The 57,671-nt window shown below is 73.5% G+C and carries 42 protein-coding genes (1 of these 42 running past the window's edge); 24 read left to right on the forward strand and 18 right to left on the reverse strand.

Annotated elements, in window-relative coordinates; translation table 11 throughout:
- Window positions 1–142: 142 nt before the first annotated feature.
- From ACFV6D_RS24430 to ACFV6D_RS24440, 3 genes are all read right to left on the reverse strand, one after another.
- Window positions 143–1,060 (reverse strand): phosphatase PAP2 family protein, encoded by a 918-nt coding sequence (locus ACFV6D_RS24430; protein ID WP_380561107.1) that lies wholly within the window; start codon window positions 1,058–1,060, stop codon window positions 143–145.
- A 142-nt stretch (window positions 1,061–1,202) separates the two neighbouring features.
- Window positions 1,203–1,865, reverse strand: a complete 663-nt coding sequence (locus tag ACFV6D_RS24435) for a response regulator (protein ID WP_380561108.1) — start codon at window positions 1,863–1,865, stop codon at window positions 1,203–1,205.
- Window positions 1,862–2,983 (reverse strand): sensor histidine kinase, encoded by a 1,122-nt coding sequence (locus tag ACFV6D_RS24440; RefSeq protein ID WP_380561109.1) that lies wholly within the window; start codon window positions 2,981–2,983, stop codon window positions 1,862–1,864. Before ACFV6D_RS24440 ends, ACFV6D_RS24435 begins: the two co-directional genes overlap by 4 nt.
- Window positions 2,984–3,428: 445 nt before the next feature.
- On the opposite strand from ACFV6D_RS24440, the gene ACFV6D_RS24445 reads away from it, so the two are divergent.
- Window positions 3,429–4,928, forward strand: coding sequence for an alpha/beta hydrolase family protein (locus ACFV6D_RS24445; protein ID WP_380561129.1), 1,500 nt, complete (start codon window positions 3,429–3,431; stop codon window positions 4,926–4,928).
- Between the two features lie 111 nt (window positions 4,929–5,039).
- Here ACFV6D_RS24445 and ACFV6D_RS24450 read toward each other — a convergent pair whose 3' ends face one another.
- Window positions 5,040–5,528, reverse strand: coding sequence for an SRPBCC family protein (locus ACFV6D_RS24450; RefSeq protein WP_380561110.1), 489 nt, complete (start codon window positions 5,526–5,528; stop codon window positions 5,040–5,042).
- Window positions 5,529–5,591: 63 nt separating this feature from the next.
- On the opposite strand from ACFV6D_RS24450, the gene ACFV6D_RS24455 reads away from it, so the two are divergent.
- Window positions 5,592–6,263 carry a TetR/AcrR family transcriptional regulator gene (locus ACFV6D_RS24455; protein ID WP_380561111.1) on the forward strand — a complete coding sequence of 224 codons (672 nt, stop codon included), beginning with the start codon at window positions 5,592–5,594 and terminating at the stop codon, window positions 6,261–6,263.
- Here ACFV6D_RS24455 and ACFV6D_RS24460 read toward each other — a convergent pair.
- The 4 genes from ACFV6D_RS24460 to ACFV6D_RS24475 form a co-directional block, all read right to left on the reverse strand.
- Window positions 6,230–7,162, reverse strand: a complete 933-nt coding sequence (locus ACFV6D_RS24460) for a chitinase (protein WP_380561112.1) — start codon at window positions 7,160–7,162, stop codon at window positions 6,230–6,232. The two genes, ACFV6D_RS24455 and ACFV6D_RS24460, sit on opposite strands and share 34 nt — an antisense overlap.
- A 229-nt stretch (window positions 7,163–7,391) precedes the next feature.
- On the reverse strand, window positions 7,392–7,817 hold the full coding sequence (locus ACFV6D_RS24465; RefSeq protein WP_380561113.1) for a VOC family protein: 426 nt from the start codon (window positions 7,815–7,817) through the stop codon (window positions 7,392–7,394).
- Between the two features lie 76 nt (window positions 7,818–7,893).
- Entirely contained in the window at window positions 7,894–8,763 is an 870-nt protein-coding gene (locus ACFV6D_RS24470; protein WP_380561114.1) for a HEAT repeat domain-containing protein, read from the reverse strand.
- A 249-nt stretch (window positions 8,764–9,012) separates the two neighbouring features.
- Complete coding sequence (locus tag ACFV6D_RS24475) at window positions 9,013–9,879, reverse strand: LLM class flavin-dependent oxidoreductase (RefSeq protein ID WP_380561115.1); 867 nt, start codon at window positions 9,877–9,879, stop codon at window positions 9,013–9,015.
- Window positions 9,880–10,660: 781 nt separating this feature from the next.
- On the opposite strand from ACFV6D_RS24475, the gene ACFV6D_RS24480 reads away from it, so the two are divergent.
- From ACFV6D_RS24480 to ACFV6D_RS24535, 12 genes are all read left to right on the forward strand, one after another.
- Window positions 10,661–17,122: an amino acid adenylation domain-containing protein gene (locus ACFV6D_RS24480; protein ID WP_380561116.1), complete on the forward strand. Its 6,462-nt coding sequence runs from the start codon at window positions 10,661–10,663 to the stop codon at window positions 17,120–17,122.
- Window positions 17,119–20,124, forward strand: coding sequence for a type I polyketide synthase (locus ACFV6D_RS24485; RefSeq protein ID WP_380423458.1), 3,006 nt, complete (start codon window positions 17,119–17,121; stop codon window positions 20,122–20,124). Before ACFV6D_RS24480 ends, ACFV6D_RS24485 begins: the two co-directional genes overlap by 4 nt.
- The gene (locus ACFV6D_RS24490; protein WP_380423457.1) at window positions 20,121–24,731 is read left to right on the forward strand and encodes an amino acid adenylation domain-containing protein; all 4,611 of its coding nucleotides are present in this window, start codon (window positions 20,121–20,123) and stop codon (window positions 24,729–24,731) included. The genes ACFV6D_RS24485 and ACFV6D_RS24490 overlap by 4 nt, the downstream gene beginning before the upstream one ends.
- Window positions 24,732–24,825: 94 nt before the next feature.
- Entirely contained in the window at window positions 24,826–25,725 is a 900-nt protein-coding gene (locus ACFV6D_RS24495) for a phytanoyl-CoA dioxygenase family protein (protein WP_380423456.1), read from the forward strand.
- Between the two features lie 2 nt (window positions 25,726–25,727).
- Complete coding sequence (locus tag ACFV6D_RS24500) at window positions 25,728–27,134, forward strand: cytochrome P450 (RefSeq protein ID WP_380423455.1); 1,407 nt, start codon at window positions 25,728–25,730, stop codon at window positions 27,132–27,134.
- A complete protein-coding gene (locus tag ACFV6D_RS24505; RefSeq protein WP_380423454.1) occupies window positions 27,131–28,924 on the forward strand; it encodes a non-ribosomal peptide synthetase in 1,794 nt (597 codons plus the stop codon). Before ACFV6D_RS24500 ends, ACFV6D_RS24505 begins: the two co-directional genes overlap by 4 nt.
- Window positions 28,921–29,655 carry a DUF6875 domain-containing protein gene (locus ACFV6D_RS24510; RefSeq protein WP_380423453.1) on the forward strand — a complete coding sequence of 245 codons (735 nt, stop codon included), beginning with the start codon at window positions 28,921–28,923 and terminating at the stop codon, window positions 29,653–29,655. The genes ACFV6D_RS24505 and ACFV6D_RS24510 overlap by 4 nt, the downstream gene beginning before the upstream one ends.
- Window positions 29,652–29,888, forward strand: a complete 237-nt coding sequence (locus ACFV6D_RS24515) for an MbtH family protein (RefSeq protein WP_380423452.1) — start codon at window positions 29,652–29,654, stop codon at window positions 29,886–29,888. The genes ACFV6D_RS24510 and ACFV6D_RS24515 overlap by 4 nt, the downstream gene beginning before the upstream one ends.
- Window positions 29,885–31,162 (forward strand): ATP-grasp domain-containing protein, encoded by a 1,278-nt coding sequence (locus ACFV6D_RS24520; RefSeq protein WP_380423451.1) that lies wholly within the window; start codon window positions 29,885–29,887, stop codon window positions 31,160–31,162. Before ACFV6D_RS24515 ends, ACFV6D_RS24520 begins: the two co-directional genes overlap by 4 nt.
- A gap of 133 nt (window positions 31,163–31,295) precedes the next feature.
- On the forward strand, window positions 31,296–32,606 hold the full coding sequence (locus tag ACFV6D_RS24525; RefSeq protein WP_208869239.1) for an MFS transporter: 1,311 nt from the start codon (window positions 31,296–31,298) through the stop codon (window positions 32,604–32,606).
- Between the two features lie 457 nt (window positions 32,607–33,063).
- A complete protein-coding gene (locus ACFV6D_RS24530) occupies window positions 33,064–33,213 on the forward strand; it encodes a hypothetical protein (protein WP_380372373.1) in 150 nt (49 codons plus the stop codon).
- Entirely contained in the window at window positions 33,210–36,047 is a 2,838-nt protein-coding gene (locus ACFV6D_RS24535) for a hypothetical protein (RefSeq protein WP_380423450.1), read from the forward strand. The genes ACFV6D_RS24530 and ACFV6D_RS24535 overlap by 4 nt, the downstream gene beginning before the upstream one ends.
- Window positions 36,048–36,134: 87 nt before the next feature.
- Here ACFV6D_RS24535 and ACFV6D_RS24540 read toward each other — a convergent pair whose 3' ends face one another.
- Complete coding sequence (locus ACFV6D_RS24540; RefSeq protein WP_063352197.1) at window positions 36,135–36,674, reverse strand: hypothetical protein; 540 nt, start codon at window positions 36,672–36,674, stop codon at window positions 36,135–36,137.
- Between the two features lie 366 nt (window positions 36,675–37,040).
- Here ACFV6D_RS24540 and ACFV6D_RS24545 point away from each other — a divergent pair, with 366 nt between their 5' ends.
- The 3 genes from ACFV6D_RS24545 (at window position 37,041) to glsA (ending at window position 39,119) form a co-directional block, all read left to right on the forward strand.
- A complete protein-coding gene (locus tag ACFV6D_RS24545) occupies window positions 37,041–37,463 on the forward strand; it encodes a DUF6325 family protein (protein WP_063352198.1) in 423 nt (140 codons plus the stop codon).
- Between the two features lie 47 nt (window positions 37,464–37,510).
- Window positions 37,511–37,816 carry an SHOCT domain-containing protein gene (locus ACFV6D_RS24550; RefSeq protein ID WP_380340312.1) on the forward strand — a complete coding sequence of 102 codons (306 nt, stop codon included), beginning with the start codon at window positions 37,511–37,513 and terminating at the stop codon, window positions 37,814–37,816.
- A 76-nt stretch (window positions 37,817–37,892) separates the two neighbouring features.
- A complete protein-coding gene (gene glsA / locus ACFV6D_RS24555) occupies window positions 37,893–39,119 on the forward strand; it encodes a glutaminase A (protein WP_380561117.1) in 1,227 nt (408 codons plus the stop codon).
- 35 nt (window positions 39,120–39,154) lie between these two features.
- Here the strand turns inward: glsA and ACFV6D_RS24560 are convergent, their stop codons facing one another.
- Genes ACFV6D_RS24560 through ACFV6D_RS24570 form a run of 3 tightly spaced genes read right to left on the reverse strand, consistent with a single transcriptional unit; the run spans window position 39,155 to window position 44,292 of the window.
- Window positions 39,155–40,963, reverse strand: coding sequence for an SLC13 family permease (locus ACFV6D_RS24560; RefSeq protein WP_380561118.1), 1,809 nt, complete (start codon window positions 40,961–40,963; stop codon window positions 39,155–39,157).
- 36 nt (window positions 40,964–40,999) lie between these two features.
- Window positions 41,000–42,700 carry an AbgT family transporter gene (locus ACFV6D_RS24565; RefSeq protein ID WP_380561119.1) on the reverse strand — a complete coding sequence of 567 codons (1,701 nt, stop codon included), beginning with the start codon at window positions 42,698–42,700 and terminating at the stop codon, window positions 41,000–41,002.
- The gene (locus tag ACFV6D_RS24570; RefSeq protein ID WP_380340303.1) at window positions 42,697–44,292 is read right to left on the reverse strand and encodes a leucyl aminopeptidase family protein; all 1,596 of its coding nucleotides are present in this window, start codon (window positions 44,290–44,292) and stop codon (window positions 42,697–42,699) included. The genes ACFV6D_RS24565 and ACFV6D_RS24570 overlap by 4 nt, the downstream gene beginning before the upstream one ends.
- A gap of 203 nt (window positions 44,293–44,495) precedes the next feature.
- On the opposite strand from ACFV6D_RS24570, the gene ACFV6D_RS24575 reads away from it, so the two are divergent.
- Window positions 44,496–44,720, forward strand: coding sequence for a hypothetical protein (locus ACFV6D_RS24575; protein ID WP_380340301.1), 225 nt, complete (start codon window positions 44,496–44,498; stop codon window positions 44,718–44,720).
- Between the two features lie 226 nt (window positions 44,721–44,946).
- On the opposite strand, the gene ACFV6D_RS24580 is transcribed toward ACFV6D_RS24575, so the two are convergent.
- Window positions 44,947–46,314 (reverse strand): hypothetical protein, encoded by a 1,368-nt coding sequence (locus ACFV6D_RS24580; protein WP_380561120.1) that lies wholly within the window; start codon window positions 46,312–46,314, stop codon window positions 44,947–44,949.
- A 386-nt stretch (window positions 46,315–46,700) separates the two neighbouring features.
- Here ACFV6D_RS24580 and ACFV6D_RS24585 point away from each other — a divergent pair, with 386 nt between their 5' ends.
- The gene (locus ACFV6D_RS24585; protein WP_380561121.1) at window positions 46,701–47,420 is read left to right on the forward strand and encodes a hypothetical protein; all 720 of its coding nucleotides are present in this window, start codon (window positions 46,701–46,703) and stop codon (window positions 47,418–47,420) included.
- Between the two features lie 76 nt (window positions 47,421–47,496).
- On the opposite strand, the gene ACFV6D_RS24590 is transcribed toward ACFV6D_RS24585, so the two are convergent.
- The gene (locus ACFV6D_RS24590) at window positions 47,497–47,745 is read right to left on the reverse strand and encodes a DUF6093 family protein (RefSeq protein WP_380561130.1); all 249 of its coding nucleotides are present in this window, start codon (window positions 47,743–47,745) and stop codon (window positions 47,497–47,499) included.
- A 153-nt stretch (window positions 47,746–47,898) separates the two neighbouring features.
- Here ACFV6D_RS24590 and ACFV6D_RS24595 point away from each other — a divergent pair, with 153 nt between their 5' ends.
- Window positions 47,899–48,723: an SAM-dependent methyltransferase gene (locus ACFV6D_RS24595; protein WP_380561122.1), complete on the forward strand. Its 825-nt coding sequence runs from the start codon at window positions 47,899–47,901 to the stop codon at window positions 48,721–48,723.
- A gap of 46 nt (window positions 48,724–48,769) precedes the next feature.
- The gene (locus tag ACFV6D_RS24600; protein ID WP_380561123.1) at window positions 48,770–49,441 is read left to right on the forward strand and encodes a hypothetical protein; all 672 of its coding nucleotides are present in this window, start codon (window positions 48,770–48,772) and stop codon (window positions 49,439–49,441) included.
- A gap of 52 nt (window positions 49,442–49,493) precedes the next feature.
- On the opposite strand, the gene ACFV6D_RS24605 is transcribed toward ACFV6D_RS24600, so the two are convergent.
- Complete coding sequence (locus ACFV6D_RS24605) at window positions 49,494–50,786, reverse strand: cytochrome P450 (RefSeq protein WP_380561124.1); 1,293 nt, start codon at window positions 50,784–50,786, stop codon at window positions 49,494–49,496.
- A 168-nt stretch (window positions 50,787–50,954) separates the two neighbouring features.
- Here ACFV6D_RS24605 and ACFV6D_RS24610 point away from each other — a divergent pair, with 168 nt between their 5' ends.
- Complete coding sequence (locus ACFV6D_RS24610) at window positions 50,955–51,512, forward strand: adenylate kinase (protein ID WP_380561125.1); 558 nt, start codon at window positions 50,955–50,957, stop codon at window positions 51,510–51,512.
- 60 nt (window positions 51,513–51,572) lie between these two features.
- Here ACFV6D_RS24610 and ACFV6D_RS24615 read toward each other — a convergent pair whose 3' ends face one another.
- Window positions 51,573–52,574, reverse strand: coding sequence for a LacI family DNA-binding transcriptional regulator (locus ACFV6D_RS24615; RefSeq protein WP_380341455.1), 1,002 nt, complete (start codon window positions 52,572–52,574; stop codon window positions 51,573–51,575).
- A gap of 179 nt (window positions 52,575–52,753) precedes the next feature.
- Here ACFV6D_RS24615 and ACFV6D_RS24620 point away from each other — a divergent pair, with 179 nt between their 5' ends.
- On the forward strand, window positions 52,754–53,695 hold the full coding sequence (locus ACFV6D_RS24620) for a nitrilase-related carbon-nitrogen hydrolase (RefSeq protein ID WP_380561126.1): 942 nt from the start codon (window positions 52,754–52,756) through the stop codon (window positions 53,693–53,695).
- A gap of 122 nt (window positions 53,696–53,817) precedes the next feature.
- On the opposite strand, the gene asnB is transcribed toward ACFV6D_RS24620, so the two are convergent.
- Window positions 53,818–55,677, reverse strand: a complete 1,860-nt coding sequence (gene asnB / locus ACFV6D_RS24625; protein WP_380380544.1) for an asparagine synthase (glutamine-hydrolyzing) — start codon at window positions 55,675–55,677, stop codon at window positions 53,818–53,820.
- A 207-nt stretch (window positions 55,678–55,884) separates the two neighbouring features.
- Window positions 55,885–57,288, reverse strand: coding sequence for a short-chain fatty acyl-CoA regulator family protein (locus ACFV6D_RS24630; protein ID WP_380561127.1), 1,404 nt, complete (start codon window positions 57,286–57,288; stop codon window positions 55,885–55,887).
- Between the two features lie 347 nt (window positions 57,289–57,635).
- On the opposite strand from ACFV6D_RS24630, the gene aceA reads away from it, so the two are divergent.
- Window positions 57,636–57,671: the beginning of an isocitrate lyase gene (gene aceA, locus ACFV6D_RS24635; RefSeq protein WP_380561128.1), read on the forward strand. It continues 1,260 nt past the right edge of the window; the window shows 36 of its 1,296 coding nt (coding positions 1–36); it begins with the start codon at window positions 57,636–57,638; the stop codon falls past the right edge of the window.

Below are 57,671 nucleotides of genomic sequence, written 5' to 3' on the forward strand. Positions count from 1 at the left end.
TAAATACAGTTTTTTTGTGGGGGGCTGCTTCTTTTTTTTAAATCCAACCCCCCCACCCGTTTGGACCCGCGCCCCCGGGCGGCAAACCCCCCACGCCCCCCCCCACGGCCCCGGCCCATCGCCCGGACAACGTGCCGGACGGTCAGCCCACGGCCAGCCGCGTTCGACGCGCGACGCGGGCAGGTCCCGCCACCACGGTGCACCAGACCAGGGCCGCGCACAGGAAGGCCGCCGCCGCGAAGATCAGCGGTCCCGTGACGGAGTCGTCCCGCGCGCCGGCGGCGAGCGCGGCGGCCGCCGACAGGACGAGGGCGACGGCCGGCAGAGCCCGGGGGCTGCGCGCGACGCCCGGTGCGGCGGAGGCCGGCAGCAGCCAGAGCGCGAGACCGTAACAGGCGCAGCCCAGCAGCGCGGCCCCCAGCACGTCGCTGGGCCGGTGGTGGTAGAGCGCCTGCACGGCGCCGGCGGTGACGGTGAGCCACAGCATGCCGACCGCGGTGACGTAGGGGCGCAGGCGCGGGGAGGCGACGAGGGCGGCGCCGAGGACCAGCCCGATGGGGACGGCCGCGTGCCCGCTGGGGAAGCTCACCTCGGTGAGCATGGCGGGCGCGTTCACCAGGTCGGGGCGGGGCAGGACCATCTTGCTGCACACCTCGGTGCCCCCGAACGTGCCCAGGACGACCCCGATCGCCGCGCAGCCCTGCCACCAGCACCGCCGCACCAGGGCGACGACCACGATCACGGCCATCCCCACGACCAGGGTGGGCAGGGCGGTGAACTCCAGCGGGGGCATGGCCGCCGAGTCGAAGGTCGACCCCGACCAGTCGTAGATCCACGCCGGTTCGCCGCCGTTCCCGTTCATCAGGGAGTTCTCCCCCCGTTGCCCGAACGGGGTCCAGACGGCGAGCAGGTAGACCGCCAGGAACCCCAGGGCGCACAGCAAGGCCGGCAGCCACGGCCGTATCGACCGCGAAGGTCCCCCTCCGGCCGTGGTTCCCGGGGCCCGACCGGAGGCGTCCGGCCCGGGTGCGGGCAGGGCCTGGTGATCTTGCTGAGTCATCACTGTCTTTCTGCTCGGAACTCAGGGAGCCGCGAGCCCTGGTCGTAGACGACTTGGTTTGAACGGGGACGCCGACGGCGACGTCACGGTTCCCGTCCCGACACCGGACCCGGGGCGGGCGGCGGCGAGGCGCTCGGCGGCGTCATGCGGGGTGGATGAGGCGGCTCTCGTAGGCGAAGACCACCGCCTGTATCCGGTCGCGGAGTTCGAGCTTGTGCAGGATTCGCCCCAGATGGGACTTCACGGTCGCCTCCGCGAGGTACAGGACGGCCGCGATCTCCGTGTTGGACAGGCCGCAGCCCACCTGGACGAGCACCTCGCGTTCACGGGCGCTGAGTCGGCCCAGCCGGTCGTCGGGGTCGGCGCTGCTGCCGTCCGGGATGTGCGGGCGCAGGTGCTCCAGCAGGCGGCGGGTGACCCGCGGGGACACCACCGCGTCGCCCCCGGCGACGCTGCGTATCGCGGTGAGCAGTTCCTCGGGCCTGGTGTTCTTCAGCAGGAAGCCCGAGGCTCCGGCGCTGAGTCCGGCGAAGGCGTATTCGTCCAGGTCGAAGGTGGTGAGGATCAGCACTCTGCTCTGCGGGGAGATCCGGATGACCTGCCGGGTCGCCTCGATCCCGTCGATCCCGGGCATCCGGACGTCCATGAGGACGACATCGGGGCGCAGCTCCCGGGCGAGGCGGATGGCCTGGGCGCCGTCCGCGGCTTCGCCGACCGGTGCCATGTCGGGCTGGGCCTCCAGGACCGTGCTGAAGGCCATCCGGAGCAGTGCTTCGTCGTCGGCGATCAGGATGCGGATCGTCATGCGGACGCCGCTCCGCCGCTGTCGAGGAGGAGGCGGGTGTGGACTCCCCAGCCGCCACCCGGAAGCGGTCCGGCCCGCAACGTCCCCCCGTAGGCGGCCGAGCGCTCGCGCATGCCGGGGATGCCGTGGCCGGACGGTGTGGCGCCGGGAAGCGGCGGGCGGGGGCCGCTGTCGGTGACGTCCACGGTGACGGTCCCGGTCGAGCACCGTATCCGGACCTTCGCGCGTGTGCCGGCGGGTGTGTGTTTGAGGGTGTTGGTCAAGGCTTCCTGTACCAGGCGGTAGACGGTCAGTTGTGCGGTGGCGGGTATGTGGGTGTGGCCGCCCTGGACCTCGATGCGGGTCGGCAGCCCGGCGGCGCACATCTGGTCGGCGAGGGCCTCCAGTTGGGCGATGCCGGGTAGCGGGTGGCGTTCCGCGTCCGGTTCGTCGGTCCGCAGGATGCCCAGCGAGCGCCGCATGTCGGTCAGGGCCTGCCGGCCCGTCTCGGAGATCTGGAGCATCGCGGTGGTGGCCTTGTCGGGCGACCGGTGCTGCGCGTAGACGGCGGCGTCGGTGAGCGCGACCATGACGGACAGGTTGTGGGTGACGATGTCGTGCATCTCCCGGGTGATACGTGTCCTCTCCTCGGCGACGGCCAGTCGCGCCTGCTGTTCCTGTTGCTGCTCCAGGCGTGCGGCCCGTTCCTCCACGGCCGCGAGGTAGGCGCGCGTGGTCCGCACGTTCACACCCAGGACGGCGGCGGCGACGACCATCGCGGTGACCGCGACGAAGGGGGTCAGGAATGCGCCTTCCGTCGCCCAGCGCAGGCAGGCCAGCAGAGCCCCTGCCTCCACGACGGCACCGGCGACGAGTGTGCCGCGCCGGCCCGAGTTCGCGGCTGCCGTGTAGAGGGCCACCAACAGGCAGACGTCCGCCGGGAGTTGGACGTCCGTCAGCCACTGGACGAAGGCCGCGGCTGCCACGGTGCCGAACACCGTGAGCGGGGCCCGGCGCCGCCACAGCAGGGGCAGCGCGAGAGCGGCGGTGAGGGCGACGGCCACCGGCAGCTCATGCGGCGCGTGGGTGGTCACGATGTTGAGCAGGAGAAGCGTCGGCAGCAGCGCGTCCCACACCATGGGCGGCAGCCGAGAGCACCGGCGCCCGGCGGCTGTCACCAGTCGCGCCGCTCGTGCGGAGGCCAGGTCGGTGTATCTCGTCAGCCGTGAGGCCGTCCTCGCCCACCGCACCCGCGTCAACGCCCGCACCCGATCCCGGTAGGCATCGCCGGGTTCCGCGGCCGCCTCGGTCATCACACGTCCCTGTCGATTCGGCGTCATGGTGGCCCCGGCCGGGGCCTCCACCGCGTGCAGGCGGCCCTGTCACGGTAGGGCGCGGGCCCCAGGGAGCACATGCGTCCACCGTCTGATGGCACCGTGCCGAGGTACGACCGCAGGAGGAGTCCCGCTACCTCCCGTGGTCGTAGGGCGGCCGCCGATCCGGCGTGCTCGATTGCCACTCCGGTCGCACCGGGAGCTGCCACGGATTGCGACCCCGGTGGCACACGACGGCGACCCGGGATCGATGTGGCAGCGCGTACCCGGCGCCGAATATGGCCTGGTGACCGAGATCATCACGGGGCTGTACATGTCCCCCCTGGAAATCCTTGCCCTGCTGGGCGCCATCGCACTGGTGACGGCGCGCTGGCTTCCCCCCTCCGCCCGTCCACGCGTCACGATCGCGGCGGGAGCCGTTCTCGTACTGTCCGCGATCCTGCTGAGCGTGACGGGGATCCGCTGGCAGATGCTGCCGGTCCTGGCAGGCGCCGCCTTCGCGTTGCCGTTCGCCCTCTCCCCCCTGCTGCGGCCGCTCCGGCGCCGTCCCGGCCGACCCGCGTGGCGGGCCCGCTGGTGGCTGGCGCTGCCGGGATCGATGGCCTGCGTCGGCCTGATCGCCGCGGGCCCGGCGGCCGCGTGGGCCCTTCCTGTACCCGAATTCCCCACCCCGACAGGCGAGTTCGCGGTCGGCACCCGCCTGGTCCAGTGGACCGACCCGCACCGCCCCGAGACCTTCACCACCGATCCGGACGACCGGCGCACGGTCGTGGTCCAGCTCTGGTACCCCGCACAGAAGAGCCCCGCCGGCACGCAGCGGGCCCAGTACCTCGGACGCACGGAGCACGAGGCGCGCACCGTCTCCGACGCCCTCGCCCACCAGGTCGGCCTGCCGGGTTTCCTGGTCGACGGTGTTCCGCGTGCCCACACCCATTCTGTATTCGACGCCCCGGTGGACGGCGGGCGGGGGCGGTTCCCCGTCGTCCTGTTCTCTCCCGGGTCGGGCGGAGTACGCACCCAGAACACCGCCTGGGCGGAGGAACTGGCCAGCCACGGCTACGTGGTCGCCGCCCTCGACCACCCGTACGACTCCGCCGCCGTCGTCCTCTCCGACGGCCGGACGATCACCACCGAGACCACCTCCACCGGCGACCCGGACCAGGACGAGAAACTGGCGGCCGACTGGACAGCGATTCGGGCCGCCGACCTCGGCTTCGTCCTCACCCAGCTGGACGGTCTGGACCGGGGTGAGACCGCCGACCCGCTGAGCGGACACCTGGACACCGGCCGGGTCGCGGTGGCCGGACACTCCATGGGTGGTGCCGCCGCCCTCCAGGCAGCCCGGCAGGACCGCCGCTTCCACGCCGTCATCGATCTGGACGGCTTCCCCCACGGCCCCACCTCCCCCGCCCTCGACCAGCCGACGCTCGCGCTCACCCAGGCCGTCACCCCGGCAACCGACCCGCGCTACCTGCCCCGCCTCACCGAGGCGCTCAAGTCCAGCACCGCGACGAGCTATCGGCTCACCATCCCCGGCGCCGCACATCTCACGTTCATGGACGGCCCCCTGTATCTGCCGCCCGTGCCCTCGATCGTCGGCTCCCTGGGCCGCTCCGAGAGCCCGCGCGTCGTCGCCGCGGCCACCCTCGCCTTCCTGGACGGCACGTTGCGGGACAAGCCCGGCGACCTGGCCGGCGTTCTGCCGGCCTACGGCAACCTCACCGTCCACCGCCCGGACAGCAGCCGCTGACCAGCTGTTCCGGGGCACGTACGCCTGCCGGACGAGGACGGCGAGATCAGACGAGATCATCGGCCGGAGGGCCGCGCTCGAAACCGCCGGCAGGCGGCCCCGTGTCGTTGTTCACCTGTGTGCGAACGCGCGGAGCAGGCGTACGTACGGGGTCCAGCGGGCCGGGCGGGCCACCGTGCCCGTGCAGGCGAGCTCGGCGCGGTCCAGGCCGTCCTCCAGGCAGGCGTCGTGCATCGGGCGCCAGGCCGCCGGCCAGGTCAGGCGCTCCAGGCCGCCGGCCTTCATCGCGAGGGTGTGCCGCAGCAGGGTGCGTTCTTCGTCGACGGGCAGCACCGTGAACTCGTGGAAGCCGTGGAATCCGCGCGGCCCGCTGAAGGTGAAGCGGACCCAGACCCCGGGCACGTACGCGGTGACCGTGTAGCGGACCGGGCCGTGGCCGCCGGTCGCGCCGACCGCCAGTGGGCGGTCGAACTCCATCGCGGGCCAGTTCGCGTGCGCCCAGAGCCGGTCCGCCGAGCCGCCCGACAGGCTGTCGACGAGCGCGCCCACCTCGCTCGCCTTGGCGGCCAGCAGGCGCTCGTGCACGTTGTAGACGCCCATGCGTCCTCCCCTTCAGATTATTAGAGACCATCCTCTAATAATCTGGAGGGTACCCTCTGATTCATGGCGAGACCACCCCGATTCGACACCGACCAGATCCTCGACGCCGCCGTCCGGCTGGCCGCCTCCGCCGGGCCGGCCGGCGTGACCATGTCCGCCGTCGCCCAGGCGATCGGCGCGCCGAGCGGGTCCATGTACCACCGCTTCCCCGGCCGTACGGCCCTGCTCGCCGAGGTGTGGCTGCGGACCGTGGAGCGCTTCCAGGAGGGGCACTTCGCCGCACTCGGCAGCGCCCCCGACCCCCACCCGGCCGCCCGCGCGGTCGCCCGGCACGTCATCTCCTGGAGCCGCGCCCACCCGCAGGAAGCCTCGCTCCTCCTCTACGGCGCCGAGGAGTTCGGCCGCGCCGGCTGGTCCGAGGAACACAAGGAGCGCGCGGACCTCGGCAACCAACGCGTGCTCGACTCCATCGGCTCCCTCGCCGAAACCCTCGGCGCGGCGGGCCCCCAGGACCACGAGCGCATCACCCTGGCCCTGATCGACCTGCCGCTGTCCGTGGTCCGCCGCCATCTGCGCGCCGGGCAACCGCTGCCACCGCACGCGGAAGACCTCACCGAGGAATGCACGACGGCCCTGCTGGCCGGCGTGGAGGCTCCGCGGTCGGATGCCACCAAGCCGGAGACCTCCGCGGAGCTACACCGTCAGGCCTTGGCCGCCGGGGCGACGAGCGCCTGACGGACGGCGCAGTACCAGCTGGCAGGGCCGGTGGGGCAGTTGGGGCCGTCGACGTTGCGGGAGAGCGCGTATTCCCAGCCCGCGGCACCGGCGAAGTCCGGGTACTTGTCGGCAAGAGCGCGCAGGGTCCGCTGGAGGACCGGCATGTCGACGTAGCCCTCGCAGTCCAGGTTGTCGTTGGTGATGCCGGCGGCGACGACCTTGGACGCGGGGAACTGGTTCCGGATGACCGCGTCGTAGTCGGCGGTGTCGGCGAGGCTGCCGTTGCCGCAGTAGAACTGGGTGTTGTACCAGCGGATCAGGGGGCCGACCTGCTTCTCGAGCGTGCGGTAGTCGAGGAAGGGGAGGTTGCCGCCCTCGGGCACGGTGAGCTCGCCGGGCCCCGGGGCAAAAGTGATCAGGAAGTCCGGCCCGAAGTCGGAGCGCAGCTGACGGATGAGCCTCTCGGCGGTCGCCTCGTGGAACGCTTCCTCGACGTCGAGGTCGATGCCGTCCAGCCGGTACGTCCTGAGGGCGTCGCGGACGGGCGGGTAGTACATGCCGAAGTCCTTGTCGAGCAGCCCGTACGTCCCCTGCGCGGCGCCGCCGAGGAGCGCGGTGACCTTGACGCCCTTCGCCTGCACCGAGGCGATGTCACGCCACATCGGGACGTACTTGGCCGCGGAGGGCGGGTCGTCGTTCAGGGTGAGGATCGGGTACTGGGCGGGATCGTTGAGGTGGAACGCGGCCACCTCCACCACGTCCGCGTGACCGATCAGGGGCACCGGGGAGACGTACTGGCTGCCGGGGTCACCCGTGGTCGTGCCGGTCTGGTAGAACGCGACGACGTGACGGCTCGCCGACGCCTTCGCCGCGGGAGAGGTGCCTCGCACCCCGTCCGGGTGTCCGTGACTGCTCATGGGCGGGTTCCTCCTGAGTGCTCGGCCACAGCCCTGCTGTGGGTCACCAGGAAGCGTGCCGCCCCGCCCGGGAGGGTCGTGCGTATTCCCACCACGCGTCCTGGAATTCCACTCCGCCAGCCCCGTACCACCGCCGCCGCCCATCGGCCCGGCCCGCCGGGTCGAGGCCGGCGAGGTCGGTGTCGCGCTCGGCCCGACGGGCTCCCCGCCTCGCCGGTTCGGGGCAGGCTCAGTCGACGCAGAACTCGTTGCCCTCGATGTCCTGCATCACGATGCACGAATCGGTGCCGTCGTAGAGCAGTTGGACGCGTACCGCGCCGAGCGCGAGCAGCCGGGTGCACTCGGCTTCGAGCGTGGCGAGGCGCTCCTCGCCCACGAGCCCGGTGCCGACCCGCACGTCGAGGTGCACCCGGTTCTTGACGACCTTGCCCTCGGGAACGCGCTGGAAGAACAGTCGCGGGCCCACACCTGAGGGGTCGATGCAGGCTGACCACGAACCCCGGTCCTCGACAGGCTGGGAGCGGTCGTACTCGTCCCAGGTGGCGAACCCCTTCGGCGACGGCGATTCGTACCCCAGCACCTCGCACCAGAAGCGGGCGACCCGCCGGGGTTCCGCGCAGTCGAAGGTGACTTGGAACTTCTTGATCAATGACATAAGCGCACCATAACAGGGGGTCTCTTGCTCATCTCCCGTCAGGAATAAGCATGCTGACGGGAGGCCGGAACCTCGGCTAGCCGATCCGGCGACGGGACTGGACAACGAGCAGGACGGCCCCCTCAGGAACTTCGTCGTCCACCGCGATCCGGACCTCCGTGACCGTGCCGGGCCAGTCCGCGATCAGCTCCTGGCAGATCGCGTCGTTCTCCAGGACGGCCATGAGTTCGCCGCCCCGGACCGTCTGACCGGGCTCCACCAGAACCTCGGCCACGCACCACGGCACGCCCATCACGGCCTGCGCGGTGAACACCGCCGGCCCCAGCTCGCGCCAGACCGGCGGTACCAGCGGCCCGCCGATGCGCTGCTCGACCTGGTCGAGGGCTGCTCCGGCACACCGGGCGAACGAGGAGTCGTCCGCCAGGTGCTCGCGCAGCAACGGCCCGACCGCACGGACGTCACCCAGCCGCGCCAGCGTGTCCACCGCTTCGGACCGCGTCTCGGGATCCGCCAGGCACGCGGCGACGGCCTCGGTGTGATCGGCCGAACCGTTCTCGGCCAGACCCCGCAGCGCTCGACGGCGGTACTCCGGGCTACGGGTGCGCAGTTGGCGTTCCAGGAACGGCAGGGCTCGCGGATCCTTGATGTACTCCAGCGTCTCCATGAGTGCCGATTCCTGCGCAGGGTCCTCCGCAACCTCGTCGAAGAAGGTGTCCGGGAAGGCACGGGCAAGGTGTATCTGCGCTTCCAAGGGGCGCCGGTAGTCGTCCCGGTCGCGGCGCACGATCTCCGCCATGTCCCAGCCCGGCTCGGCCCGGCCCGCCCGAATGGCGAGGAGCCGACGAAGACTCGCCGGCCCCGCTGCCAGCAGGCTGTCGAGGGCGCGGTCGTCCCCATACAGGTAGTCCGTGAGGAGGCCGTCGATCGCCTCGTGTGCCAGGTCCATGGGGAGTCGGCCAGCTTTCAGTGGAGCAGCGGGTCAGGGTGGGCACCTTCTCCGCCGGACGGCGCCGCCCGGTTGCTCAACTATCGTTCATTGCGGGGGCACTTCCCGACAAACCAAGAAGGACGTCGAACCGGCCGACGACTCCGACTGCGGACGTGATGGCGGACCCGTGACAGGGCCCGCCACCGGTGAAGCGCCGCTTCGGCGAGGGAGAACCGGGAGCCACGGAGCCGCGCAGCCACGGACGTGCTAGCCGAACGACGTGGTGACGGTGTGGTGGAGCCGGGCGATCTCGGCTTCCCAGTCGGGGACCGCGCGGGCGGGGACCAGGATGACGTGTTCGACGCCGACGTCCGCGAACTCGGCCAGGCGCTCGCGCAACGCCCGGTCGCCGCCGACGGCATAGACGTCGCGGCTGGTGCAGCCCTGCTTGTGGGCCGAGACCTCGGCGTCCAGCTCGCGCCGGAGCTCGGGGGTGTCGATGGCGGGCGGCACGTAGACGAGCTGCACCGCGCGGGTGATGTGCTCGGTGCGGCCGAGGTGCTGCCGCTCCTCGTCCAGGACCTTCAGGCGCCGGCGGTACTCGGCGGGGGTGATGAACGCGGGGACCCAGCCGTCCGCGAGGGCGGCGACGCGCCGTACGGTCCTCTCCCGGCCTCCGCCCAGCCAGACGGGCGGCACCCCGGTCGGGCCGCTGCCGCTGGCTTCCCCGGCGGACTCCCCGACGAGGCGGCGCAGGCGGCGCAGGATGTCCTCCAGGGCGGCGGCCGCCTCGGCGGGGTCCCGGATGAGGGCCTCGCGGGGGCCGCCGATGCCGAGCTGGGCGACGAACCGGCCGTTCGACCGCCGGTACAGGTCGGTCAGTTCGCGGACCACCGCGGAAGGTTCCAGGCCGGCGGCGACCAGGACGTGCGGACCGAAGACCAGCGCGGACGTCCGGTGGGCCACTTCCCGTGCCAGCTCAAGCGGCGGGGGCATGCCGTCCCCGTTGTTGTTGTAGAACCAGAACGAATCGAATCCGTACTGCTCCACCACGTCGAGCAATTTCCACAAGTGGTCCCGCGTCACGTCATGACGCAACGAGGTACCGAAACAGAAGCCGAATTGCAGACCCATGAGACCTCCCTGTCGAGATATTGCCTGCTGGGCACGGCCGCCCGCCGGGCAGGTGGTCGATGAATTGGCGAGAGCCAGCTGAATACCGACTTCAGGTCCGTGATCCACAGGATTTCCCGCTCCTGTCGGACCCTTTCGAACCGTGTCGAAATAAGGGGTGTCCGCTCGTCGCACGCACTCGATGACGCGGATCCGGTGCACCTTCGCCTGGAACGTATCACAGGGGTCAAGCCTTCGAGAAGTACGCCAATCCTGACCCGGGGCTGGTTTACCGAGCCATATAACATCCTTTAACCAACCTTCGCAAGGTCCACAGGTTTCACCCAAATCAACGGTGCGATTCGCCCCAAAGTGCACCCTGGCACCGGCCCCGAGGCGGCAGGAGCGCCGGCGGAAGCGCCGGATCCGGTGTCGGGAGAGGCGGACGCAGCCCTATGTCCAGAAAGTCGCCCTCCCCGCACCTGCGAGAATAAGACATTCCGTTTGGTCGTTCTTGAAAAATTCCCAGGGCACATACAGACTCGTTTCGTGAACGGACCCCGGCAGGCCGGAGGTCCGACCCGGGGCACCGATCCCCGATGGCGCCGACCGCACCTTCACGTACGCGCCCCCGGTTCCCCGCTCAATTCGCCGTCACCGGCATCGGCCCGCTCACGGGCGAACTCTTCGAGTTTTCAGAGCCCCATGCCCGGATGGCCGCACAGCGACATTCTTCCTCTCGACACCCCGCACTCGGACCACCGGCCGAGTGTCGCCAGCACGTACGGAAGGGGCAACCGAAGTGAACAGGAGCGACCTGGTTTCGGATTCGGGTCCGGCATCGGATGCCGAATTCGCATTCCCGCTCTCGGCCCCGGAGTTCGGCATCTGGCTCACCTGTCGGGACCAGCCGGAGTCCTTCAACATCCACCGCGTCTGGGAACTGCGCGGGCAGCTCGACGAGCAGGCCCTGAAGGGCGCCGTCGAGGAGACCGTCGCCCGGCACCCCGTGTTCGCCCGCCGGCTCGTCGACGAGGACGGCGTGCCCTCCTGGGTTCCCGGCGCGCCGCAGCCGCGGTGGACCGCGGTGGACACGGCCGCCGTGGACACGGCCTCGGTGGACACGGCCGCGACGGCCGACGCCGCGCCCTGGGCGCCCGTCGGGCGCCACCGGTTCGACCTGAGACGCGACTGCCCCGTCCGCGTCGACCTGTTCCGGCACCGACCGGACCACCACGTGCTCTCCCTCCTGGTGCACCACATCGCGTGCGACGGGGCGTCGCTGGAGAACCTGCTGGCGGACATCGGTGCCGCGTACAACGCCCGCACCGCCGGCGAGCCCTCCTTCACACCGGAACCGGAACCAGCACCGGAACCGCCCGCGGCAGCGGCCCCACCCACGGCACCTGACCCGCCCGCGCCGGCGGAACCCTCCCGCTTCTGGCCCCTCGAACTGGCGGACGCCCAGTGGCCCGAGGCCCTGCCTCGCACCCCGGGCCCCCGGACGGCCGACGCCGACGTCCTGGTGCTCCCGCTGCCCCCGGACGAGGCCGACGCGGTGCGCGCGGCGGCCCGCCGCCTGCGCGTCACCCCGTACCTCATGGGACTCGCCGCCCTCTACGCGGCGTTCGCCACGCAGGGCAACGCCCCCGACGTCATGGTCGCCACGCCCTTCGCCTTCCGGACACCGGCCACCGTGTCGCTGGTCGGCTGCTTCGCGCGGATGGTCCCGCTGCGCCAGCGGTGGCCCTCGGGAGCCTCCGGCGCCGAGCTCTGCGACGGTGTGCGGCGGACCGTCGCCGAGGCGCTGTCCCACGCCCACGAGCCGATCCACGAGAGCGCGGACCTCTTCGACGCCGCGGCGCCCGGACTCACCGTCAGTTTCCAGCTGCGGGACCCCCTCCCGGGGCCGGCACTCGGCGGGCTCACCGTCCGCGCGATGGAAACGGTGCGTGAGCCGGCGGCGGCACCCGTCGCAGGCGCACCGGAGGCACCCGGAGCGACTGAAGCGACTGAACCCCCAGGGAGCCCTGAAGTCCCCGATGCCCTCGAAGCTCCCGGAGCCGCTCCCCCCGCCGAGCACCCCGGCGCGACGATCGGCCTCACGCGCTTCGACCTCGAATTCGACCTCTGCTTACGGGCGGACGACGCCTCGGTGACGGTGACGCGCCGGATGCGCGGCGGCACGACCAACGCGGCCGCCACCGAACTGCTCGCCGTCTACCGCCGGGTCCTGCTCGCCCTCGCCCGCGACCCCGGGGCACCGCTGCCCCGCTCGACGAGCGCGGCGACGCCGTCCCTGATCGTCGCGCCGGCCGATCCGTCGGAGCACGCGCAGCCCCTCATGGAGCGGTTCGACGCCTGGGTGCGCACACAGCCCCGGCGGCCCGCGGTGCGGTGCGGCGACGACCTCCTCACCTTCGCCGGCCTGGACCGCGAGGTCGCCCGGCTCGCCGCCGCCCTGCACCGCCACGGCGCGGGCCCGGGCACCGCGGTGGGCGTCCTGCGCGAGCGGGGCGTCGCCCTGGTCGCGTCCGTGCTGGCGGCGTGGCGGGTTCGGGCCCATGTCGTCGCCCTCGACCCCTCGCAGCCCGACTCCCGTCTCGCGTACGTCGTGGCGGACACCGGCACCCGTCTCGTGCTGTGCGACCCCGCGTCGCGCCACCGGCTCGACGCCTCGCTCACGATCGTCGACGAGGCCCCGAACGCCGAGAACGCGCACACCGAAGACGCCCGCGACGCCCGCGACGCCCGCCCCCACGATCTGGCATACGTCCTGCACACCTCGGGCACCACCGGCCGCCCCAAGGGCGTCATGGTCGAGCACCGGGGCCTCGCCGTCCTCGTCGACGCGCAGCCGGCCGGAGCCGGGGCCGCCCGGGTCGGCGTCACCGCCGCCGTCTCCTTCGACGTCTTCTTCCAGCAGCTCCTCTACCTCTTCCGGGGCAGCTGCCTGGTGGTGGCCGACCAGGCCACGTACCGCGATCCGCAGGCGCTGGTGGAGTGGGTCGAACGCAACGACGTGCGCCTGCTCAGCACCTCGCCGTCGATGTTCGCCGCCATGCGCCCCTTCGGAGTCGAGGAGATGTTCCAACGCACGGGCCTGGAGCTGGACTTCGGGGGCGAGGCGGTCGACGCCACGACCTGGCGCAGGCTGCGCGAGCTGGGTGTCAGGGGATCCAACGGCTACGGTCCGACCGAGGTCACGATCCAGACCACGTGGTGCGGTTTCGACGAGTACGGGATCCCCAGCATCGGCCGGCCCCTCGACGGCACCTCTGCCTACGTCCTGGGCGCCGACCTCCGCCCCGTGCCGGTCGGTTCCCGCGGCGAGCTGTATCTCGCGGGGCCGCTGGTCACCCGCGGCTACCTCGACGCGCCCGCGCTCACGGCCGAGCGCTACCTCCCGGACCCCTTCGCCCCGGCACCCGGCGCCCGGATGTACCGCACGGGGGACCGCGTCACCCTCGGTGCCGACGGGCACCTGATCTACCACGGCCGGACCGACCACCAGCTGAAGGTGCGCGGCCAGCGGGTCGACCCGTACGAGGTGGAGGAGGTGCTGCGCGCCGCGCCGGGCGTCCAGGACGCCTACGTGGCCCGCCGGGGCCCGACCGGGACGGCGGGGCTCCTCGCCTGGGTCACCCCCCGCCGCCCGGGGCCGGTTCCGGTGCCGGGGGAGCTGCGCGGCCTCGCGGCCCGGCGGCTGGCGCCCGCCGCGGTGCCCGCGCACATCGAGGTCGTCGACGCGTTCCCGCTCACGCTCAGCGGCAAGGTCGACGAACGCGCCCTGCCCGTGCCCGCGCCCGTGCGGCCGCCGGACGGCGGCGCGGACCCCGTCGTCCGGCTCTGGGCGCTGACGCTCGGCCGCCCGCCCGCCTCGAACGGGGACAACTTCTTCTCCTGCGGCGGGAGTTCACTGGACGCGGCCCGGCTCGTCGCCGAGGTCAACCAGGAGTGCGGGGTGCGCGTCGACCTCGCCTCGTTCTTCGGCGACCCCACACCGGAAGGGCTGCGGCACCTGATCGCGCGGGCCGCGCCCGCCGGCGGCGAGGGCCCGTCCACGGCTGCGCCCGCCGGTCTGTCGGCCGCCCAGCGGCGGCTGTGGCTGCTGCACCGGGCGGAGCCGGACAGCCACGAGTTCACCGTGTACTGGGCGCTGCGGCTGAGCGGTCCGCTGGATCCCGCGCGCCTGCAGTCGGCCTGGCGCGACGTGCTGACCGCCCACCCCGAGACGCGGCTGCGGGTCATCGACGACGACGTGGCCCCCGGGCGCGGGCAGTGGCCCCTCACGGCGTTCACCGTGGGCGTACGGGACGTGCCCGGGCACGCCCTGGCGGAGCACCTGCGGCGCGTGGCCCACCGGCCCTTCGACCTGTTCGAGGAGCCCTTGGTCGAGCTGCGGGTGCTCAGGACCGGCCCCGAGGACCACGTACTGGTCTTCGTCGGCCACCACCTCGTGCTCGACCGCCGCTCCACGGAGCTGATCACCGAGCAGTTGCTGAGCCGGCTGGCCGGCGGCCCGGCGCTCCCGCCTGCCTCGGCGGGCGCCGTTCCCGGGCCGTCGCCCGCCGAGGCCGAACGGCTGCGCCGGTTCTGGGCCGAGGAGCTCGCCGGCGTCTGCGCCCACTCGCCGGTCGCCCTCGGCGGGCCCCGGCCGGGCCCGCACCGGCGCACCGCGGCGACGGTCGGCGTCCCGCTGGACGCGGCGCAGTGGCGGCGCGTGACGGAGGCGGCGCGGACGCATCGCACCACGGCACTCGTCCTCGTCCTGTCGGCGTTCGCGGTCACGGCCGACCGGTACGGCGCGGCGGGCGACGTCCTGGTCGGTACCACCATGGACGTCCGACCGCCCGGCTTCAGCGAGGCCGTCGGCCTCTTCGTCAACCCCGTCCCGGTACGGCTGCGCCCCCGCCCCGGCGGCACCGCCGGCGAGGCGGTCGCCCAGGCGCACGCGGCCCTCCTGCGGGCGCACGCGCACCGCGCGCACCCCTTCGACGAACTCGTCCGGGAGCTCGGTCTGCGGGCCGGTCCGGGGCAGGCCCCCCTGTTCCAGGTGCTGGTCGACCATGAGCAGCCGGCCACGGCGACGGCCGCGCCGCCCGGCGTCCGCGCCCGCCCGGTGGAGATCCCGCCGGCCATCGCGAAGTACGACGTCGAGATCCTGCTCCGGGAGACCCCTGACGGCGCCCGGCTGGACGTGCTCCACCGCACCGACCGGTGGACGACGGACCAGGCCTGGCAGCTGGCCGAGCGGATCCGCGGGGCGCTGCTCGCGCTGGCCGCCGAGCCCTCCGCGCCGGCCGCGCTCCCCGTGGCGCTGGACCCGGGGCGCCTCCCCCTGGAGTGGGGGCGGGGCCCGGAGCCGTTCGCGCCGGTGGTCCCGGTGAGCGAGCTCGTCGCCCGGATCGCCCGGGAGGCGCCGGAGCGGACCGCGGTGGTCGCCGGGGGCGAGCAGCTCACGTACGGGCGGCTGCGGGCCGACGCCCTGGACCTCGCCGCCCGGCTGACGGCCCGGGGCGCGGGCCGGGGCGCCCGGGTGGCGGTGCTGACCGAGCGGTCCGCGGGCCTGATGACCGCGCTGCTCGGCGTGCACTTCGCCGGTGCCGCGTACGTCCCGCTCGATCCCCGGCACCCCGACTCCCGCATGGCGGCGTGCCTGGCCGACTGCGGGGCCTCCGCCGTCGTCACCGACGCGGCCATGGCCGGGCGGGCGGCGTCGTTCGGGCTGCCGCTGGTCCCGCTGCTCCCACTGGCCCCACTGCCCTCGACGGCCGATCCGGGCGCCGACCGGAGCGCCGAGCCCGCCGTCCCCCTCCCGCCCGGACCGCACGATCCCGCGTATGTCATCTACACCTCCGGGACGACCGGGCGGCCGAAGGGCGTGGTGATCGAGCACGGCACGCTGGCGGCCTCCACGGCCGCCCGCCGCACCGTCTATCCGGGGCGGCCGGTCTTCCTGCTGCTATCGCCCGCGGCGTTCGACTCGGCCGCGGCCGGCATCTGGGGGACGCTGTCGGCCGGTGGCCGCCTGGTCGTCGCGAGTGACGACGAGGTCCGCGACCCCGAGGCCCTGGTCGCGCTGATCGCCCGGCACCAGGTCACCCGGCTGCTGTGCGTGCCCTCGCTCCACGCCCTGCTGCTCACCGCCGCCGACCGGGCCGGCCCCGACGCGGTGCGCAGCCTGCGCGAGGTCGTCACGGCCGGGGAGCCGCTCCCGGACGAGCTGCTGCGGCGCCACTTCGCCGTCCTGCCCCGGGTGGCGCTGGTCAACGAGTACGGGCCCACCGAGGCCACCGTCTGGGCGAGCTACCGCCGCTACCACGGGCCGGAGGCCGTCGACATCGGCGGCCCGGTGCCGGGGTACCGCCTCTACGTCCTGGACCACGCCCTGCGCCCCGTCCCCCCGGGGGTCGACGGCGAACTGTACGTCGGCGGCGCGGGCGTGGGCCGGGGGTACGTCGGCCGGCCCGCCGAGACGGCCGGCGCCTTCCTGCCCGACCCGTTCAGCGGCGAGCCGGGGGCCCGGATGTACCGCACCGGCGACCGGGTGCGGTGGCGGGCGCCGGAGGCGCTCGCCTTCGTCGGCCGGCTGGACCACCAGATCAAGGTCCGGGGCCACCGGGTGCAGCCCGCCGAGGTGGAGGCGGCGCTGCGCGGCGCCGAGGGCGTCCGGGAGGCGGCCGTGGTCGCCGACGGCGGCGCCCGCCTCGTCGGCTTCGTCACCGGCGGCGGACGGCCGGAAGCCGTACGGCGCGAAGTCGCGGAGCTGCTGCCGGAGTTCATGGTCCCCGCCGCCGTCCACGGGCTGGAGCGGCTGCCCCTCACCCCCAACGGCAAGGTCGACCGACGGGCCCTGGAGCAGGAGGCGGACCGGCGCCGGGCCTCGGCGCTCGCCCAGCCCGCCGGGGACGTGTCGCCCGGGCACGCGGCGGTCACCGCGGCGTGGCGGGAGGTCCTGGGCGTCGTCGACGTTCCCGGCGACGTCAACTTCTTCGACCTCGGGGGGCATTCGCTGCTGGTGCCGGCGCTCCAGGAGGCCTTGCACCGGCACACCGGCGTCCGGCTACCGATCCTCGACCTCTTCCGCCACAGCACCGTCGCCGACCTCGCGGCCCGGCTGGCCCGACCGGCCGGCGCGACGACGGACACGCCGCCCGCCCCCGGGGCGGACCCACCGCCCTCAGCCGGGTCGTCCCGTCGCCGACGCGGCGACGCGGCCCGTACGCTCCGCGACCGCCGCGCCCAGGAGGCCGACCGATGAACCGCGACCGTTCCCTCGACATCGCCGTCACCGGCATGACGGGGCGCTTCCCCGGAGCGGCCGATCTGGCACAGCTGTGGCAGGCCCTGCGCGACGGGCGGGTGCTGACCCGGCGCCTGAGCCGGGAGGAGCTGGCGGCCCGTGGCGTCCCCGCGTCCCTCGCCGACGATCCGGCCTACGTCCCCGTCCACGGGCCGCTCGACGATGCCGACCGCTTCGACCACGAGTTCTTCGGCGTCAGCCCCCGCGAGGCCGGGCTGACGGACCCGCAGCACCGGCTGCTGCTGGAATGCGCCTGGGCCGCCCTGGAGGACGCCGGCCACAGCGTCACGGCCGGCGACGGGCTGCGGACGGCGGTGTACGCGGCCGCCAGCGGCAGCGGCCATCTGCGGGCCCTCCTGGCCTCCGGCTCGCTGGCGCCCCCGGAGTTCGAGGAGGCGCTCCTCGTCAACGAACGCGACTTCCTCGCGACGCGCATCGCCTACAAACTGGGGCTGACCGGGCCCGCGCTCACCGTCCTCACGGCCTGCTCCTCCTCGCTCGTCGCGGCCCACCTGGCCGTCCAGGCGCTGAACAACGGGGAGTGCGACCAGGCCCTGGTGCTCGCCGCGTCGGCCAACGCCCCCCAGGCGGGGCACCTGCCGATGGCCGGCGGAGTGATGTCGCTCAGCGGGCACTGCCGCCCCTTCGACGCCTCGGCGGACGGCACCCTCGGCGGCTCGGGGGCGCTGGGCGTCGTCCTGCGCCGCCACGAGGACGTGGCGGGCGGCCCGCTCCCCCTGCACGGAGTGCTGCTGGGCTCCGCCGTCAACAACGACGGCACCGCCAAGGCGGGCTTCCTCGCGCCGTCGGCGGCGGGCCAGGAGCAGGCGATCCGCGCCGCGCTCGCCGCCGCCGACGTCGACGCCGCGTCCGTCGGCTACCTGGAGAGCCACGGCACCGGCACCCGCGTCGGCGACCCCATCGAGTGGTCCGCCGCCTCGGCGGTGTACCGGTCACTGGGTGCCGCTCCCGGCAGCATCCCGGTCGGCGCGCTCAAGGCGACCATCGGCCACCTCGACGCCGCCGCCGGACTCGCCGGGCTGGTGAAGGCACTGCTGGTGCTCCGGCACGGGTACGTGCCCGCGCTTCCCGGGCTGAACCGGGCCAATCCGCTGCTGGAACGGGAGGACTCGCCGCTGTCCCTGCCCACCGAGGCCGGGCCGTGGCGGGGCCCTCAGCCGCGCCGGGCCGCGGTGAGCTCGTTCGGCGTGGGCGGGACCAACGTGCACATGCTGGTGGAGCAGCCGCCGGAGCCGCCCGCCGCGCCGCCCGCCCCGCCGTCCGCCCCGCCGTCCGGGCGGGAACGGCTGGTGGTGCTCTCCGCGAAGGACCCGCGGGCCCTCGCCCGCATGCGGGAGCGGCTCGCCGCGCACCTGGAGGACGCCGAAGCCGCCCCTTCGCTGGCGGACGTCGGCCGGACCCTCACCCGGCGGGCGGTGCTCCCGTACCGCTCCTCGACGGTGGGCACGAGCGTGGCCGAGGTCGTGGCGGCGCTGCGGGCCCCGGCCGAGCCGGCACCGGAACCCGCCACGCACCCCGCCCCGGCGCTGCTGCTCTTCCCGGGGCAGGGAACGCAGTTCCCCGGCATGGCGGCGCCCTTCGCCGCCGCCCTGCCCCCGTTCGCCGACGCGCTGGACTCCTGCCTGGCCGCCTTCTCCCCCGGGCTCGCCCGCGAGGTCGACGAGGCGCTGCACGACGCCTCCTTCCCCGCCGAACGGCTCGCCCGGACGGCGCTCGCCCAGCCCGCGCTCTTCGCCGTCGAGTACGCCGCCGGGACGGCGCTGCTCGCCCTGGGCCTGGTGCCCTGCGCGCTGCTCGGGCACAGCCTGGGGGAGATCACGGCGGCGACCCTGGCCGGCGCCCTCGCCCTCGACACCGCGGCCCGTCTGGTGGCACGCCGGGCCCAGCTGATGCAGGACTGCGCCCCGGGCGCGATGGTCTCCCTGGCCTGCGGCGAGGCCGAGGCCCGGGCCCTGCTGGCCGAGACCGGCGCCGAGCTGGGCGTCGCGGCGGTCAACGCCGCCACGAGCACCGTGCTCGCCGGGCCCCCCGAGGCGGTGGCGGCCTTCCGGGAGCGGGTCGGCGGCCGGTACGCGGCCAAGGTGCTGCGGTCGTCCCGCGCCTTCCACTCCCCGCTGATCGAACCGGCGGCCGAGGCGCTGCGGGGCACACCGGCGGCCGCCGAGGTGCGCCCCGCCGTCCTGCCGTGGATCGAGAACACGGAGGGGCAGCTGCTGCCCGAGGGCTCGCTCACCGACCCCGGCCACTTCGCCCGGGCCGCCCGCCGGCCGGTGCGCTTCGCGGACGCGCTGGCGACGGCCCGGGCGAAGTTCCCCGACGCCGTCGCGGTCGAGGTGGGGCCCGGCCGGGTGCTGAGCGGCTTCGCGGAAGCCGCCGGGCTGCCCGCGATCCCGCTGCTGGGCTCCTCGCCGCCGGCCCCCGCCGCACCGGCACACGCCCCGGCCGCTTCCACCGCCCGCCCGGTGCTGGCGGCGATCGGCCGGCTGTGGTGCTCCGGCCTCCCCCTGGACCTCTCCCCGCTCCAGGCGCCGGGGCGCTCCGTCCCGCTGCCGACCTATCCGTTCCACGGCCCGCGCCATCCGGTGCCGGCCGCCCCGGCACCCGGAGCACCGCCAGGACCACCCGCCCGGGCGGCCGTCGCCGACGCGGCCGAGCCCGTCGCGGACACCCCCGTCGCGGACACCCCCGTCGCGATCCTCCGCGCCCTGTGGGCCGAACAGCTGGGGGTGACCGACGTGCCCGACACGGCCGACTTCTTCCAGCTGGGCGGTGACTCGCTCACCGTGGCCCGGCTGGCGCGCGGGATGAGCCGCCGGTTCGGCGTCGACGTCCCCGTCGGCGAGCTGTTGCGGGCCCGGTCCATCGGGCTCCAGTACGCGCTGGTCGAGCGGTTGATCGCCCAGCAGATCCTCGACGAGGCCGGGGAGGAGCTCGGATGACCGCCTCGCCCCTCGACCGGCTCGCCCCCGGGCAGCGCGCCGAACTGGCCGCCCGGCTCCAGGGGCGCAGCCCCGCGGCCGCGCCACCGGCGGCTTCCGTACCGGCACCGGCCCCTTCGGAACCGGCGCTCCCGTCCCGCCCGGAGGCCGCGGCCGGCAGCCATCCCCTCTCCGTCACCCAGTACCGGATGTGGCTCGCCGAGCAGGCGTCCCCCGCCGCGTCGGCGGCCTACACCGTGCCCCTGGCCCTCCAGCTCGCGGGCCCGCTGGACATCGACCGGCTCCGCGTATGCCTGGACGCCCTCGCCGCCCGCCATCTGGCCCTGCGAACCCGTTTCGGCCAGGAGAACGGGGTGCCCCGGCAGCGCTTCGACCTGCCCGCCCGCATCCCGCTGGAGGTGCGGGAACTGCCCGCGGGAGCGCCGGAGCGGGACCGGGCCCTCGACGCCGAGGCGGCACGCCCGTTCCGCCTGGACCGGCCCCCGTACGTCCGCGCCGTCCTGCTGGCCCAGGGGCCGCAGCAGCACACCCTCCTCCTGACCTTCCACCACGCCGTCTGCGACGGATGGTCGTTGGGGGTGCTGATCGACGACCTGCTGGACGCGTACACCGCCGGGGACGGCCCCGGTTCCACCCGCCCCGCGCCGGGCGCCCAGCACCTCGACTACGTCCGCTGGGAGCAGTCGCCGGACGGGCGGGCCGCGCTGGCCGCCCACGCCGCCCACTGGGCCCGCTCCAGCGGCCGCGCCGACGACGGAGCCGACGACGGGGCCGAACTCCCCTTCGCCATCGACCCGGCCAGCACGGAGCAGGCCGCCACGCAGCAGGCCACCGCGCAGCAGGCCGCCCGGATGCCGCACGCCGAGCTGGCGCTGCCCCCGGACCTCACCCGGCAGGTCCACGCGTTCGCCCGGCGGCACTCCTGCACGGCGCACGCGGTGTGGCTCGCCGCGTTCGCGGCCACCTGGAGCGCGGTCACCGGCACCCGGACGGCCTCCGTGAGCGTTCCCACCGCCAACCGGGCGGCGGAGCGCTACGACCTCACCGTGGGCGCCTTCGTCTCCGCGATGCCCCTCGCCCTGTCCCTGCCCCCCGCGCTGGGCTTCGCCGCGCTGGCCCGGCGGACCGGCGAGCAGCTCCTGACCGGCTCGCAGCACCCGACCCTCCCCCTGACCTCCGACGACACCGCCGTGCCCGTACCCGCCGCCGCCTTCGTCCTGACCCACGAGGACAACCGGCCGCGCCCGGCCGGCCCCCTCACGGTCACCCCCCTGCCGGTGCGCGTCCAGGGCGACCAGGGCGCGCTGACCGTGCAGCTCACGGAACACGCCGACACCGCCGTCGTCCGGCTGACCGGCTCCCCGCAGCACTACACCGACGCGGCCCTCGCCCGGCTCGGGCGGGCCTACCGACGCTGCCTCGCCTCCGTGCTCGCCGCCCCCGACGCACCGCTGGCCGCCCTGGACGCACGCGACCCGGCCGAGCGCGCGACCATCGCGGCCGCCTCGACGGCGCCGCCCGCGGCCGGGGCCCGCCTGCCCTACGACGCCTTCGCGGACTGGGCGCGGCGCACCCCCGAGGCGTTCGCCGTCCGGGACGCCGCCGACGGCCACCTCACCTACCGGGCACTGCACGAGCGCACCGAGCGCGCGGCGGCCCACCTCGCCCTGGCCGGGGTCGGCCCCGGCTCCGCGGTGGCCCTGGACGTGCCGGCGGGCGCCGACTATCCGACGCTGGCCCTGGCGGTCTGGCGGCTCGGCGGCTGGATCATCGCGCTGCGCCCCGACGACCCCGCGGAACGCCGCCGCGCCCTGCTGCGCAGCGCCCGGGCGGACTTCCTCGTCCGCACGGCCGACGCCCCCGGGCACGACGCCGACGGCCCCGATGCCAACGAGGGCCGTACCGACGGGGACCACGCCACCGAGGACCGTGCCACCGGGCACGACGCCGACGGCGGCCCGCCGGGGAGGGCCCTGCGGACGATCCGGCTCCCCCGAGGGGGCGCGCGGGAGCTCCCGGCCACCGGCACGGCGGTGCCGCCCGTGGCCCGCACGGGCCCGCAGGACCTGGCCTACGCGGTGTTCACCTCCGGCACGACCGGTACGCCCAAGTGCGTCCCGGTGCCGCTGGGGGCGCTGGCCAACGAACTCGCCTGGCGCCGCGAGGCGATCGGCCTCGCCGCCCCCGACCGGGTGCTCCAGACCATTCCCCTGGTCTTCGACCCGTCGCTGTGGCAGTGCTTCGGACCGCTGGTCGCCGGGGCCGGCGTGGTCTTCCCCGGCGTCGACCTCGGGGCGCATCCGGCCGCCCTCGTGGAGGCAGCCCTTGAGCACTGCGCGACCGTGGTCGACGTCGTCCCGTCCCTGCTCGCGGCCCTGGACGACGAGGATCTGCGCCGGCTGCCGGCCCGGGTCGTCTTCTGCGGCGGGGAGGCGCTGCCCTCGGCGCAGGCCGACCGCTACCTGCGCGTCGGCCGCGGTGAACTGCGCAACCAGTACGGGCCGTCCGAGACCTGCATCGACGCCACCTCGTACCGGTGCACGGCGGGGGCCGAGGGCGGCACCGCCCCCGTGGGCCACCCCGTCTCCGGCGTGCGCCTGCACATCCTCGACGGCGCGCTGCGTCCGGTGCCGATCGGGGTCACCGGCGAGCTGTACATCGGCGGCACCGGGGTGGCACGAGGCTACCGGGACCGTCCGGCCGAAACGGCGGCCCGATTCCTGCCCGACCCGACCGGTCCCCCGGGCTCGCGGATGTACCGCACCGGGGACCGGGTGCGGTGGAACGCCGACGGGAGCGTGCAGTTCGTCGGCCGCAGCGACAACCAGGTCAAGGTGCGCGGCCACCGGGTGGAGCTGGAGGAGGTGGACCGGCACGTCGTGGACGCGCCGGGGGTGCGGGAGGCGGCGACCGTCGTCGTCGGGGAACGCGTCAGCCGCCTGGTGGGCTTCGTCACCGGCGAGCCCGCCCCGGACCCGGCGGCGGTGCGCGCCCATCTGGCCCGTACCCTCCCGCCGTACATGGTGCCCGGCGAGATCCGGGTGCTCCCGCGGCTGCCGGTGACCGCCAACGGCAAGGCGGACCGCCGCGCGCTGCTGGCCATGGTGCGCTCCGCGCGCACGGCGGCCGGCCCCGCCGCCCACGACCAGGTGGCCGCCGCCGTGGTGGAGGCGTTCGCGGCGGCGCTCGACCGGCCGTCGGCCACCCTGGACGACCATCTCTACGACCTCGGCGGGGCGTCGCTGGGGGCGGCCCGGATCGCCTCCGTGCTGAGCCGGCGCCTCGGGGTGGAGGTCCCCGTGCGCGCCGTCCTGACGCATCCGCTGGCCGCCGAACTCGCCACCGAGGTCAGGACGTTGCTCGCCACCGCGCGGCCGCTTCCCGCCGACGGCGCCGGAGCCGACGGTTCCCAGACGCCCGAACAGCTCCTGGTGGCCCAGCAGGAACGGGCCCTCGGACACCCCGCTCCCCCGATTCCACTGCTGCTCAGGCTCGATGCCCCCGTGGATCCGCAGGACGTGGAGCGGGCGGTCCGCGCACTGGTCGCCCGGCACGAGGCCCTGCGGCCGACAGCCCCGGAGGCGACACCGGGGGCCGCCGGAACGGGACAGCACGACGCGTGGCGGCCCTGCCCCGTGGCCCCGCTGCCGGACCGGCCCGCCCAGGTCCACTGGGACACCGCACTGGTCGAGCGGCCGCTGCCCGCAGGATCACCGGGGCTGGAGGTCGTCCTGCTGGCCGGGGAGGACGGCACCGTCCGGCACCTGCTGCTGAGGCTGGCCCGCCACCGGGGCGACGGCGCCTCCGTGGGCATCCTCGCCGACGAGCTCCTCGCCCTGCTCGCCGGACGCGACCTGCCCCGACCGGCCCCGCGCTACAGCGACTACGCCCGCGCCAGGGCCGTCCGACGCACGGCCCGGCGCGCCGAGCTGGAACGGTACTGGCGCACCAGCCTGGGCCCGGTTCCCCCGGACCCGTTCGCCGAGCGCCGCACCGGCCCGAGGACCTTCCGCAACCACGGGGTGCGGAAGGTCCTCCCCGCCGACGCGTACGCACGCCTCCAGCAGGCGGGCCGGACGGCGGGGACGACCACCACGGCCGCCTTCCTCGACCTGCTCGGCCGGATCGTCTCCCGGCTGTCGGGCGGCACGTCCACGGTGATCGGCATGCCGGTCTCCCACCGCTCGGCGGCCACCGAGGAATCGCTCGTCGGCCGCGCCGTCGACCTGCTGCCGGTGGTGCTCGGCGCCACCGGGGCCGGCCACGCCCACCGGGCGCTGCTGTCGGCCCTGGACCACGCCGACCTGCCGCTGCTGCACATCGCCGAGCTCGCCGATCCGGTCGACCCCGCGGTCCGGCCGCCGGTCTGCGCGGCCGGGCTGGTCGTCCACGGGCCGGAGGAGAACCCGGCCGTGGTGCCGGACGACCTGCCCCACGACACCGTGCCCGAGCACTGGGCGGACCTCGACCTCGTCCTCCACGTGCAACCGGCCCGCTCGGGAGGGTGTTCGGTGCTCCTGACCGGAGCCGTCGGCCTCTTCCCGCAGGCCGAACTGCGCGGACACCTCGCCCGGGCCCTGGCGGAACTCGAACCCGACCAGAGCTGAGCTACGCCCCACCCGTACCTCCCACGCGGTGCGCCCGTCGCGCCCGTGCCCCGACCGCCCGCTCTCCGACACATCCGACACAAGGGGAAAAGTCATGGACGAAGAGCAGAAGTACCTGTTCGACCTGCGCGGCTACCTGGTCCTGGAGGACGTCCTCTCCGCGCGGGAACTCGCCGCCGTCAACGCCGCCCTCGACGGCCACGGCCTGTGGGACGGCGAGAACAAGCTCGGATACCCGCTGCTCAAGCGGTACAACCCGTTCATCGCCAACGCCGGCCCGCTCCACACCACCCCGCGCCCGGTGCGCGACCTGATCAGCCACGAGAAGGTCCTGCCGCACCTGGAGGAGGTGCTCGGCGCCGACCTGCGCTACGACGAGGGCCAGGTACTCTACGCCCGCAAGGGCGCCGGAGCGCTGATCCTGCACAACGGCAACACCCCGTGGGAGTACCCGCCGCTGACCTACCAGGTCCGCGACGGCCGGATCTACGGCGGACACCTGATCGTCGCGTTCTGCCTCACCGACGCCCTCGCCGACCAGGGCGGCTTCGCGGTGGTCCCCGGCAGCCACAAGTCGGCCTTCGAGATCCCGGAGGACTTCCAGACCTGGCAGAAGGTCGGCGACTGGGTCTCCCGCGTCCCGGTCAGGGCCGGCTCGGTGGTCCTCTTCGCGGACACCGCCACCCACGGCAGCTGGCCCTGGGCCGCCGACTTCGAACGCCGGGTCGTCTTCTGCCGCTACACCGCGGGCATGGTGCAGCACACCGCTCCCGCGCCCGTGCCCGAGGACCTCCCGGGCGAGGAGTGGACCCCGGTCGAACGCCGGCTGCTCCGCCCGCCGTTCGCCTGGCACTTCCACGACCGGGGCAGGGGCTACACGGAGCAGCAGCGCACCTCCGTGCGCACCGCCGAGGGCTGGACGATGAACGACCACTCCCAGCAGATCATCACGCTCGCGGAAGACGCGGAAGAGTCCGCCGAGGGGCGGGGTTAGCCATGGCGAGCATCACCGTGAGTTCGGTCGGCTACGAGGAGTTCGACCAGGAGCTCGGCAGCGACCCCCTGGGGCTGATGACACGGCTGCGCGACGAGGGGACGGTCAGCGCCGTCCCGCTGGACGACGGCACGCGGCTGATCGTCGCGGCGGAACCCGCCGTCGCCGCCGCGGCCCTCGCCCACGGCACCCGCAACCACCGCGGGCTGCTGCGCGAACTGGTGGGCAGCGGACTGTTCGTGGTCGCCTCCGGGGAGCAGTGGCGCCACCGCCGCGCCCTGCTGCGCCCGATGTTCTCGGCCCGGGCCGTGGCCGAGTTGCACACCCTGGTGCTGGAGAGCACGGAGGACTTCGTCCGCCGTCGGCTGCTGCCCGGGGCGGGCCGCGAGTTCGACCTCGGACACACCCTCCAGCAGCTGAGCATCGAGATCATCCTCCGGCTCGTGGACCCGGAGCTGACCGGCGCCGAACTGGCCTCCCTGGCCTCGACGGTGGACACGGCCGTCCACTACCTGGACCGGCGGCTGTTCGCCCCGGAGACCGTCACCGACGCGGACGGCGAGGCGTTCGCCCGGGACAGGGCGGTGCTGGAGGAGTTCATCGCGCACCGGGCGGCCCAGGCGCCCGCGCCGGCCACGGCCGACGGGGTCCTGCCGTCGCTCGTCGCCGCCCTGCACCAGCGGGGGGACGCGCTCGGCGACCGCCCCGAGGACGTGCTGCGCGAGGAACTGATGTCGATCTTCGTGGCCGGCGTGGAGACCATGGGCACCCTGCTCACCTGGACCTTCCACAACCTGGCCGGCTCTCCCCCGGCCCTGGCCCGCACCCTCGACGAGGTCCGCTCCACCGACCTCCGCTCCCTGCGCGCCGCGCCGTCGATCCCCCAGGGAACCTTGCCGTACACGCTGGCGGTGGTCGAGGAATCGCTGCGGCTGCACCCGCCCGCGTGGGCGCTGTTCCGCCGCATCGACACCCCCGTCGAGGCGGCCGGCGTTCGGCTGGAGCCCGGCGACCTCGTCCTGGCCAGCACCTACGCCATCCACCGCGCCCCGGCCCTGTGGGAGGCCCCCGAGGAGTTCCGTCCGGATCGCTTCCTGGGCCGGCGCCCGCCCGTCCAGCAGTACTTCCCCTTCGGGGCGGGCCCCCACCAGTGCCTGGGGCGGCAGTTCTCGCTGCTGGAGGCGCAGCTCGCCACGGCGACGATCCTCGCGCACGGCCGGTTCACCCTGCTGGGCGACCGGGCCGCGACCGGGCTGCGACCGGCCATCGCCCTGACCCCGGACCCCAGCCCGCGCGCCGTGTTCACCCCGCACCCCGGCACCGGCACCGGCCCGTACCCCGGCATCGGAGCCGGCACCGCAACCACCGGCCTCGGCAGCGCCCGCAAGCACCCCTCGGGGGCACGATGACGACCGCGCCGCACGCCCGGATCGAGCAGTGCTTCACCGCCGTGGCCGAGGCGTTCCCCGAGCGCGTGGCGTTGGCCGACCGGTACGGCGAGGTCCGCTACGGGGAGCTCCTGACGCGGGCGCGCGCCGCGGCGGCGTCGCTCCGGGCGAAGGGCGTCGACTCCGGTACCGCCGTGCTGATCGTCGGGCACGGCGACCGCCGGACCGTCCTCGCCATGCTGGCCGTCCTGATGGCGGGCGGCTGCTACGTCCCGGTGGACCCCCGGTACCCGGCGGACCGCGTCCGGCTCATGGCCGGCACGGCCCGGGCGGCCCTGGCCCTGCACGCCGACCGCCCACCGGTGGCGGACCTGGGCATCCCCGTGCACGACATCCCCTCCCTCCTCACGGAGCGGACCACCACGGCGGTGCCGTCCGCACCGGCCGGCCCCGACGACCTGGCCTGCATCATGTTCACCTCCGGCACCACGGGAGCCCCCAAGGCCGTGGGCGTCACCCACCGGGGGATCACCGGGCTGGCGCTCGGGGCGGAGTCCCTGCGGCTGGGCCCCGGCGACGGCGTGCTCCTGCACTCCACCCTCGCCTTCGACGCGTCCACGTTCGAGATCTGGTCCCCGCTGCTGGCCGGGGCCCGGATCACGGCCGCGGACCGCCACCCCCTCGCGCTCCACGAACTGGCCGCCCTGCTGGCCCGGCCGCAGATCACCACGGCCTGGCTGACGGCCCCGCTCTTTCGCCTCATGGCCACCCACCACGGCCCGGCGCTGGGCACCCTGCGCACCCTCGTCACCGGCGGTGACACCGTCCCGGCCGGCACCGCGTGCTCCTTCACCGCCGCCCACCCCGCCACCCGGCTGGTCAACGGCTACGGCCCGACCGAGAACACCACCTTCAGCACCCTGGGGGACGCCGCCGCGTGGGACCGCGAGCAGTCCGCCGCGTTCCCCATCGGCGCCGCCATCGCGGGAACGACGTGCCACGTCCTCGACGAACGGCTGCGGCCCGTCGCCCCGGGCGCGGAGGGCGAGCTCTACCTCGGCGGCCCCCGGCTCGCCCGCGGCTACCTGCACGACCCCGCCGCGACCGCCGCGCGGTTCGTGCCCGACCCCTTCTCCGCCCGGCCCGGTGCCCGCATGTACCGCACCGGTGACCGCGTACGCCACCTCCCCGACGGCGCCCTGGACTTCCTCGGGCGCGCCGACGACGAGGTGAAGGTCAGGGGCTTCCGCACCGATCCGGCGGAGGCGGCGGCGGTCCTCGCCGCCGACCCCGCCGTCGACGACGCCGTGGTCATCGCCGGCACCGGGCCCGACGGCGCCGTCCTGACCGCCTTCCTCACCCCGGCGTCCGTCGACACCGACGCGGTGCGCCGGGGCGCGTGGCAGCGGGCCCCGCGCCATCTGGTGGCCGAGCGGATCATCGCGGTCGACGCCCTTCCGCTGGGGCCCACCGGAAAGGTGGACCGCGCCGCCCTCGCCCGTCTCGCGGACGACGCGGACGCCCGGACGCACGACGCGCCCGGCACCGCCGCCCCGGGCCACCCCGCACTCGCCGCGGCCTGGGAGTCCCAGACGGGGCACCGCCCGCTGCCCGACTCCGACTTCTTCGCCGACGGCGGCACCTCCCTGGGGCTGATGCGCCTGGTCGAGCAGGTGCGCACCCAGCTCGGACCGACCCTCGACTTCGCCCAGCTCTACGCCGCTCCCACGTACGCCGATCTGTGCCGGCTGACCGCCCCGAGCGCCACCCCGGCACCCCACGGCGACCGAGCCCAGGAGGCCGTCGCATGACGCAGGTGATGCAGGATCAGGACAATGATCTGGCCAGAATGGACGGCCTGTGGATCCGGGTGATCGAACCCCAGTCACCCGCCCGGCACGCCCGGGACTTCGCCCAGGTCCACACCTGGCTGCGCCAGTACATCAGTCGGCCCCACGACGAGATCGGCCGCACCGGGCCGGTCTGCCCCTTCATCCCGCCCGCCCTCAGCGGCAAGGACGCCCAGTTCAGCTTCCGCTACGACATCACCGGGGAGGACGAGCGGCAGCTGCGCGAGGCCCTGGAGGCGGAGATGTCCACGTTCGCCCTCGGCACCGAGCGCAGCCGCACCCACACCGGAGCCTCCCTCGACTGCCGCATCGTGGTGCTGCCGGCCACCGGGCCGGAGGGCTGGCAGGTCCTCGACGAGGCGTACGAGGGCCTGAAGAACAGCGCGGTCGCCCACGGGCTGATGGTGGGTCAGTTCCATCCGCACTGCGACGAACGGGCCGTGCGCAACCCGCTCTTCCCCGTCTCCGTGGCCCCCGTCGGCCTGTTCGCGATCCGCCGGATGGCGCCCCACGATGTGCTCTTCTTGTACAAGCACCGCGCCTGGTTCAAGATTTACGATCAGAACTTCCGCGCCCACTACGAACGGGGCCGCGTACGCGACCCGCTCCTGCGCGAGTTGTACGTGACCGCTGTGGAACGTCACGGCCTGCCCGAGCTCGCCCCGAAGGCAAAGGAGAACGACGCGCCGTGACCGAGGACCAGTACCACGTCGTCGTCAACCACGAGGAGCAGTACTCGATCTGGCCCACCTACCACGACGTCCCCCAGGGGTGGCGGACGGTGGGGGAGCCGGCGTCCCGCGAGGACTGCCTGCGCAGGATCGAGGAGGAGTGGGACGACATGACCCCGAAGTCCGCCCGGCGCCAGGCGGCCCCCGCCGCACCGGTCCCCGCGGGCCCGGCCGGCTCCCCGGGGTCCCCGTGACCGACACGCTTCCCACGGTCGCCGTCGTCTACGGCAGGGGGTCGGCGGGGCCGGCCGAGATCCTCGGCGCCGCCCGCGGCCTGTGCGACGTGGTCTTCGTCTGCGACCCGGCGGTACCGGGCGTGGCGCCGCTGCTCGCGGGGATGCGCCGGCGGGCCCGGGTCTGCGAGATCAGCGGGCACGACACCCCCGCCGCCGCCGAACTGCTGCGCGGGCACGGTCCGGTGGGCATCGTCACCTTCAGCGAGTACTGCCTCGCCGGCACCGCGCGGCTCGCCGAGGCCCTCGGCCTGCCCTACCACCGGCCCGGCACCGTCCGGCTGCTCACCGACAAGGCCGACCAGCGCGCGGCGTTCGCGGCGGCGGGGGTCGACCACACCCCGAGCGTCGTGGTGCGGTCCGCCGCCGAGGTCGACGCCGCCGTGGCCCGCCTGGGCTACCCCGTGGTGCTCAAACCCCGTACCGGGGCGGGCAGCCAGGACACCGTACGGCTGGCGGACCGCGAGCAGCAGCGGCGCGCCCTGGCCGACGTCGGCCTCGCCCCCGGGCGTGACGAGCCGGCGGGCCCGCACGGCGCCCCGCGTGACTTCGTCGTGGAGAAGTACCTGCCCGGCGACCCGACGGTGGCCGGACCGGACTGGGGGGACTACGTCTCCGTCGAGGCCGTCGTGCAGCACGCGGAGGTCACGACCCTCTGCGTCACCGGCAAGTTCGCCCTGGCGGACCCGCTGCGGGAGACCGGGCTGTTCCTGCCCGCCACCCTCACGCCCGCCGTGGAGAAGGACGCCGCCGAACTCGCCGCGGCCGCGGTCCGGGCCCTCGGCGTGACGACCGGGGTGACCCACACGGAGGTGAAGCTCACCCCGGACGGCCCCCGCGTCATCGAGGTCAACGGCCGCGTCGGCGGGCGCGCCGTGGGCCTGCTGGACCGGGCGCTGGGCATCGATCTGCTCGCCCTCGCCTTCGAGTTGGCCCTGGAACGCACCGTCGAGCCCGTCACGGCCCCCCGGCCGGCGGCGGTGACCTTCGAGTACTTCATCGTGCCACCGCGCACGGTCGGCACCGTCCGGGCGATCGACGGCGCCGACGCCGTACGGGCCCTCCCCGGCGTCGGCGAGGTCGACGTGGCGACGGCCCCGGGGCAGCCCGTCGACTGGCGCCACCCCGCACAGCGCCTGGCGTTCGTCCGGGGCACCGTCGCCACCCATGACGAGCTGCTCCGGCTCATCACATCCGTCCATGACAGATTCCACCTGGAGTTCGCACCCCAGTGAAGAGAACGTTCCCCACCACAGGCCGGCCGCGCACGCCCCGCCGAGAGCGTCGAAGAGCGCGTGCCCCGCAGTGTCCCGCAGTCCTTCATCGTGGAAAAGTGGAACAGCAGAGAGGTAGTCGATGCTCGACAAGGTGCGACAGCCACTGAAACACCGGCCCTTCCGGCGGGTGTGGCTGGGCGAGACCGTCTCCCTGGTGGGGGACTACAGCTTCGAGGTCGCCTTCATCTGGCTGATCCTGAACGAGACCGGATCGACGACCACGCTGGCCACGATCCTGCTCGTCCAGGCCGTCCCCCGGGGCGTGCTGATGCTGGTGGGCGGCGCGGTGACCGACCGGCTCTCCCCGCGCGCCGTCATGTTCTGCTCCCACACGCTCAGGGGGCTCGCCGTCGCCACGCTGGGGCTGATCGCCCTGACCGACCACGTGAGCACGTGGCACCTCTACGCCCTCGGCGCGCTCACCGGCGTCGCCGAAGCGTTCTTCTGGCCGGCCGCCGGCAGCATCATCCCCTCCCTCCTGCCGCCCGAGCACCTCGCCCGGGGCAACGCGCTCGTCGGCTTCGGAGAGCAGGGGGCCCGACTGCTGGGGCCGATCCTGGGCGGCGCCCTCGTGGCCGCGGTGGGGACGTCGACCACCATCCTGCTCAACGCCTTCACCTTCTTCTTCGCCGCCCTGACGGTCTTCGGCGCACCCCGCAGACAACCGGCCGACCAGGCGGGCGACCAGACTTCCGACCAGTCCTCCGACCAGGCGGGCGAGGCCGACGAGGGCGCCAAGTCGTTCACGGCGATCCGCCGGGAGATCGTCGAAGGGCTCCGCTACGCCGGACGCAGCCGGGAGATCCGCACCGTCCTCCTGCTCATCGGCGCGGCGGCCCTCAGCTACAGCGGCCTCTTCAGCGTGGGGCTGCCCGCGCTGGCCAAGACCTTCCCCCAGGGCTCACTCGCGCTGGGCGTCCTGCTGTCCGCCTGGGGGCTGGGGCAGCTGATCGGCACCATCGGCGCGGTCTTCACCGGGCTGCCGCGCCGCTGGGGACTGCTCATCATCGGGATGACGCTCTGCGAGGGGACCGCCTTCGTGCTGCTGGGCTTCCTTCCCAGCGTGTGGAGCGCGGCGGTGGTGCTCACCCTGCTGGGGATCGGCGTCGCGTACTCCAGCGACGTCGCGCTGCCGACGTTCATCCAGACCAGGACCCCGACGGACGTGCTGGGCCGGGTCAGCAGCGTGATGGAACTGCCCCGGGCCACGCTGGAACCGCTCTCCATCGCGGCCATGGGCCTGCTGGTCGGCTGGGACATACAGTGGGCGTTCGTGCTGGCCGCGATCCCCATGCTGGCCGTCGGCCTCCACCTGGCCCTCGACCGCGAGGCCCGCGCGCTGAGCACCACGGCCCCGGAGGAGCATCCGGCGGCCAAGGATCCGGACCCCCTCGTCTTATAGGCCCCGCCCGCCGGTGGTGGCCGGTGATCTCGAATGACCGCGCTTTCCGGCTGAAATTCCGGATTTCTCGGACAATGCGGCAGAACATCGTTATCGAATCTCCTCCGGAACGGGTTCGGCCACGGCCACCACCGGGCCGGTGGCGGCCCGGGCCAACGGATGCAGCGGCTTGCCGGTTCACAATTCCGAGCGGAAAATTCGGGAAAGGAATTTCCCCTGGTCAAAGGGGTGCGGCGATACCGGAATTGTGAAGTGTGCATGGCATTTGTTCCTTGCTTACTTGATTCGCGCAAATCCCTTCCGTTCCCGGAGCGAATCTGACAGCATCGTCCGCTATCCGGCGACCGAATGTCGGTGATCACTGCACCGGCATGCCCGCGAGGTGTCCGTCCATGGCCGATATGTGCCTGGATCGGAGCAATGGGTGGGGCCGGGACGCGACCGGGGGGAGAACCTGATGCTCGGCTTCGTCGTGCGCCGACCGTACGGGCGCCGACCGCGCGGGCGACGGCCGCTGGCGGCTGCCGCCCCGCTGCTGTCGGCCTTCCCCACCGGACGCCGCCGTCGAGACGTGGCCACCCGGCTGCGCCACGTGGAGGAGATGTGACCCCCCGGGCCGGCACCACCGTGCCCACCCCTTCGCCCGCGCCCGGAACCGCTCCCGGGACACCCCACCGCCCCGCGCGCTGGGTCCGCACCAGGCTGCGGGCGAACCCGCTGGCCGCGCTGCTCATGGCGGCCCTGGCATTCGTCGCCGTCTTCCTGGCGGCGGCCTTCCCCCGCATCGCGGACCGGGGCGCGGACACCGCGCTCCAGGACTTCGTCAGTCAGAAGGGCCTCAACCAGACCAGCCTGCAGACCACGTCCAAGACGCGGGACGACGACAAGGCCGCCGCACTCGACCGGGTGCAGCAGCAGCTCACCGAGATGGTCGGTCGGCAGCTGACGCTGACCCAGTCGGGCCAGGCCTACGGCGCCCGCGCCCTGGGCGACCGCGGCATGGGCAATCCGGAGTACGACCGGTTCGCGGAAAGGAGGACCGACCCGGTCCTCGGCCTGCTCTACCTGCACGACCTGGCCGCCCGGGCCACCCTCACCGACGGCACCTGGCCGACCCCCGCCGCCGCCGCCGGCGGTCCGCTGCCGATCGTGATCAGCAAGAAGGCCGCCGAGAGCATCCACATCAAGCTCGGTGACGTCATCGACAACGGCACCGAGGGTTCGGGCGCCAAGCGGACCACCGCGGTGGTCGGCCTGTACCAGATCAACGACCCCCAGGACCCGTTCTGGGACGAGCTCGGCTGCCCGGCCCGCGCCTGCCTGAGGACCGACCCCCAGCAGGAACACTGGATGACCAGCGGATTCGTCGACGGCGACAGCCTGCCCGCGCTGGCCCGCTGGGGTTCGAACGCCGAGAACTTCTGGCGGCTGCCCGTCGACGCCGCCTCGCTGCACGCCGACCAGCTCGACCGCACCCGCGGCATCCTCAGCTCCTTCCTGACCGGGCGCGACTCCACCGCCCTGGCCGACGCGACCCGGCGTACCGACCTGCACACCTCCTCGGGCCTTCCCGAGATCCTCACCCGGGCGAACGACCGCTACCAGGCCTCGCTACCGCTCAGCACGATCGGCCCGGTCGCCGTGGCGGGCGTCGCCACCGTGGTGCTGTTCCTGGCCGCCGCCCTCACCACCGACCGGCGCGCCGCCGAGATCAGGCTGCTCCAGGCCCGCGGCGGCTCCCGTGCCGGGGTGCTGCGACGGCTGATCGGCGAGGGTGCCGTCACCGTTCTGCCGGCCGCCGTGCTCGGAACGGCCCTCGCCCTGGTGCTGCTGCCCACCCCCCGGTGGGACCGCTCGGTGCTGGCGGCCCTGGCCGCGGCCCTGATCGCGCTGCTGGCCTTCCCGGCCCGCGCGGCCCTGCTGTGGGCACGCAGGCGGCCGGCCGGCGGCCGACGCCGACTGGTCGGCGAACTCGCCGTCCTCGCGGTCACCGCCGCGGCCGTGGCGGAGGTCCGGCGCCGGGGCGTCGGTACCGGCTCCGGGCTGGATCCGCTGCTGGTGGCCGCCCCGCTCCTGCTCGCCGTCACCGGCGGCCTGCTGCTGGCCCGCATCGAGCCGATGGTGGTCGGCTGGCTGGCCGCCCTCGTCGGCCGGGGCCGCGGCCTGATCGGCTTCCTCGGCCTGGCCCGCGCCGCCCGCGACAGCTCGGGCCGCCGCCGGCCCTCCGCACTGCCGCTGCTCGCCCTGGTGATCGCCGTCACCACGACCGGCTTCGGCGCCACCGTGCTCGACACCGTCGATCACGCCCGGACCCGCGCCGCGCGCATCTCCACGGGCGGGGACATCGGCGTCTCCCTCCCCGGCTACGCCACCCTGTCCGAGTCGTTCACCAAGGCCGCCGACGCCCTGCCCGGCGTACGGGCCTCGACCGCGGCCTGGGTCGAGCCCAAAGCCCGCATCGCCGGCGCCGACCAGCACTACACCGAGGCCTACCTGGTGATGGTGACCGATCCGGCGGCGTACGCCGAAATCGCCCGGACCCTCGGAGCCGGCGGGTTCGACCCGGCGAAGCTGGCCGGGGCGGCCGGCGGCCGGGACACCCCGGTGCCCGCGCTGGTCAGCCGCGACCTGGCCGAGCGCCTGGCCGCAGGGTCGTCCCAGGTGCGCACGCCCAACGGCAACGACCTGCGCCTCTCCGTCGCCGGGACCGTCGGCGCCACCCCCGCCCTGCCCGACCCGGGCAGGCCGTTCGTCGTCGTTCCCGCCGGCCCCGCCTGGGAGCGACTGCCGGACGCCAAGCGGGTGAACAAGTGGTTCGCCGTCGGCGAGGTCGACCCCGAAGCGGTCAGGACGGCACTACGGGACAACGGCGGGGTCCAGCCGACCGGCCTGGCCAAGATGATCGCGGACGACGCCGCGGCCGTCGGCAAGGCCGTCCACGGCCTGCCCGCGGGATACACGGTGCACAGCAGCCGGGAGACCGTCGCCGAGCTCGGCGGCGACCCGCTGCAGCACGCCGCCGGGCGGCTGTTCTGGTACTCGGGTGCCGCCGGCGCCGGGTTCGCCCTGCTCGCCGTGCTGCTGACGCTGTTCCGGGCCGCGCCCGACCGCACGGCCGTGCTCGCCCGGCTGCGCACCATGGGCCTGCGGCCCCGCCAGGGGCTGGCCCTGATCGTCGCCGAGGCGCTGCCGCAGACCCTGGCGGCCGCCGTCGGCGGCGGGCTGGTCGCGGTGGCGGCGGTCGCCCTGCTGGGCGGCGCGTTCGACATCTCGACCCTGGTCGGCGCCAGGGTCGGGGAGCTCGTCACCCCCGCGCTGATGCCGGTGCTGCTGCCCACCGCGGGCCTGGCCCTGCTGGTCGGCCTCGGGGTGGTGCTGGAGACGCTGGTCACCGGCCGGCGCCAGATCGCCACCGAACTGCGGGCGGGCGAGCAGTCGTGACACCGCGACGGCGGCTCTCCGCGATCACCGGCTGACCGGCCCTCGACCCCGTGGTCGAGGGCACACGGTGGCGCAGTGCGCCGCGCCTCAGCCCTGGTCCAGCTTGGACAGGGCGTCGGTGATCAGGCGGGTCGCGAAGTCGTGGTCGTCGCCGGAGACCCGGTTGACGTGCTCCGCGAGCAGGGTGGCCGTGGCTTCCAGGGGGTTCATCTCGGCGCCGGTCCATGGTCCGTACTGCGCGCGCCACAGGTTGGGGCTCAGACCGCTGCCCGCGGCGATCACCAGGCCGGCCATGGTGGGGATGACCTCGGGGCGGAAGGTCCTGGGCATCATGCGCATCGTGGCCACGAGGGTGGGCACCACGTGCTCGATGACGTCCTTGTCGTGCTCCTCGCAGGCCGACCGCAGCCAGTTCATGAAGAGGTAGATGAGCGTGCACGCGCCGTCCAGCAGCGCGTTGAACTCGTCGGGGCCCACGGATGCGGCGAACTCGTCGACCAGCCGCTGCTGTTCGGGGTCCGTCCCGGTCTTACCGTCGTAGACGGCCTTGAGCCGGGAGTCGATCATCATGAGCGCGGTGCTCACATCGCCGACGGCGGCGTATCGGGGGTCACAAGGCGATGACACAGGACTCCTCCTCACACGGCCGCGGCGGGTGCGCGGCAGGTCCGGTCGCAGGGTTCTTCGGCCGGTCGGGTCACCCGCCCGACGGTACCGCTCCCCGTCGCGGCCGGGCGCCCGTTTCCGCTCCTCGCACACGCCTCGGCGGGCCGCCTGCGCTCACCCGTCCGCGGCGGCTTTCCGCAGGTCCCGGCGGTGCGGCGGATCGCCGGGGGCGGTGGTGCAACCCCCGGCGATCCGGTTCCACTCGTCAACAGCGCGCCCTCAGTACGTCATCAGTACGGGTGAGCCGTCCGCGCGGTCGCGGCGGCGCCGGGCTCGACGGAGGATGAAGGCAGGGGCGGGGACGCGATGCGGAAGGGGCGTGACGCCATGGACGTCGGGCCGGTCGAGTACGCCGTCATGGCCTTCCCGGGCAACCGGTTCCGGGGGGCGATCCTGCCGGAGCTCAAGCGCCTGACCTCCGAGGGGATCATCCGCATCCTCGACCTCACCTTCATCAAGAGGGACGAGCAGGGCGCGGTCCGCGTCCTCGAACTCGATGCCCTGGACAGCGACGAAGCGGCCGTGTTCGCCGAGCTGGACGGCGAGATCATGGGCCTGCTGAGCGACGAGGACCTGGCCAGCATCTGTGACGAGATCCCGGCGGGGTGCTCGGCGGCGATCATCGTCTGGGAGCACCGCTGGGCCGCGCCGCTGCTACGGGCACTCGACGACGCGGACGGGATCCTCGTCACGCGCGAGCACGTGCCGCACACCGTGGTGGCGGCCGATCTCGCCGCGATCGGACTCTGAAAGATCGGACTCCAAAAGGGGAACCGGACTCCGAGAAGGAGGCTGTCATGATCGGCCGCCGTCTGTCGCGCGGCGGGCGCCCGGGGCTCATCGGCACCGCCGCCCGCACCGCCGTCATCGCCGGGACCGCCACGTCCGTGTCGAGCAGGGTCGCCGCCCGGCACCAGCAGGCCACCGCGCCACCGCCGGAGCCTCCACCAGCGCCCGCGCCTCAGGCCGCACCGGCCGCACCGGCCGCCGCGCCGAACGACCAGACGCTCGCCCAGCTCGAACGCCTCGTCGAACTGCGGCAGAGCGGGATGCTGACCGACGACGAGTTCACGGCGGCCAAGCAACGCCTCCTCACCTCGTGAATCCGCTCCGCCGGGCGGCCCCCGCACGGGGGCAGGGCCCGACCGGGCCCGCGCGCCGCGCCGCCGTGGTGCGCTGATGGAGCCCGTGACGGTGGTGCTCGCCGAACTCGTCGAACGGCACCGCGCCGATACCGCCGGTGACGTCGCCCGCTACATCCCCGAACTCGCCCGCGCCGACCCGCACGCCTTCGGCCTCGCCATGGTCAGCGTCCAGGGCCACGCCTACCAGGCCGGTGACGCGGCGGCCGCCTTCACCATCCAGTCGGTCTCGAAGCCGTTCGTGTACTCGCTGGCGCTGTCGGAGCTGGGCCTGGCGGAGGTGGCCAGGAGGGTCGGGTTCGAGCCGAGCGGGGAGCCGTTCAACGCGATCAGCCTGGAGGCGGGCACCGGGCGCCCGGCGAACCCGCTGATCAACGCCGGGGCGATCGTGACGACCGCGCTGATCGGCGGCGACGGCGAGGCCGCGTTCGAACGGATCCGCGACACCCTGTCGGGCTTCGCCGGCCGCCGGCTGACGGTCGACGAGGACGTCTACCGGTCCGAGGCCGCCACCGGGGACCGCAACCGGGCGCTGGCCTACCTCACGCTCTCCCAGGGCGTGCTGGAGCGCCCGGCCCAGCAGGCCTGCGACGTGTACTTCCGCCAGTGCGCGATCGAGGTCACCGCCGTCGACCTGGCCGTCATGGGCGCCACGCTGGCCAACGGCGGGCGCAACCCGGTGACCGGGCGCCGCGTCGTGGACGCCGACGCGGCGGGCGCCACGCTGTCGGTCATGGCCACCTGCGGCATGTACGACCACAGCGGCGAATGGATGCTGAGGGTGGGCCTGCCGGCCAAGAGCGGCGTCGGCGGAGGGGTCTGCGCCGTGAGCCCCGGCCAGTTCGGCGTCGGCGTGTTCAGCCCCCCGCTGGACCCTCAGGGCAACAGCGTCCGCGCGAGCGCCGTCCTGCGCGAGCTGTCCGCCGAGCTGGGCCTGCACGTCCTGCGGCACACCGAGCGTGCCCGCTCACCGCTCCAGGCGGTGCGCACCGACCACGGCGCGCACCACCTGGAGCTGCTGGGCGACCTCGGTTTCGCGGCCGCCGAGGAGATCGTCCACTGCGTCCGCCGCCTCGCCCGCGACCAGCCCCGCCCGCTGGTCACGGTCGACCTCTCCCACGTCACCGCCGTGCGCCCGATCGCCCGCAGGCTGCTGGCCGACTGCGCCGCCGGCCTCCGGGCCCGGACGACGGTGCGCTTCGTCGACCCCGCGGGCCTGGTCCGGAGGCCGCCCGCAGACCGGAGCGACACCCCGGCCGAGTAACCGTCCACAAGCCCGATCACGGCGGCCGGCTCCGTTCACAGCGGCCAGACCAGGGGAACGACGGTCGTGGCGACGACGAGGTACCAGACCAGGACCGGCAGGCCGAGCCGCCAGTAGTCACCGAACCGGTAGCCGCCGGGGCTCATGACCATGAGGTTCGCGGCGGTGGCCACCGGCGTGAGCAGGGCCGCCGCGGCGGGGACCGCGACGCACATCAGGACGGGCAGGACGGAGACCCCGGCGTCGCGGGCGGCGTTGACGGCGATCGGGGCGACGATCAGCGCGGTCGCCATGTTGCTGATGAACTGGCCCAGTACGGCGGTGAGGACGAACACCGCGAGCAGCAGCAGCCGGCCGTTGCCGGAGGCCGCGGTGACGACGAGGTGGGCGACCTCCTCCGCCGCTCCGGAGGATTTCATGGCCTCGGAGAGCGGGAACATGCCGCCGACGATGACCAGGGTGGTCCAGGAGATGCCGCCGTAGGCCTGGTCGACGCGCACCACGCCCAGGGCGACCAGGAGCAGCGCCGCGAGGGTCGCGGCGACGGCCGGCGGTGTGGCGCCGGAGGCGAGCAGAGCGATCATGCCGCCGAGCACGGCGAGGGCCCGCACGGCGGCGCCCCCTGGCGGGGCGGCCTGGCCGCGGATGCCGGAGGGCTGGTCGACGGCCAGCACACCGGGGCGGGCGCTGGCCCGCTCGAGTTCGTCCCACCGGCCGCGGAGCAGCAGGTGGTCGCCCGGAGCGAGCGTCAGGGGCTGGGGGCCCACGGGTCGGTCCTGGCGGTGGACGGCGAGGACGGCCAGGTCGCCGGTGCTGTCGGTCATACCGGCGAAGGCGGTCATGCCCGCGAAGGAGGAACGCGGGCTGACGACGAGTTCGAGCAGGCCCGTGTGCTGGTCCAGGAGGACGCTCGCGAGGTGGTCGTCCAGCGGCGGGGGCAGGGGTTCCAGCCGGTGGCGGTCGCTGAAACCGTCGATGGCGGCCGGGGTGCCCCGGAGGATGACGATGTCCCCGGCGGAGAGGGGCCCGGTGCCCCGTGGGTCATGGCCGTCGGCGGCCATGGCTCCGAGCACCAGCACCCCGTCCTGGGCCGTGGCGGCAAGCTGCTCGACCGACGCGCCGATCGCGTCCGAGCCCTGCGGGACCTGCCGGGCGGCCGAGTCGCGGGTCAGCGCGTAGTGGTCGATCAGGGTGCGGGCGTGCCGGCTCAGGTCGGCCGGGAGGGCGTCGGGTGTGCGGGCGGGCAGCAGGGTCCGCCCGAGGAAGGCGCAGATGGCGACGGTGCCGGCCAGCACCGGGAGTCCCACCACCGCGAACTCGAAGAACCCGAAGGGCCGGGCACCGGCCGCTGCCGCGCTCTCGGAGACGATCACGTTGATGGGTGACCCGATGAGGAGCAGCAGCGAGCCGGCGTGTGCGGCGAAGGCCAGCGGCATCGCGAGCCTGGAGACGGGCAGACGGTGGCGGACGGCGAGCAGCACGGTCATCGGCAGCAGGGCCGCGACGGCTCCGTTGACCGTGATCAGGGCCGTGAGCAGGGCGGCCGCGAGCATGGTGAGGACGAGCAGGCGGCGCTCACCGGTGCCGGCGAGCGCCGCCAGTGCCCGGCCTGCCCAGGTCGTGACGCCCGTGGCCTGGAGGGCGGTGCTGACCACGAAGAGGGCGGCGATGAGGGCGACCACCGGATCGCCGAACCCGGCGAAGACCCGGTCGGCGGGCAGCAGCCCGACGGCCGGCAGCAGAAGGGCGGAGCCGAGCGCGACGAGCTCGACGGGCAACCGGTTCCACACGAACAGGGCGATGACCACGGCCAGCACGAGCAGGCAGAGGACGGCGTCGCTCACCGTCTCACCCCGCTGGTGGGAGGGGCAGGCGCCGGTTCACTGGCTGACGGGTGCGCCCGGCCCCATCGGGATGCCGATGGTGTACCAGGCGACGAAGAACAGCAGCCAGGCCACCGCCACGACGACCGTGTAGGGGATCATCAGGGAGATGACGGTGCCGACGCCGGCCTGCTTCCTGAACTTCTGGCACTGCAGGACGATGAACGGCAGGTAGACCATCAGCGGGGTGACGACGTTCGTCGGGGAGTCGCCGACCCGGTAGGCGGCCAGCACGGTCTGCGGCGCGACGCCGAGGCGGATGAACAGGGGCACGAAGATCGGCGCGAAGATCGCCCACTTGGGGATGATTCCGGGGATGATCAGGTTGATGACGTAGGTCAGCAGGATGAAGGCGATCAGGAGCCAGATCGCGCCGATGTTCGCGCTCTCCAGCTGGTCGGCGAGCTGCACAGCGACCACCGTGGCGATGTTGCTGTAATTGAAGTACGAGATGAACTGGGCGATGATCAACAGCAGGAAGATCAGGCCGCCGAGCCCGGCGAAGGTCTTGGTGATCGCGTCCATCGCGGCGGCGCTGCCGCGCAGGGTCTTCGCGCCCGCGCCGAACGCCAGGCCCATCACCAGGAACGCGATCATGATGATGACGATCAGGCCGTCCATGAACGGCGAGTCCTCGAACAGGCTCCCCGTTTCCGGGTTGCGCAGCGGCGCGCCGGGGATGAACGCGAGCAGCGTGACGGCCACCACGAGCGCGATCAGCGAGAGGCCCGCGTAGCGCAGCCCCCGGGCCTCGGCCGCCGCGTCGACCGAGGGCTCCTCGCCGTCCGCGACGGCGTCGGTGTCCTGCGGCTGCCAAGGGCCCAGGCGGGGTTCGATGATGCGTTCGGTGATGAAGGTGATGACGATGGTGAGGAACAGGGTGGAGCCGATCGCGAAGTAGTAGTTCGCGGTCAGGTTGAGGGACTGGCCGGGGTTGACGAGCCTGATCGCCTGGTTGGTGATCTCCGTCATGATGCCGTCGATCGGGGCGATGAGCAGGTTGACGCTGAAGGCCGCGCTGACCCCGCCGAAGGCCGCGGCGATCCCGGCGAGCGGGTGGCGCCCGGCGCTGATGAAGGCGACCGCTCCCAGCGGGATGAGGACGAGGTATCCGGCGTCGGAGGCGATGCTGGACAGGATGCCGGCGAAGACGATGATCGCGGTGAGGGTCTCCGGTGGCGAGATCCTGACCAGGCGTCGGATCAGGGCCGCGATCAGTCCGGCCTCCTCCGCGAGCCCGACGCCGACCATGATGACGAGGATGACCGCGACGACGCCGAAGTCGTTGAAGTTGTGCGCCGCGGAGGTGAACAGGAACCGGACGCCGTCGCCCGACAGCAGGCTCTCGACCTTCGTCGTCTCGACGACGGTCTCGTAGCGGTGGGTGTACGCCGACTCCGGCGGCAGGTGGGTGCCCGGGTACTCGGTGCCGCCCTCGTGGACCTGCGTGGCCGGGTAGGGAACGGACTTGACCGTCTCGCTGGTCACGTGGACGTCGAACGCGGACAGGATCGCCGAGAGCACGATCACCAGGACGCACAGCAGCAGGAAGATGATGGCCGGGTGCGGGACCTTGTTCCCGATCTTCTCGATGGCGTCCAGGACGCGCCCCGACCCGCCGCCGGACTTTCCGTTCCCGGAAGCGGTGGCGCTCTTGTCCTGCGGGCCGTCGGCCTGGGCGTGGGCGAGGGCGTTCACCGGCCGGCCTCCTCACTGATCGAGCGGGTGGAGTCGGTGCGCGCGGCCGTCGACGGAGGGGTGAAGGCCAGCGCGAGCTCGGCGAGCAGGCGCGCGCCGAAGCCGGTGCAGCCCTTGGTGCGCCAGCCGCTCGGCTTGTCGTTCTGGGCCGGCCCGGCGATGTCGATGTGCGCCCAGGGGCGGTCGGCGACGAACTCCTCCAGGAACAGCGCGGCATGGATCGCCCCGCCGTTGGGGCCGCCCATGTTCTTCAGGTCCGCCACCTCCGAGTCCAGCTCCGGCCGGTAACGCCGCGACAGCGGCAGCTGCCAGGCCGGCTCGCCGGTGCGGGCGGCGGCGTCCAGGACCTGATCGACCAGCGGCTGGGCGTTGCCGAACACGCCCGCTGTCTCGGCGCCGAGCGCCCGCAGACACGCGCCGGTCAAGGTGGCGATGTCCACGATCGCGTCCCCCGGCTCCTCGCCGGCCAGGACCAGGGCGTCCGCCATGACCAGGCGGCCCTCCGCGTCGGCGTTGACCACCTCCACGCTCGTGCCGCCGCGCATCCACAGCACGTCGCCCAGCTTGAGCGCCGAACCCGAGGGCATGTTGTCCGTGCACATCAGGTAGCCCGTCACGGCCGTCCGGCAGCCGAGCCCGGCCAGGACGCACAGGGCCGCCAGGATCGCGCCGGCACCGGACATGTCGTTCTTCATCGTCGCGTGCACGGCGTCGGCGGGCTTGAGGCTGATGCCGCCGGAGTCGTACGTGATGCCCTTGCCCACCAGGGCCAGCCGGGGCGTCCCGTCACCGGCGTCGGAGGGCAGGTAGGTGAGCTTGATCATGCGGGCTTCGTCCACGCCGCCCCGGTTCACGCCCAGCAGGCCGCCGCAGCCCAACTCCTCCAGCTCCCGCTGCCCGAACACCTCCACCTTCAGACCGCACTGCGCGCCGAGCCGCACCGCGACCTCGGCCAGGTCCGGCGCGGTCAGCAGGCTGGGCGGCGCGCTGGCCAGGTCCCGGGCCAGCATCGTCGCGCGGGCCAGCCACACCCCGCGTTCGACGCCCCTCTCGACGGCCTCGCGCGAGTCCGAGTCCGAGTCCGAGCCCGAGCCCGAACCCGCCACGACCGTGACGGCCTCCAGCGCCGTGCCGGACGGCTCGCGCTTGAGCGGATCGAAGCCGTAACGGGCCAGCAGCACCCCCTCCACCAACGCCTGCGCCGCCTCCGCCGGCGTCGCACCCGCCCCGGACGGCACCACGACGGCCAGCCGCGAACGGCCCGGCACCGCGAGCGCCACGGCCGCCCCGGCGTCCCTCAGCACATCGGGACCTGCCGCACCCTCCGGCCCCGTCCCGTAGAGCACGACGTCCGGCCCGTCCTCCCGGGGCACCAGCAGCACCCGGCCCGCCGCCCCCGTCATGCCGGCGGCCTCCACGGCCCCCGGGCCCAGCCCGATCCACGCCGGCACCGCCACCGCCCCTTGGACCACCGGCAGCCCCACCGCCTCCGGATCCCGCACCGCCTCCGGATCCCGGTCCGGGACGACGTCAACCCTCGGAACGCGGCTCCACGAAGGAATGAGATCGAGGGCTGCCTTGCTCTGCGCCACTGTGCTCTCCTCTGCAGGGGGCGGCGGTCCAGAGGCCGCCGGTCCCAGCAGCCGCTCCCCAGTAAGACGCACGGTCAAGGCGCTTCCAGGACACGCCACGCGCTGTGCCCCCCCAAACGCACGAACGCCCGGCGCCCCGGCTCAGGCGCCGGCCTGCCGGCGCACCCAGACCCCGATGAGCCAGCTCGGCGTCAGAGGAGGTCGTGCCGGGTCAGGACCGCGCGCTCGCTCTCGGCGGGGTCGAGGACGGCCAGGAACGCGGCGGCGACCGGGCCCGGGTCCTCGCCGACCGAGACGCGGGCGGTGCCCTCCCACTCCGGGTTGGCGGTCGGGCGCAGCAGCAGCTGGAATTCGGGGAGCCTTCCGACGGTGTGCCGCAGCTCGTACGAACGAACCTGGCCAGCAATGTCGTGGTCGTCGATCTCTAGGTGAGCGGTCGAGCCGCCAGGATGCGGACATGCCGCTGCTCAAGGGGTTGGCGGAGGTCATGGTCACGAGCGTAGGAGCCGCGAATGACCTGGGATCCGCGCCACAGGTCCGCCACCGCAGCAAGGTGCGGGGGCGAGACCTTGGTCTCGCCCCCGCACCTTGCTGTTGCAACCCGTCACCGGAGAGCTCGCGGCACCGGGGTACCGCTTCAGGAGCGGTTTGTTCTCACGGGTTGTCTGTCCTCAGGACCCACCCCATGTCGGCGAGCGTCTGGGAAATGGGGACGTACCACATGCCGTTGAAGCACCACGGCGTTCGAGTTCCACCGTCAGAGGTCGCTCGGCCGCCGCAGTTGGTCTCCTTCTCAAGCGACGTGATGGTTCCGCGGGCCTGGAGCTTGCCTCCGCCAAGTTCCGTGACGACAGGTCCGCCGCTGTCTCCGTTGGCGGCGGCAATGTCGTTCGGGTCCGTCTGAACGACCTGGTCAGCGAACTTGCGCCAGACTTTGTTAGGCCCTTGAATCTGCCGATCGACCTGCAGAACGCGAAGACCGCAGTGCGCCCCCGAGTTGGCGGCGGAGTGGCAGACGTAGTCCCCTACGTTGTTGCCGCCGGAACCGGAGACCTGAAGGGCATAACCGCTGCTCTCGTTCCACGGGCCGCCATAGACGTATCCGCCCGAGTGCTGGCTGTCGCGCGGGACGATACCGATCGTGTCATCGGCGGCGTTTCCGTCACCCTCGTTGGCGTATCCCATGTACTGATGGCTGTACCAGGTCTCGTACGAGCCTGCGCCGCAGTGCCAGGCAGTGGTGACAAAGTTCTTGCCCTGAGCCGAGGGCTTGTATACCCCGAAGCCAGTGGAGCAGATCGTCCCACCCGCGGGCTGATGAATGCCGGCGCCGCCGTACCAAGGTTCGGAGTCTTCTCCTCGCGTCAGGTCCACAACCATCGCCTGGTGGCGGGCGTGGACTTCCACACCGGCGATGGCAGATGCGATGGCCTCCACCTGCGGCGTCAGCTCTTCGGCGGGAAGCGGCGGAAGGACTGCCCACATCTCGGGGGCCCGCTCGTCGTCCGTCTCGTAGCCGAGGTCGAGGCCGCTTCCGTCAAGCGACGGCCCGATACTGTTGATGTGGCTTGGTCTCTTCGCCGCGATGGGGATCGGCTTGGCGTTCGACAGCAGTTTCTCACGGGCTGCATGCAGCTCCGCCTTGGAGTACTTGGCAGGTACGACCTGCACGCTCACGTCCTTCGGAAGGTCTTGGAGCACACCGTGAACTGTGTCCGGAAGCTCCCCCTTCCAGTGCAAGGTGATGCGATTGACCCCTGGGTCGACCTCGACTTCGGAAAATCCCGGGATCCGATCCCGGTTCTGTTCCTCTTGCCCTCCGGTGATACGGTCGACGACCTTGTCTAGGACCTCCTGTTTCTTCATGAGCTCGATGACCTCCGGCTTGGCGGCCCCCAGCAGCGCAGCTGCACCGGTGGCGCCGGCCGGCAACTTCTTCTTGGGTGCGTTGCCTGGTTGAGCCGACGGTGCGGTGAGGGCGCCATCCTCCGATATGGCGATAGCCGGAGCAATTGCGGACACCGACGCCAGTAGGGCAGTGGCTAGAATTATCCACTTCCGACCGGAGCTGCTTTTTTGAGCCATTCGGTTCCCCCCGAATTGGATTCAATCAGAGCCTTCGTGGGCCATGTTGCACCCATCACGGTAACGCCAAGCCAACGCCCCGCACACCGCAAATAAAAGCCCCAGAAGCGTCCTTGCAAGACCTTTCCGGGCACAACCGTCAGGGCTTTGCCATTTCTTGGCAATCGAACGGCGCATCTTTGAACGATTTGCCCAGTAAGTTCCGCTTCCCATCTCGCTTGACTTCGCGCACGCTATGCCGCAAGCATGGCCGCGACCGCCGGGGAGGGCTCGTGACGCAAGGTACCGTCCGTCAGATATCAAAGCGCGGACGACGGAATCGCTTGACCGCCGTGACTGCCATAGCCATTCTCGGTGGCGGCTTCGCGATCAACGCATGGGTGAACCGGGGCCCGGAAACCAAGGTCCATGAAGGCCCCGTGACCGGCCAGCTGCTGCTGCTCAGCTCCGACAGCCAGACCCTGACACTCAGCATCGGCTGGAGTTGTGAGAAGCAACCCGAGCTCTTGGCCCGCGAGACCGCCGAGACAGTAAAGGTCTCCCTGCGGCACACTGTCGCCCCGGGGTCCTGCGACCCAGGTGGCATCGGACAGATCACAACCCACCTGAACAAACCGCTCGGGACCAGGGCGCTGAACGACCCCGCAGGCAAGCCCGTCATCCACTTCGACGAGCGCAACCTTCTCCGGCCCGCGTTCCTGCCGGAGAACTACTACCCCTACCCCGCAGGCAGGATGGTCCAGTTGCCCGGCCTGGACCCGCTCCCGACCGACACCCCCGCCTGGGCAAGCGGGTACCGGCTGGGAACGGGGCCCGAAGCGGGGTCCCTGATCATCAGCCAGACTCTCCGGAACAGCACGCCACCAGCCGGCCGGGCCACCAGCGTCAAGGGCCACCCCGCGACCATCACACAACCGGATTCTCATAGCGGACCCCGGTCGCTGACATGGTCTGACGGGACCTACACCTTCGCCGTCACCACCGGCGGCCCCCCACGACTCTCGGACGAGGAACTCATCCGCGTCGCAGAGAGCCTCGGGTAGCCGACACCACGACAAAGTCCGGTGGGGCCGTTCTGTGAACCGGCCCCACCAGAACCGGAGACCGCACCTGCTCCGGTCAGGGCAGAGCGACCTCGTCGAGGCGGGCGATCCGCGCGACTTCCACGGTGCCGGCCTCACCCGGGTCGAGGGCCTGCCAGGTCCGGCCGACCGTGCCAGCCGTCGGGTTGTTCGCGGCGATGAGGGTCACCAGGTCGCCGCGCTGCGGGAGCGACGCGGACAGCGGGGTGGCGAGCCCGTACCAAGAGGCGTTGTCCTCCAGCCACCGGCTTCCGCGTTCCCATCCGGGTGAACTTTGGCGGGGCAGCCCGGTCCGGGCGCACCCAGTGCCCTAGATTTCCGATCGCACAATGAGGACGTTTCACAGGCCACAGGGACCTGTGTGAAGGACAGCCGCGCTGACCGAGTGCGGGGCGGGTGGGACTCGAACCCACGACCAAGGGATTATGAGTCTGTTGCCGTGACCGATCGCAGCTCAGAGGATGATCAGTCGAAGCCGAGCATCGCCCGGGTCTACGACTATCTGCTCGGCGGCAAGGACAACTACGCCGTCGACCGCGAGATCGGCGACTTCTTCATCAAGGACCTGCCCGGTTCGCAGGCGGTGGCCTTCGCCAATCGCGGGGCCCTCGTTCGCGCCGTGGCGGCCATGGCCCGTGACGGCATCTCCCAGTTCGTCGACATGGGCAGCGGCCTGCCCACCGCCGACAACGTGCACCAGGTCGCCCAGCGGCACCGTGCGGACGCGCGCGTCGTCTACGTCGACCACGACCCGGTCGTGGTCGCCCACAGCCGGGCCCTGCTGACCGCCGACGACCGCACCACCGCGATCCGGGCGGACCTGCGCGAGCCGGAGGAGCTCTACCACGACCCCGGCCTACAGGAGTTGGTCGACTTCGACGAGCCGGTGGGCGTCGTCTTCAGCGCCGTACTGCACCACCTCACCGATGCCGAACGCCCCGCCGAGCTCGCGCGCTGGTGGGTGGACCGGGTGCCGTCGGACAGCCAGGTCTACATCTCCCACTTCCGCTCCGGCGGGAACGAGGAGACCCGGCTCCTGGAGCAGAAGCTGCAGAGCAGCTTCGGCCGGGGCCAGTGGCGCACCGACGAGGAGATCACCGGCCTGTTCGACGGTCTTGAGCTCCTCGAACCGGGCCTGGTCCCCTGCTCCCTGTGGCGGCCGGACCCCGCGCCGGACGACGACGCCGCCGGAAACGGCGTGGACAGGCCCGCTCTGACGGTGTGGGAACAGCTGATCTCCTGCGCACTGGCCCGCAAGCCGTAGCCGACTCGGACCGGGAGTGTCAGTGGCGTGCTGTTGAGTGTGCGCTATGACTGTTCACCACCTGCTGGCCGCCCTGCCCAGGCCCGACGAGCTGCGCGCCCGCTGCCGGGCGCTGGCGCTGCTGGACTCGATCGTCTCCGTCCCCTACGCACCCGACCACTCGTACGTGGCCGGGTGGCGTCCGGGCGTCGATCTGGCGTGCATGGACAACGGTTCCGGTGACCAGTACGCGATCGTCTTCGACCCGGCCGGGGTGTTCCTCTACGGATTCGACCACGAGAGCGACGCCACCCCGTGGCGGGAGGAGGACCGCGCGCACTGGCCCGGCCTGCTCGACGGCCTGCCCGGCTCGCTCGCGCACTACGCGCAGGCGCCGGAGTTCCAGCTCGAAGGCTTCTTCGACGCGACCGTGTGCGCCTGGCGCGAGACGGGCGGCGCCGACTGGCGGTGCGGGCCGGTCGAGTTCGCCGACGGCGAGACGGACGGCGCCGACTGGCTGTTCGACCTGCTCACCGCCGCCGACGGTACGGAGGCGTTCGTGGGCTACGCCGAGGACTACCACGAGCGGTCCGTCGACCGGGAGGCGGTGGCGGCCGTGCTGGCAGCCGCCCCGCTCGGTCGCCGGACGGTTTCCGCGCTCTCGCCCACCGCGAACTTCGACACCGTCGCCGCGTTGGCCCGCGCGCTGGGTTACCGCACCGTTCGGGAGGACAGCTGAGAAGTCGCCGGTCAGCGAGGTCGCACGACCGGCGCGATCCGAAAGAGATCCCCTAGACCAGCGGCGTGTGGCTCGGGGGTTGGAGGCGTACGGGGAGGGTCTTCAGGTGCCAGTTGAGCGGGTTGGTGCCTCGTTGCAGGTGCTCCGGGTCGACGGCGAGTTGCAGGTCGGGTACCCGGCTGAACAGGGCGGCCAGGGCGACGGCGGTCTCCTCCTGGGCGAGGTGCGCGCCCAGGCAGCGGTGTGCGCCGTGCCCGAAGCCGAGGTGGGGCTCCTTGCTGTGGCGGGTGCGGCCGAGGTCGAGGCGGTCGGGGTCGGCGAAGGCTGCAGGGTCGCGGTTGGCCGCGGACACGATCGGGAGGACGGCTTCTCCGGCGCACACCGGGGTGGCGCCGACGGTGGTGTCGCGGGTGGCGTAACGGGGCAGCGCGCGCACGACGGGCCCGCAGTAGCGCATGAGTTCGTCGACGGCGTGCGGCATGAGGGCGGGGTCCGCGCGCAGCAGGGCGAGCTGGTCGGGGTGGGCGAGGAGCGCTTCGGTGCTGTTGGCGATGAGGTTGACGGTGGTGATGTGCCCGGCGACGACCAGGTTGGTGATGAGTGAGACGAGCTCGTCGGTGCTCAGGCGGTCGTCGTGGTGGGGCGCGAGCAGTTCGGAGATGAGGTCGTCGCCGGGGTCGGCGGTGTGGAGGCCGATGAGGAGGTGGGCGTCGGCGACCATGCCGGCGAGCGCGTCGCCCAGTTCCTCGCCGCAGGTGCCGGCGGCCAGGGTGGCGCTGCGGCTCCGCCAGCGGTCGCGGTCGGCTTCGGGGACGGCGATGAGTTCGCAGATGACGGTGATGGGCAGCGGTCGGGCGAAGTGTTCGATCAGGTCGACGACGCCGTCCTCGGCGTGGTCCGGCAGGCGGTCGAGCAGGTCGGCGGCGATGGCTTCGATCCGGGGGCGCAGCGCGGCCACGCGGCGCGGGGAGAACGCGGCGGCGACCAGGCCGCGCAGACGGCGGTGGTCGGAGCCGTCCGAGTCGAAGATCCCGGCGCGCAGGTACTTCTCGTGGCCCGCGTACATGCCGCGGGCCTGCCAGGTCTGTTCGGTGCGGTGGGCCACCTTCGCGCCGGGGACGGTCGCGGCGTCGATGGTGAAGTCCGGATCGCTCATGATCGTGCGGATGTCGTCGTGGCGGGTGGCCACCCACATGGGGTCGACGCCTCGTACCCGGCCCCGCACCAGGTGCTCGCGTTCGCGGATGTGCGCGTAGGAGGTGAACGGATCGCGGACCAGCTCCTGGTCGGCCAGGTCCAGTGGTTCGTCGCCGGTCTCGGTGGTGGCCTGGCCTTGCGTCGTCATGGTGAGGCGCTCCCTACGGGTGGTCGTTCCGTGACGGCATCATGGCGGCCGGACCGCGCCCCACCTGTCGTCGTCGGCACCAATCCACCCGAACGAACGTATTTCGCCCTCGGCCCGGAGACGAGGGCGGCCGTCCTCCAGGGCCACCGTCTCGCTAAGGTGGCGGTCGTGGAACGGGTGCTGATCGCGGGGATCTCAGGGGCCGGCAAGACGACGATGGCCGGGCGGCTGGCCGAGCGGCTCGGTCTGCCGCGGTACGAGCTGGACGCCCTGCACCACGGCCCGAACTGGACTCCGCGCCCGGAGTTCCGCTCCGACGTCGAGGCGTTCGCGAGCACCTCGCGCTGGGTCGTCGAGGACCAGTACACCCGGCTGCTCGGTGACCTGCTGACTGCTCGGGCCGACACCTACGTCTGGCTCGACCTGCCCCGGGCCACCGTCATGTACCGCGTCCTGCGCCGCTCGTTCGCCCGCGCGCTCAGCCGCCGCGAACTCTGGAACGGCAACCGCGAGCGCTTCCGCGACTGGCTGGACCCGGAACACCCGATCCGCTGGGCCTGGGCCAGGCACTCCGCCCACCGCCGGCGCACGCTGGACCGGCTCGCGGCCCACCCCGAACTGACGCTGGTCCACCTGACTTCGGCGCGCGCGGCGCGCAGTTGGCTGCGGGCGGTTGGCGGTCCGGCACCGGCCCCTGTCCGGGCCCGGGCCCGGGCCCGGGAGTGAAACCGTGCGGGTGGCCGGTCGTCGTCCGGGGCCGCGGCCGGTGTCCGTTCGGGGTCGGTGTCAGCCGCGCCCGGCGGTGGATGAACGGACGTGGAGCTCCCAGGCGTGGGTGCGTACCACGCCCGGGTCCGCCGCGCCCGACAGCAGGTCGCTGAGCAGGGCGGCGCATTCGCGGCCGTACTCCGCCGCGCGCAGGTCCACCGCCGTCACCTGCGGGCTCGACCCGCGTGCCGCGGCGCCGTCGACGCAGGCGGCCACCAGTACCTCGGATCCGGCCCGCAGGCCTGCCCGGGCCACGGCGGCCAGCACGCCGGGCACCGCGCCGTCGGGGGCGCAGACCACGGCGTCCAGGCCCGGGGTGCCGGCGAGCAGGTCCGTGGTGGCGGCCTCGGCCTCGGTCGGCGTGGCCGCGAACGGGACCGTCCGCACGGCGACCTCGACGCCGTGGCGCCCGGTCCAGTCGGCGGCGGCGGCCCGCAGGGCGGCCGCCCAGTCGGATCCCGGGCCAGGGGCCAGCAGCGCCGGGCGGCGTGCCCCGCGCTGCGCGAGGTGGTCCAGCAGGGCGGCGAGCGAGGTGGCGTTGTCGCACACCACCGACCCGCTGGGCGCGGCCCCGCCGCCGAGGTAGCGCTCCCCGGTGACCACGGGTACGCCGGCGGCCAACAGGCCGGGCACGGCCGGGTCGTCGACCTCGGGATCGATGACCATCAGTCCGTCGACCCGGGCGGCCAGCCCGCCCTCCGCCGCCTTCCCGGGGGCCAGCAGCACCACGTCGAGGCCGTCCTCGCGGGCCCGCTCGACGGCGCCGAACGCCAGTTTCATGTAGTAGTCGAGGCGGGTCGCCGTGCGAGGCAGGTACAGGCCCACCGCCCCGGTGCTGGAGCGGCGCAGGCTGCGCGCCGCCGAGTTCGGCCGGTAGCCGAGCTCTCGGGCCGCGGCCTGGACGCGTTCGCGCGTCGCCTCGGCCACCCGGCCGGATCCGAGGAGGGCGTCGGAGGCGGTGCTCTTGGACACCCCGGCCGCCCGGGCCACGTCGAACAGGGTCACGGATCGGCTGGTCACAGCCCGGAAGTCTAGACGCAGTACCGGGAGCCACCCGTCGTCCGGGCGCCTGCGGTGCCGCTCGAACCCCCTTGCCGGAACGTTCCGGCACAGCTTAGGGTCACCCGTGCCGGAACGTTCCGGCACGGCTTCGGCCGCTGCTCCCGACACCATCACCCGAGACGACCCGAGGACCCGCCATGCGCCTGATCACCGCCCTGAACCCGCCCGCGTCCCCGGCCCGCACCCGCGCACCCCGGCGCGCAGCCCTGCGGGTCGCCCTCGTCCAGCAGCGCTGGCACGCGGACCCCGAGCAGCACCGGGCCGGCCTGCTGGAGGGGATCCGGCTCGCCGCCGAACAGGGCGCCGCCCTCGTCGCCCTCCAGGAGCTCACGCTCTCCCCGTACTTCGCCGTGCTGCGCCAGGCCGACCACCCGCAGGCCGTCGAGCCCGAGGACCTGCGCACCGGCCCGACCTTCACGTTCGCCGCGGCCGCCGCCCGCGAGCACGGCCTCCACGTGCACGCCTCGCTCTTCGAGAAGGCCGACGGGCCGGACGGCCCCGACGGCCTCGGCTACAACACCGCGATCCTCGTCGCCCCCGACGGCACCCTGGTGCAGCGCACCCGCAAGCTGCACATCCCCGTGACCGAGGGCTACTACGAGGACACCTGGTTCCGCCAGGGCCCGGCCGGCGAGGACGCCTTCCCCCTCGCCGAGGTGGGCGACGCCGCTGTCGGCCTGCCGACCTGCTGGGACCAGTGGTTCCCCGAGCTCGCCCGCGCCTACTCCCTCGCCGGCGCCGACGTCCTCGTCTACCCGACCGCCATCGGCTCCGAGCCGGGCCACCCCGGCTTCGACACCCAGCCGCTGTGGCAGCAGGTCATCACCGGCAACGCCATCGCCAACGCCACCTTCATGGTCGTCCCCAACCGCATCGGCACCGAAGGCGAACTCACCTTCTACGGCAGCTCGTTCATCGTCGACCCGTACGGCCGCGTACTCGCCCGGGCACCGCGCGACGAGGCCGCCGTCCTGGTCGCCGACCTCGACCTCGACCAGCGCCACGACTGGCTCGAACTCTTCCCCTTCAACGCCACCCGCCGCCCCGACGCCTACGCGCCCCTGACCGCCCAGCGCTGACGCCACCCGGCCTCCCCGGCCCGGCTCCGGCCGGGAGACGGGGAGGCCCGGCGGCGGCGCCACCACCGGCACCCGCCCACGGCCGGACCCGGGTGAGACGGCGGCGCGGTGAGGCGGCGAGGTCAGAGGGCCAGGGCGGGGCGGTGGTGGTCGAGCCACAGCGCGAGGTCGACGACCCGCTCCAGGCGGAGCCGGTGGCCCCACGGCAACTGCCCGGCAGGCGTGTCGAGGGCGGCCCCGACGACCGTCTCGTCGGCGATGTCCCGTACGTGCGGTGCGTCCAGCGCCTCGCGGGCCAGCCGCTGCAGGCCTGCGTTGTAGTCGGGGTGGTGGGTGGCCGGGTAGTGGTTCTTCGGCCGCCACAGCACCGAGTCGGGCGCGATGCCCCGGCCGAGGTCGCGCAGCAGGCTCTTCTCCCGGCCGTCGTGGTTCTTCATCGCCCAAGGGGTGTTGAAGGCGTACTCGACGAGGCGGTGGTCGCAGTAGGGCACGCGCACCTCCAGGCCCTGGGCCATGGAGAGGCGGTCCTTGCGGTGCAGGAGTTGGCGCAGCCAGCGGGTGAGCGAGAGGTGCTGCATCTCGCGCAGGCGGTGTTCGGCGGCGCTCTCGGAGTCGAGGCGGGGGACGGCGGCCACGGCGGTGCGGTAGGTGTCGGCGCGGAACTCGGGGATGCGCAGCTGGGCGGCGAGGTCGGGGTGGAGGGGCATGGCGGCCTGGTCCCCGGTGACCAGGAGCCAGGGGAAGGCGCGAGCGGCGAGCGCCTTCGGGTTGTGGAACCACGGGTAGCCTCCGAAGACCTCGTCGGCGGCCTCGCCGGAGAGGGCGACGGTGGAGTGCTTGCGGATCTCCCCGAACAGCAGGTAGAGCGAGGTGTCCATGTCGCCGACGCCGATCGGCGAGTCCCGGGCGACGACCACGGCGCGCCGGTTGTCCGGGTCGAGCAGGGCACGGGGGTCGAGGACGACGGTGGAGTGCTCGGTGCCGATGAACGCGCCGGCCTCGGCGGCGAACGGGGTGTCGTGGCCGGTGCGCAGCACGTCGCCGGTGAACCGTTCGGCCTGGTCGCTGTAGTCGACGGCGTAGGAGCGCAGCGTGGCCTGCGGCCCTTCGCGGAGCCGGAGTTCGTCGGCGATCAGGGCGGTGACGACGGTGGAGTCGAGGCCGCCCGAGAGCAGGCTGCACAGCGGGACGTCGGCCTCCAGCTGGGTACGGGCGGCGCGGTCGACCAGGCCGCCGATCAGCTCGGTGGTGGTCTGCGGGTCGTCGGTGTGCGGGCGGGCGGTCAGCTCCCAGTAGCGCCGTTCGCGGATGCCGTCGCGGTCGAGGACGAGCAGGCTGCCGGGGTGCACCTCGCGGACGCCGGCCCAGACGGTGGGGCCGGTGTTGAACAGCAGGCTGTAGGCCTCGCGCAGGCCGTCGGCGTCCACGGTGGGGGTCACCTCGGGGTGGGCGAACAGGGCCTTGGGCTCGGAGCCGAAGACGAGGCCGCCGTCGGTCCCGGCCCAGAACAGCGGCTTGACCCCGAGCCGGTCGCGGACCAGCAGCAGGCGCTGCTCGCGGTCGTCCCAGACGGCGAAGGCGTACATGCCCTCCAGGTGGTCGACCAGGGCGTCTCCCCACTCCTGGTAGGCGCGCAGGACCACCTCGGTGTCGCTCCGGGTCTCGAACCGGTGGCCCTTGGCGGCGAGTTCGGATCTCAGCCGGTGGTGGTTGTAGACCTCGCCGCTGTAGGTGAGCACCACCTGCGGGTGTTCGGGGCGGTCGGGCATGGGCTGGGTGCCGCCCTCGATGTCGATGACGGCGAGGCGGCGGTGGCCGAGCGCGGCGTGGCGGCCGAGCCAGACCCCGCCGGCGTCGGGTCCACGCAGGGCCATGGTGTCGGTCATGGCCTGGATGACGGAGGCGGCGCCGTGGCCGGTGTCCTGGTGGAAGGACTGGCCGATGTCCTGGTGGAAGGACACCCAGCCGGTGATCCCGCACATGCTCGCGCTCCTGGGGTGAAGGAGTGTGCTCTGCCGGACGCTGTCGGCGACGGCGCCCGGCACAGAAGTCGGACCGGACGTCGGGGAAGTTCCGAGCACCTGCATGATTCCCGGAGCGGGTCGGGCGGTGCCCGTGCGAAGCCCGCCGAGCGCGAACCGCCGGGCGTCGGGCTCGGACGGAGGTGCCGGTACGCCGGGTGGCGGCCTTCAGTTCCGGGGGTCGGGCAGCGCGGGGTACGGGATGAAGGTGCTGGTGTGCTCGTCGAGCGCGAGCGGCCGGCCGATGGCGGGTGCGGCGCGCTGGGGGCACGCCGGGCGTTCGCACACCTTGCAGCCGAGCCCGATCGGGGTGGCGGCCGTCTCGTCGCCGAGGTCCAGCCCCGCCGAGTACACGAGCCTTGCGGCGTGGCGGAGTTCGCAGCCGAGGCCGATGGCGAAGGTCTTGCCGGGGCGGCCCCAGCCGCCGGGTGAGCGGGTGACGGCGCGGGCGGTCCAGAGGTAGCGCCGGCCGTCGGGCATGGCGGCGACCTGGACGTGGACCCGGCCGGGGGCGGCGAAGGATTCGTAGACGTTCCACAGCGGGCAGGTGCCGCCGGTGCGGGAGAAGTGGAAGTCGGTCGCGGACTGGCGCTTGGAGACGTTGCCGGCCCGGTCGACCCGGACGAAGGAGAACGGTACGCCGCGCAGCCGGGGCCGTTGGAGGGTGCTGAGCCGGTGGCAGACCGTCTCGTAGCCGACGCCGAAGTGGTCGGCGAGGTGCTCGATGTCGTAGCGCGCCGATTCGGCCTCGGCGTGGAAGGCGGCGTACGGCAGCACGAGGGCGGCGGCGAAGTAGTTGGCCAGGCCGATCCGGGTGAGCGACCAGGCGGTGGAGCCTTCCGGGCTGTCCTGGGCCGCGAGTTCGGACAGCAGCGGATCGTGTTCCAGGTAGGCGAGTTGGGTGGCCATCCGGAAGGCCTGCTGGCCCGGGCGCAGCCGGTCCGACAGGCTCAGGACCTTACTGCGCGGGTCGTACCGGTGCAGGTGCTCGCCTCCGGCGACGGTCCGTACGCCGTGGCCGGAGGCGAGCCGGCCGGCCAGCACCGCCCTGACCTCGCCGCGCCGCAGGCCGATGGCTGCGGCCAACTCCTCGGCTGCGGTGTCGAGTTCGTGGAGGTAGTTCTGGCGGCGGTAGAAGAACTCGCGGACCTGTTCGTGCGGGGTGAGGGTGTCGGGCGCCGGGCCGCGGTCCCCGGCGAGGACGGCGAGCTGCTCGGCGACCGCCCGTCGGCTGCGGCCGAGGTCCATGAGCAGCCGCGCCACGGCGGGCAGGCGGGCGGCCACCTCGTCGAGGTCCCCGGCGGTGACCCGCCCGGCCGCGAGCTCCTCGCCGAGCGCGTCGCGCAGTTCGGCGGTGAGCCGGGCGCTGTCGGGCGGGGCGAAGTACCCGGCCTCGACGCCGAAGGCCTCGGTGAGGCGCAGCAGGACGGGCACGGTGAGCGGGCGGGCGTCGTGCTCCAGCTGGTTGAGGTAGCTGGGTGAGAGGTCGATCAGCCGGGCGAGGGCGGCCTGGCTGAGTCCGCGCTCCTCGCGCAGGCGGCGCAGCCGGGCGCCGGCGAAGGCCTTTCCCATCGTGTCGCTCTCCCCTCACCGGGCGTCGGCCGATCCGGTGCGGGAAGCCTAGCCGCACCGCGAGGCGCCAAGTCGTCGCAACCTTCGCAGATTTGCCGGGGACCGTTCGCAGAAGTTGGCAGTGGTCCATCGGTGACGGCGGCTTCGCGGGGTGCCAGAGTCGGTGGTGCGGCCGGGAGGTGCGCAGGACAGCGGCGAAACACCAGGTCGGTCGCGGCCGGGCAGGCTGTCCGGGCGTCCACGTCCTGCGGCGTTCCGCCGCCGCCCGGCACCGTCCGGCCGCCCACTCGCCCTTGCGGTGAGACACCTCACAACCTTCGCAACGAGCACCCCTGGGGAGCAGACCCATGACTCAGTCGGTCCGGCAGCAGCAGGAGCAGCAG

The organism is Kitasatospora sp. NPDC059812, from assembly GCF_042732075.1.
In the GTDB taxonomy this organism is placed as follows: Bacteria; Actinomycetota; Actinomycetes; order Streptomycetales; family Streptomycetaceae; genus Kitasatospora.

What these genes read in the sequence shown, in the direction of transcription:
- ACFV6D_RS24430 (WP_380561107.1), bottom strand. Translation starts at nt 1,060, where the DNA reads ATGACTCAGCAAGATCACCAGGCCCTGCCCGCACCCGGGCCGGACGCC.
- ACFV6D_RS24435 (WP_380561108.1), bottom strand. Translation starts at nt 1,865, where the DNA reads ATGACGATCCGCATCCTGATCGCCGACGACGAAGCACTGCTCCGGATG.
- ACFV6D_RS24440 (WP_380561109.1), bottom strand. Translation starts at nt 2,983, where the DNA reads ATGGTGTGGGACGCGCTGCTGCCGACGCTTCTCCTGCTCAACATCGTG.
- ACFV6D_RS24445 (WP_380561129.1), top strand. Translation starts at nt 3,429, where the DNA reads ATGTGGCAGCGCGTACCCGGCGCCGAATATGGCCTGGTGACCGAGATC.
- ACFV6D_RS24450 (WP_380561110.1), bottom strand. Translation starts at nt 5,528, where the DNA reads ATGGGCGTCTACAACGTGCACGAGCGCCTGCTGGCCGCCAAGGCGAGC.
- ACFV6D_RS24455 (WP_380561111.1), top strand. Translation starts at nt 5,592, where the DNA reads ATGGCGAGACCACCCCGATTCGACACCGACCAGATCCTCGACGCCGCC.
- ACFV6D_RS24460 (WP_380561112.1), bottom strand. Translation starts at nt 7,162, where the DNA reads ATGAGCAGTCACGGACACCCGGACGGGGTGCGAGGCACCTCTCCCGCG.
- ACFV6D_RS24465 (WP_380561113.1), bottom strand. Translation starts at nt 7,817, where the DNA reads ATGTCATTGATCAAGAAGTTCCAAGTCACCTTCGACTGCGCGGAACCC.
- ACFV6D_RS24470 (WP_380561114.1), bottom strand. Translation starts at nt 8,763, where the DNA reads ATGGACCTGGCACACGAGGCGATCGACGGCCTCCTCACGGACTACCTG.
- ACFV6D_RS24475 (WP_380561115.1), bottom strand. Translation starts at nt 9,879, where the DNA reads ATGGGTCTGCAATTCGGCTTCTGTTTCGGTACCTCGTTGCGTCATGAC.
- ACFV6D_RS24485 (WP_380423458.1), top strand. Translation starts at nt 17,119, where the DNA reads ATGAACCGCGACCGTTCCCTCGACATCGCCGTCACCGGCATGACGGGG.
- ACFV6D_RS24490 (WP_380423457.1), top strand. Translation starts at nt 20,121, where the DNA reads ATGACCGCCTCGCCCCTCGACCGGCTCGCCCCCGGGCAGCGCGCCGAA.
- ACFV6D_RS24495 (WP_380423456.1), top strand. Translation starts at nt 24,826, where the DNA reads ATGGACGAAGAGCAGAAGTACCTGTTCGACCTGCGCGGCTACCTGGTC.
- ACFV6D_RS24500 (WP_380423455.1), top strand. Translation starts at nt 25,728, where the DNA reads ATGGCGAGCATCACCGTGAGTTCGGTCGGCTACGAGGAGTTCGACCAG.
- ACFV6D_RS24505 (WP_380423454.1), top strand. Translation starts at nt 27,131, where the DNA reads ATGACGACCGCGCCGCACGCCCGGATCGAGCAGTGCTTCACCGCCGTG.
- ACFV6D_RS24510 (WP_380423453.1), top strand. Translation starts at nt 28,921, where the DNA reads ATGACGCAGGTGATGCAGGATCAGGACAATGATCTGGCCAGAATGGAC.
- ACFV6D_RS24530 (WP_380372373.1), top strand. Translation starts at nt 33,064, where the DNA reads ATGCTCGGCTTCGTCGTGCGCCGACCGTACGGGCGCCGACCGCGCGGG.
- ACFV6D_RS24545 (WP_063352198.1), top strand. Translation starts at nt 37,041, where the DNA reads ATGGACGTCGGGCCGGTCGAGTACGCCGTCATGGCCTTCCCGGGCAAC.
- ACFV6D_RS24550 (WP_380340312.1), top strand. Translation starts at nt 37,511, where the DNA reads ATGATCGGCCGCCGTCTGTCGCGCGGCGGGCGCCCGGGGCTCATCGGC.
- glsA (WP_380561117.1), top strand. Translation starts at nt 37,893, where the DNA reads ATGGAGCCCGTGACGGTGGTGCTCGCCGAACTCGTCGAACGGCACCGC.
- ACFV6D_RS24600 (WP_380561123.1), top strand. Translation starts at nt 48,770, where the DNA reads ATGACTGTTCACCACCTGCTGGCCGCCCTGCCCAGGCCCGACGAGCTG.
- ACFV6D_RS24605 (WP_380561124.1), bottom strand. Translation starts at nt 50,786, where the DNA reads ATGACGACGCAAGGCCAGGCCACCACCGAGACCGGCGACGAACCACTG.
- ACFV6D_RS24620 (WP_380561126.1), top strand. Translation starts at nt 52,754, where the DNA reads ATGCGCCTGATCACCGCCCTGAACCCGCCCGCGTCCCCGGCCCGCACC.
- asnB (WP_380380544.1), bottom strand. Translation starts at nt 55,677, where the DNA reads ATGTGCGGGATCACCGGCTGGGTGTCCTTCCACCAGGACATCGGCCAG.
- ACFV6D_RS24630 (WP_380561127.1), bottom strand. Translation starts at nt 57,288, where the DNA reads ATGGGAAAGGCCTTCGCCGGCGCCCGGCTGCGCCGCCTGCGCGAGGAG.